This window comes from Actinomyces israelii (assembly GCF_030253495.1).
Classification (GTDB): Bacteria; Actinomycetota; Actinomycetes; order Actinomycetales; family Actinomycetaceae; genus Actinomyces; species Actinomyces israelii.
Map to the genome: position 1 here is coordinate 1545799 of NZ_CP124548.1, position 57027 is coordinate 1602825.

Here is a 57027-nt window from a genome sequence, read left to right on the forward strand (position 1 = left end):
AAATGGGGCGGCCCCCCAACGATGCCTCGTGTCCGCGACGACCAGCTCGTCGGGGACGCGCAGCACCGGGACGGGAAGCTCTTTCCGCACATTCTCCACATACTCGGCGATTATGCAGTTCGCTTCCTGAGCCGTCAGGCCCCAGCTCGATACGGTCGGCTCTCCCGCAGCGGTCCGCAGCGCCCATGGCGCATTGAGCAGGACCGTTCGTTCCAGCAGGCCGTGGCGCTCCAGAACGGCTCGGAAACGGGGGAGCGCCCGCTCCCACCGGTGGAGGTGCTCATCGGTGCCCAGCTCGAGGAGCCGGCCGCTGGCCCACTCGTAGAGGCCGGCGGCCATGCCCTCCGTGGAACGGGTGAGGAAACATCCCGGCACCGTCTCGATGACCCCCAGGCGCTCGTCGGTGAGGTCCCACAGGAGAAGGTCGGTGCGGTCGGCCGCCTCGGCCAGCTGCGCCTCCAGATCTCCGGCCGCGTCGCTGAGGAAGGAGCGCCGGACGAATGCCGAGGCGAGGACGCCCAGGTCCAGGTCGCTGACATCAGCGCTGGTGCCCGCGCTGATGAGGGACTGCCTGGCGATGTACCGCTCCACGCTCCAGCCGCGGCCCTCGAGCACGCTGGCAGCGTCCCTGCTCACGCAGGAGCCGTAGACCGTGAGTCTGGCCATTGGGGCGCTCAGCCCTGCACCGCGTGCCGCATGGGGAGCATGCGGCTGTCGGAGCGCTGGATGCGGGGCGGGGTCGGAGCCCACTTCTCCCGGCAGCCGGCGAGTATCTTGTCCGCCTTCTCCGGCTCGTTCTTGGCGATATTCCACGACCACCACCGGTAGTCGTGGGCGATCTCCGGACCGGGGCCGTCGCCGATGAGCGCCCCGTCCATGAGCCACAGGGCGCGCGTGCACATCTCCTCGATGACCTGAGCCGCGTGGTTGACGATGAAGACGGTGCCGGCGTTCTGCCGCAGCTGCGTCATCTTGTTCTCGCTGCGCTCCTTGAAGGCGGCGTCGCCCGTGGACAGGGCCTCGTCGATGAGAAGGATGTCGGGGTTCGAGGCCGCGGCGATCGCGAAGCGCAGACGGGAGGCCATGCCCGAGGAGTAGGTCTTCATCGGCCGGTAGATGCTCTTGCCGATTCCGGCCAGCTCGACAATATCGGGCAGGACCGCCTCCGTCTCCGCGCGGCTCAGCCCCATGGCCAGGCAGCCCAGGCGCACGTTCCGCTCACCGGACAGGTCCGGGACCAGGGCCGCGTTGACCCCCAGGAGCACAGGATTGGAGCGGGCGGAGACAAAGCCGGAGCGCGGCGTCTCCAGGCCGGCGATAATCCGCAGGAGAGTGGACTTCCCAGACCCATTGCGCCCCAGGATCCCGATCGACTGCCCGGCGCGGGCCACGAAGGAGACCCCCTTGAGGGCGTCCACCGTCACCTTCGGCTTCTGGCCCGTCAGGCGCAGAAAGACCTTCCGTCCCAGGGAGGCCTCACGGAAGTCCGCAGCATCCGTCGACGGCGCCCGGTAGCGGACCCGCACGTTCTCGGCGACCACGGTGACAGGAGGAACGGCGGTCTCAGGCCGGGCGGCGTCGTCCGGCGTGGACGCGCCCGCCTCCTCAGCGCTCTGCGCCATAGGACTCCTCCTTCTCCCAGAAGAACACGTAGCCGATGGCGCTCAGCCCCACCGCCCACGCGATGAGGATCCTCCACATGCGGGCATCCGGGACCGTCTGGTACAAGATGACATCGCGATACATGGCGATGGTGAGGTATGGCTGGAATTAAACAAAATGACATTCTGGGGCAGCTGCTGCGGGATTCCTGGTTGGCGTCTGCGGAGCACCTCGTATAAGATAGTCTCATGCAGATCGACATGACGGACGAGGAACGGGACATCCTCATCAGGTGGAAGAAGCGCTCGGACACCTACAGGCTGGTGAGAATGAAGGCGGAGGCGATTGTGTACGCTGCCCGCGGCGTCGGCCTGGATATTATCGCGGAGATGGTCGAGCGGGCCGAGGGGACGGTACGTGAGTGGCTGTCAGAATGGCGGAGATACAGGATGGGCTCCGTGGTAACCGGTCACGCCGGCAACGAGAATGCGGCAAAGCTCAAGCGGGCGCAGAAGGAGGAGCTGGAGGAGATTCTCAGTAGACCGCCCTCGGAGGCAGGCGTCAAAGCCGGTTTCTGGGACGTCCCGGCCCTTAAGGACGTCGTGCAGATCAAGTTCGGAGTCGAGTACAGGTCCGAGTCCTCCTACCGGCTGCTCATGCGCTTTCTGGGCATGACCTTCAAGCTCCCCGACCCGTTCGACAAGCGCCGCGACGAGAAGGCCATCACCAGGCGGATGGCCGAGATCCGGGACCAGGTCGCCGATCTGCTGAAAGAAGGCTGGGAGGTCTACACCGTCGACGAGGTCCGCGTCGAGCACGAGGCCGAGACCCGGCGCATGTGGCTTCCCAAGGGAAAGAGAACAAAGCTGTACGTGGACCGCAAGAAGGCGAGCCAGTCGTTCTTCGGGGCACTGAGCCTGACGACCAAGAAAATGAGAATCTACCCCATCGAGGGAAACCAGAACGCCGAGCAGATCACCCTCATGATGGATCGCCTGGCGCGCGAGACCGATGAGGGGAAGAAGATCGCGGTCGTCCTGGACAACGCCAGGTTCCACCACGCCAAGGCCCTGACCGACCTCTACGCCCCCGGCCAGGCTCTGGAGCGCATCACACCCATCTACATGCCCCCCTACGCCCCAGACCTTGGGTCCCACAGAACACGTGTGGAACGCCGCCAAGAACAATATCGCCAACCTCCAGCGCGACACCCCGGAGAACACCTTCGCGGCCTTCACCGCCTACATCACCAACCGCACCTTCGACTACGACTTCGAGCACCTCCCAATCACACCATCACACACCGATCTTGTTTAATTCCAGCCATACCCGGGGTTGAAGTCCATGGCCCTCAGGATGACCGGATGGTCGATGAAGCGGTCGTAGGAGAAGAAGATGCCCGAGCCGTAGAACCAGAACTGCGTGAGGAAGGGCCAGATGTTGCGCATGTCCGGGATCATGGTTGTGATCCTTGAGGTGACGAAGGCCAGTCCCAGGCTCAGCAGGACCTGGAGCACGAAGACCGGGAGGACCAGTACCCACCGCCATGTCGGGTAGGCGTGCGGTGGAAGGATGATGACGAGAATGAGGATCGCGGTCAACGGCGGCAGCATGTCGATGGCGCAGCGGATCGTGTAGGAGATCGGCAGAGCCGCCCGCGGGAAGGAGAACCCGCGAATGAGGTTCCTGCCGCCCACGATCACCTGGCTGCCCCCGGTGATGGCCCGCTGAAGCGGCGGGAACAGGGTGACGCCCACAATGAGGTAGCCGATGAAGTTCTCAATTCCCCGGCTGGTCTGCAGCAGGAGGCCGAACACCACGAAGAAGACGGAGGCGTCCAGCATGGGCCTGGCCACGAGCCACGCGTTGCCCAGGAACGTCCCGCGCTGTGAGCCCAGCGCCTTGGCGCGGGCATCCGCCCAGATGAAGTGGCGCCGCTGCCACAGCCTGCGGGTGTAGGCGGGCAGCGAGGGACGCTTCCCGACCGGCCGCAGCTCGGCCAGCTCCAGGACGCTGACCGAGTCGCCGGCGTCGTCGTCGCGCCACGACTGCTTGTCCATCCAGGCCATGTCCGTCATGTCCGGCGACTCGCTCATCGGAGCTCCTCGTACATCTCGGCGTTACGGATTCCATTCTTCTCCCACGTGGGCAGCGGAGCGGTCGTCCGCGTGGTCCCTGCGGCAGGGTCGCGGTCCGGGCCGCCGGTCGCCATTGCCGTCAGGATCCGGGCGAGGGCCTCGGCGTCGCCCGGCGGGAAGGAGCGGCCGCAGCCCGGCTCGATCACCTCCGCGAGGGCCGGGAGGGCCGAGGCGACCACCGGGCGGCCCAGCGCCATCGCGGTGAGAGGCTTCAGCGGCGTCACCATCCGGCACACCGGCGTGTCCAGCCGGGGAACGCAGAAGACGTCCAGCACCTGGTACCAGTCCAGGGCCAGCCGATGATCCACCCGTCCGGGCAGGACGCAGACCTCGCCCCCCAGCCCCAGGTCCGCGGCCAGGGCGGCGAGCCCGGGGCGACTCACGCCGTCGCCCGCAAGGGCGCAGCGCACGTCCGCCCCCTGCTCGCGGCACCGCGCCACCGCCCGCAGGAGAACCCCGAAGCCCTCATAGTCCACGAGCGAGGACACGCTGCCCACCCAGAACCCGGCCCGGGGCAGGCCCACGGCCTGGCGGGCGTCGGCCGGCAGGAGGCGAGGCGCCTCCAGGACCGGCGCCTCCACGGCATTGGGCACAACGGAGATCCGCTCTGCCGGGATGCCGCGGGCGATCAGGTCCTCCCGCTGCACCCGGGACAGGACGATGACCGCGTCCGCCTCCACGGCCATCTCCGTCTCCTTGGCGCGCAGCATGGAGAAGCGCTCCGAGGCGAGGGCCTCGGCCTCCTGCGCGGCGGGTCGCCGCGCCACCCAGGTGTACTCCAGGACGCCCCGCATCTCGTAGACCCACGGCAGGCCGTAGGACCGGGCCACGGCCCGGGTCACGAGCGCGTTCTGGTAGTTCGTCGTCGTGTGCAGCACGTCGGGGCGGAACTCCTCGACCTCCCGAGCCAGCAGGCGGGTCATCTGCACCAGGCGGGCGGCGGACGTCGGCGCCAGACGGGCCGGGAGCAGCCTGCGGTAGATGACGCCGTCCACCCGGTCCTCGCGCGCGGCACCCACCAGGCCCACGGTGACCGGGTACCCGACACGGATCACCGCCCTCGCCTCGATCCCGGCCGCGACCTGCGAGCGCAGCACCGCGTGGGAGCGCACGGCGTAGCCGGACTGCGTGCGCGGCAGCGAGTTCGTCAGGACGTGAAGCACCCGCGGGCGCGCCCTTCGCGCCGGTCCCGACCAGGCGGGGGAGGGGACGACCCCGGGAAGCGCGAACCTCGGGCTCATCGTCGCCATCTCCGAACGCAGGCGCGCCCGCTGGGCCCGGGCCCGGGGCGCGTCGTCGAGCACATGGACCGCCCGGGAGAGGTGTCCGCGGGACCACAGCTCCCGGGCCCGCACCGACGGGCCGGCCGTCTCCACACCCCCGGGGACCAGGGCGGCGTCGCCCACCTGCACCGCCAGCTCGGCGGCCACCCGGCGCCCCAGGGCGGAACCCGGCTCGACGGCGGCCAGCGCCCGCGCGGCCGCACGCGGCCGGTCGGCGACGAATTCCGCCAGTGCGCGACGCACGCCGGTCGGTGCAGCCCCCGCACCGACCAGTCGGGACGTCACCGCCCTGGTCGAGACCGGCAGCCGCCGGGAGGCCTGCACCACCAGCAGCAGCGGGTCCTCGGCCAGGTGCCGCCAGGCCGTGTCGCCGAGCAGGAACACGTTCCGAAGGCGTTGAAAGTCAGGCATGGGCGACCTCCCCCAGGACGGTCTCGTAGCGGTCGACCAGCGCGTCAGGGGCGGCGTGCGCCTCCAACCACGGCCCGCCGCCCGTGACGAACAGGCGGCTGCGGTCTGCTGCGAGCCCCCGCCACAGGCGGGCCAGCGCGTCGGGATCCTGCGGTGGTACGACGTCGCCGCTGCGGGAGGCGCTCACGATGCGGCCGGCGGCGCCCGCTGCCGCGAGACTCACGTGCCGTCCGGCCGCCATGACCTCATACAGCTTGGAGGGGACAGTCAGCTCCATGGAGGGCCAGTCCTGCAGGGACACGAGGACCGAGTCCGCCCACGCGTAGTGGGCGGCCACCAGATCGGCGGGGACCGTAGGGAGGACCTCCACGGGGGCGGCCAGGTCCTGCGCCTCGGAGCGCATCGGGGCCAGGTCCGCGCCCTCGCCCACGACCCGCAGGACCATGCGCGTGCCCCGGGCGCGGGCGAGGGCCGCCGCGCGCACCGCGCTGCGCAGGCCCTGCGCCCGCCCCACCGTTCCCAGGTAGAGCACGTGAAGCGCCCCGTCGGCCCGCTCGCGCGGCACCGAGGGCAGGGCCCAGTAGCGGGGCTCGGCGGTGTTGCGCACCGTCACCACGCGCCCCATCCCGCGCTCGCGCAGGACCCGTGCGAAGGACTCCGTCGTCGTCACGACGGCTGCGGCACCGCGCTCCAACCACGTCACGGCCGGCGGGATGGCGCCGCGGATACCGCTCAGAACCGTTTCCCGGGCCCGCGACCGCCGGCTGTCGGCACGGTCCGGGGCAGACGCCCAGTCGTCGGCCGAGGCGAGGATGTCCGGCCAGGCGTCGCGCAGCTCGGCCACGACGGGCCGCCGCAGCCCCCGGCCCAGGGCGAGGGCCGCCGGCAGCGTCGGCAGCCCCGGGACCGAGCCGACGACGACGTCGGGCCGGTTGGCGCCCGCGAAGCGGTGCAGCCCCAGGCGCAGCGCGTGCGCGGCGGCGACGGCCTGGTCCGCGCCGCGGCCGCCCAGGCCCGCGTCGTAGGGGCGGAAGGCCGTCCGGTGGATCAGGGCCCCGGACGCGTCGCGGTGGATGCTCCCGGGGGCGTACGCCGGAGAGTCCTCCAGGAGGCGGCCCGCGGGGTAGTGGGGGGAGGGCGTCAGGACCGCCAGCTCGTGCCCGCGCGCGGTCAGGCCCTCCGCCAGCCGGCGCCAGCGCTTCTGCGGCGCCCCGATCTCCGGGGCCCAGTAGTGGGTCAGCACAAGGACTCGCACAGCATCAGCCCCCTGCCCGAGGGCGGTGGAAGGGGCTCGGCGCCCCGACGAGCACCGGCATGTGCAGATAGGCGAGCAGGATCAGGACCACTCCGGCCGCCGGTAGCCATGACACGTGGCGGGAGCGCAGGTCGATCACCGTCATGGCGCAGCACGCCAGGGCGGTTCCGCTCACCAGCAGCGCCGAGCCCCAGTGCGGCCACCCGGCGGAGACCAGGCGCTGGTAGACGTGCAGCTTGTGCGCCTCGTACCAGCGCTGCCCGGCATGCACCCGCAGCCACAGCGTGTATCCCGCGTCCGCCACCAGGACGAGCAGCGGCGCCACCGAGACGTCCGCCGGCACCCTGTCGGCCAGGCAGACCGTCGCCGCGAAGGACCACGCCCCGCCCAGGGCGTAGGAGCCCGAGTCCCCCAGGAACACCCTGGCCCGGGGCGCGTTGAAGGGCAGGAACCCCAGGCACGCCCCCGACACGACGATCATGACGAATCCCAGACCGGGCACCGGAAGCAGCAGGGAGACCGCCACGAACCACCCCGCCGCGACCACGGCGTGGCCGGCGGCCAGGCCGTTGGCCCCGTCCATGAAGTTCGTGACGTTGACCAGCCCCGCCGAGCACACGGCGATCACCGGTGCCGGCCACATTGACGTCCTGAGCTCCAGGCACGCCCCCAGGCCCAGCAGCAGCCCCAGGCCGAGCTGCAGCCCGAGACGGGTCGTGGCGGGCAGGGAGTAGAGGTCCTCGGCCAGGCCGACCAGTGCGAAGGCGAGGATCGTGCTGAGGCCCAGAATCACGATGTCGAAGCGCGCCGACATGTGGGGCAGGCCGTCCAGGCTGAAGGCGATCAGGGGCGCGGCCCAGACGCTGAGCGCCACCGCCAGGACGACGGCGAGTCCGCCCCCGCGCGGGATCGGGTGCTCGTGCAGGGAGCGGCCCACAGGGATGTCGATGACGTGGGCGCGGCGCAGCAGCGGGATCGCCAACGCCGTCAGCAGCGCGGACAGGGCGGCGGCGTTGAGCAGCCCGACGATGAGAGCCGGCGTCATGCCTGCACCCCCGATCGTGATGAGGACCTCATCCACTGGCGCACAAGCTCCTTGTGCTGGCCGACGCGAGTCATGTCGCGGAGGTCATCACGACCCTCAGCGTGCTCATAGGAACGGGGGGCACTCGCGTCTGGGACACGAGCGGGTGCGATGGACGGACATCCTCCTCGCCGGCGCCGAAGAGGCACTCGCTCATCTTCTCCCCGGGGCGCACATACGTATAGACCACGGGCGCGTCGGTGTAGCCCAGGAGCGTCGCGAAGCGGCGGGCTATCTCCTCGATATTGTGCGGCTGCCCCATGTCCAGCACGAGGACCTCGCCGGAGCGTCCCAGTGCACCCGCTTGAAGGACCAGCTGGCAGGCCTCATCCACGCTCATGAAGAAGCGCTCCATATGGGGGTCCGTGATGGTCATGGGCAGTCCGCGCTCCAGCTGCGAGGCGAAGGTCAGCAGCGCGGAGCCGCGCGATCCGAGCACGTTGCCGAAGCGGACGGACATGAAGCGACGGTCGCCGTCGAGAGTCTGACCCACCGTGGAGGTGAGCCGCTCCGCCATCCGCTTGGAGTAGCCCAGGACGCACTCGGGGTCCGCCGCCTTGTCCGTGGAGACGTTGATGAAGCGCTGCACCTCGGAGGCGGCCGCGGTCCGGAGCAGGTCCTGGGTGACGGCGACGTTGGTGAGGAAGGCCTCCTCCGGGAAGCGCTCGGTCAGGGTGAGGTGCTTGAGCGCCGCCGCGTGAAAGACGATAGTCGGCCGGGACTTGGCGAAGAGGGACTCGATGAGCCCCGGTGTGCGCAGGTCGCCCAGGACCAGATTCGGGGAGTCGAGCATTGCTCTGCCGTCCAGGGACAGCTGGACCGCATGGAGGGCGGACTCGTCGCGGTCGACCATGATGAGCCGCTCCGGCTTGTACCGGAAGATCTCCCGGCACAGCTGGGAGCCGATCGAGCCGCCCGCTCCGGTGACCAGGACCCGCTCGTCCGTGAGGTACTTGCAGATGGCGTCCACGTCCGTGTCGATGGCCCGTCGTCCCAGGAGGTCCTCGATCTCCAGGGGGCGGAACACCTGCGTCCCGCGGATCTGGGAGGCTCCGGAGCGGCGGGAGGCCGCTGCGCCCATGAGCTCCTGCGTGGAGGGCATGACCCGGATGTCGAGCCCCAGGGTGTGGGCGTGACGGACGACCTCGTCCACCCGCTCCGGGGTTGCCGAGGGGACCGCCAGGAGTACCAGGTCGGCGCGGGTCTCCTTGGCGATCTGGCCCAGCGCCCGCCACGGGCCGAGTACCCGTACGCCGCTGATGCGCAGGTGGCGCTTGGCCCGGTCGTCGTCGAGGATCGCGACCGGCTCGAAGGCGGAGTCCCGGTCGTCCTGCATGAGGCCGATCGCCTGGGCGCCGCCGGAGCCCGCTCCCAGGATTATGGTGCGCCGCGCCCGACGCCCCTCGGGGCGACGTCGCAGCGCGATGTACTGGCGGAAGAACCAGCGCGATCCCAGGTGCAGCGTGAGCGCCACCGCGCCGGAGATGACCGCACTGCCCACCGGGATGAGGGGGAGGAAGTGGTAGTACTCCGCCAGCGCCGTCACCATGGTGAGGACTGCCGCAATGAACAGGTCCGAGAAGAGCAGCTGGGGGATCTCGTCGATCGTTCCGAACCGTGCCCGGCCCCGAAGGAGGAAGACGTAGAGGATCACCTGGAGAGCGACGGCGAGCAGCGACGCGATACCGATGGCCGGGCCGGTCGCCGGCATCGAGCCGGCCTCGATGTTGAGCATCGCGACGATCGCCAGGGCCAGCACCCACATGGCGGAGTCCAGGGCGGGCGTCGTGCCGTGGGGCAGGTGCAGGCGGGAGCCGCCGACATCGGCCACCGGCCATGACCGCCGGGGGAGGGGCGGGGTCATGATGCCGCCCCGGTGCCGTGCACCTTGAGCGCCCGTCTCATCCACCGACGGCGGCGCACCAGCTGCATCGTGATCGCGATGACGGCGCCGACCAGTGCCGCGGATCGGGGCAGCGGCCGCACCCCGAACAGAAAGTCCAGGACGCTCATCCCGACGGCGTAGCCAAGACCGCCGACGGCCAGGAAGGGCACGACTTTTAACGAGGCCCACGGGTAGTAGCGCCGCGTCACCAACCAGGCAGTCGTCTGGACGATCAGTGCCGCCACGATGCCGACGGTGAGGAGCCTGGGGAACAGGACGTGGCTGCTTGACAGCAGCGTGCGGGCGACCGTTGCTGTCAGCAACCAGAAAGTCCATGAGGTGAGGTCTACGCGCAGGGCGCGGCTGTCACGGGGAAGGAAGAGCTCGAGCTCGCCCAGGCTCAGCCCGTCGGGCATGACGGGCGAGAGAGATCTGGATCGCAGTGCCACGGTGACCCGACACGGAGGCTAGACCAGGGGCTTCGCCGGCAGGTCCACAACTGGCCGACCGCTCCTGAAGGGCCCGGCAGCCGCGGAGGCGACCTCCGTCGTGCAGCGCTGGACGGGCAGTGGTGCGAGGAGTGCCTCCGGGCGGGTGCCGTAGATGACCATGACGTGCTTGCTCATGGGAAACCTCTGGTTGGCGGGCTGCACGGAAGGCTCGCGGGGTGGGCCTCCGGTTTCTCGGATCGCTGCAACCGTAGTTGCGGAGTAGACCGAATCGCAACAAACAAGATGGTGCCGGAGCGTCATAACCGGGGTGACTCGATGCGGCCGGCACTCTCCGTTGCCCCGCGACGGCTTGAGGTCGGCCGGGCTGACCGGGCGCCGGCTCGGAGGCGGCGCGCTGTCGGACCGCGCCCCCGCGCCGCCAGCATGCGGGCCTCCCGTCTCACATCCTGGTTCATGTCCGTACCCTGGGAGCATGACGCAGAAGCAGACCATCAAGCTCGCAGTGATCCCCGGGGACGGCGTCGGCAGGGAGGTTGTGCCCGAGGGGCTCAAGGTCCTGGCCGCCGCCCTGGAGGGAACCGGCGTCGGGATCGCCGCCACCGACTTCGACCTGGGTGCCGACCGCTGGCACCGCACCGGCGAGACCCTCGCCGACGCCGACCTGGAGGCCATCAAAGCCCATGACGTCATCCTGCTGGGCGCCGTCGGCGACCCCTCCGTCCCCTCCGGCGTCCTGGAGCGCGGTCTGCTTCTGCGTCTGCGCTTCGCCCTGGACCACTACGTCAACCTGCGTCCCTCCAGGTACTACCCGGGCGTACCCACCCCGCTGGCCGATCCCGGCGACATCGACTTCGTCGTCGTGCGAGAGGGCACCGAGGGCCTGTACTGCGGCAACGGGGGAGCGGTCCGCGTGGGCACCCCCCAGGAGATCGCCACTGAGGTCAGCGTCAACACCGCCTATGGCGTCGAGCGCGTCGTGCGCTACGCCTTCAAGCAGGCCCAGGCACGTCCCGCCAGGCACCTGACCCTGGTCCACAAGCACAATGTGCTGGTCAACGCCGGTCACCTGTGGCGGCGCACCGTCGACGCCGTCGGCGCCGAGTACCCCGAGGTGCGCGTGGACTACAGCCACGTGGACGCCGCCACCATCTACCTGGTCACCGACCCCGGCCGCTTCGACGTCATCGTCACCGACAACCTCTTCGGCGACATCCTCACCGACGAGGCCGGCGCCGTCACCGGCGGCATCGGCCTGTCGGCCTCGGGCAATATCAACCCCGACGGCGCCTTTCCCTCCATGTTCGAGCCCGTCCACGGCTCCGCCCCCGACATCGCCGGTCAGGGCAGGGCCGACCCGATCGCCACCATCAGCGCCGTCGCCATGCTGCTGGAGCACATCGGGCAGGCCGACGCCGCCCACCGGGTCGAGGCCGCCGTCGAGGCCGATATGGCCGCCCGTGCGGCGGCCAGTGCCGCCGGGACGCCGCTGGTCCGCTCCACCAGCCAGATCGGCGACGACGTTACCGCCGTGCTGCGGGTCTGATCCCCGCTCCCGGCGACGCCCACAGGCCTCTCGCCCCCCGCCCCTTTTCGCCGAGATCGGTCCGGTTCCGGCTCGAGATCGGTTCTGGTGTGTCGTGCGCGCGGGTGTGCTGGACGGTGTGCGAGGTCGCCGCGGAGCGAGGCCGGGCTCTGCGCGTGCGGGGGGGGGCGCTGGGGCCCGGGTTTGTGTTGGGATTCCGGGGTTCTAGGGGTTGCGTTGGGGGGGGCGGATACTGTCGTGTACGCATGTTCGGTACTCGGGGTGCTGGTGAGCCGCCCGCGCCGGGTGGTGCGGACGGTGCCGGTGGCGGCGGTCCCGCCCGGGGGCTTTGATGGGCTGGGGGCCGTGACGGCGGTGCTGTCGGGGATGGCGCCGGGGGTGGCTCTGACGGGCGTGGGTCGAGCGGGCGGTGGCGCCGCTGCTGGCCCCCGACCCGGCCGGTGCCGCCGCCGCCGGGCCGGCCGGTGGTCCTGCCGCCCCGCCCACGCCCTCAACGACACCCCGGCAGTCCGCCCTCAGCCTCACCCCGCTGCTCGCCACCGTCCCACCCTTCTAGAACAGGCACACACCGGCGGCGATGGACCAGGACCGGGAAAGAGACGGGCCGCCAGCTGCCTGACTCGCTCAGAAGGCCGCCCTGCTGGGCTCCACCGTGGGCTTGCGCTCGTTGCCCGGCCCACGGTCCGCGCCGGGGCCCGGCGGCCGGGTCCGGTCGAGGGGCGGCGGGTCCTCAGGCGCGGGCGACGCCCCGGGACGGTGATCCGGTGGCGTCGTCGGCTCTCCGCCGGGCCAGCGAGAAGGTCCCGACAGCCCGGTCAAGCTGATTCCTCGGGTCAGTGCGTTCCAGGCGTCGTCGTCGAAGGCGCCCTGCGGACAGACCTCGACCGCCGACAGCGCCACGTCGTCGGCCGACCAGACTCGAACGAAGGACTTCCCGGCGGCGTCCGAGCCGTCCACCTTCGCGGTGAAGGAACTGACGATCCCGGCATAGGGCTCACCGCCGTTCAGGCCGGTGAGCCGAGCCCGGCCGGTACCGGCGTACGACTGGTACCCCGTACCCAGACCGTCCGCCCGCGCCTCGGACAAGGACTGGTCGTCGCCGTCAGGGACGACCGGCTGCAGGCCGGAGGCGACCTCCGCGCGTACGGAGCACCCAGTCGCCGGCGAGGACCAGGAGCGCTCGGCCACGGTGCTCCCGCCGGCGGGGGAGGGGGATGCGGAGGCGGCGTAGCCGTCGAGCTCGGGGAAGGAGACGGCGACGGCCGAGGCGAGCGCCGGCACGGAGGGCGCTGCCGCGGCGTCGCCGGCCGCCGTCGAGACGGGCGAGGAACGGGCGTCCGGATCCGTTCGGCAGGATACCCCGCAGGTTGCTACGGCGGCCGCGGCAACCAGCGCCAGTGCGCGACGAACGGCTGTTGCGAACGCCCTTGGGGTGATGGGGCGCATAACAAGCAGCCTACCGTCGGGAGCCGGTCAGTATGCGAGAAAAGCCGCTTACCGCCGTGAGCGCGGCTGTAGGCTGCGGCCATGTCTGAGACCGCGGCCGCCGCTCCCACGCCCAGCTCCCTCGAGACGCCTCTGGCCCGTGCCGCCGCCGTCGCCGTCCCCCCCGCCGACGACCTCGCCGGCCGCTTCCCCCTGACCCTCAACCCCGACGCCGCCAGTGACGCGCAGCGCGCGCAGGCCCTGACCGACCTCCACTTCGGGAGCGTGTTCTCCGACCACATGGCGCACGCCCGCTGGACGCGCGGCGTGGGCTGGGCCGGCCACGCGGTCACGGCCTACAAGGACCTCACGCTGTCCCCCGCCGCCGCCGTCCTGCACTACGGGCAGGAGATCTTCGAGGGAATCAAGGCCTACCGGCACGCCGACGGCAGCATCTGGACCTTCCGACCCCGCTACAACGCGGCCCGGCTCAATGTCTCCGCCCGCCGCCTGGCGCTGCCCGAGCTGCCCGAGGAGGACTTCGTCGCCTCCCTGGTGGACCTGGTGCGCGCCGACGCCCAGTGGGTCCCCGCCGGTCGGGGCGAGTCCCTCTACCTGCGTCCCTTCGCCTTCGCCTCCGCGGCATTCCTGGGGGTGCGCGCCGCGGACGTCGTGGACTACTACGTCATCGCCTCGCCCTCGGGCGCCTACTTCACCGGAGGCTTGAAGCCCATCAGCATCTGGGTCACCCAGAACCACCACCGCGCCGGGCGCGGCGGCACCGGCTTCGCCAAGACCGGCGGCAACTACGCCTCCTCGCTGCTGCCTCAGGAGGAGGCCGCGGCCAAGGGCTGCGACCAGGTCTGCTTCCTCGACGACGTCACCGAGCGCAATCTCGAAGAGCTCGGCGGCATGAACATCATGGTCGTTGACGACGACGGGACGGTGCGCACCCCCCACCTGACCGGCACGATCCTGGAGGGCAGCACCCGTTCGGCGATCATCCGACTGCTCACCGACGCCGGTCGCCGGGTCGTGGAGGACACCATCGCCCTGGAGGGCCTGCTGGAGGACATCGAGTCCGGGAAGGTCCGCGAGGTGTTCGCCTGCGGGACGGCCGCCGTCGTCGTGCCTCTAGGGCGTCTCAAGGGGGAGGGCTTCGAGGTGACCATTGAGGGCAGCGAGGTCACCAGCGAGATCCACGACCGCCTCACCGGCATCCAGTACGGAGCCTACGAGGACCCGTACAGCTGGATGTACAGGCTCGCCTGAGCAGGGCCCTGCCGGCGCAGGGGCAATACGTAACCTGATTGATGTGTGTCGGCACGCGAGGCTGATTCTAGAGCCGCGCGAGCAGGTGGTTGCATAGCGCCATGACTGACACCGCCCTGCGTCATCCCTCCCCATCGGCCACGACGCCCCTGGAACCCGACGATCCCCCCATGTCGGGTGCTGGGGACGACGCCCCTACGCGCCGGTCCAGACGCCTCTGGAAGATCGGGCTGCTCTCGGTGCTGGGCCTGGTGCTGCTCCTGGTTCTGGGGACTGTGGCCGTCGGCCTGTGGGTCAGGCACACGCTGGGCAGCAGCGTGGAAACCTTCGCCGACCCGTTCGCGGGCCTGCCGACGCGCGCCCCGCAGCAGGCGGTCGAGAAGGGACAGGAGCCCGCAACGAACTTCCTGGTGCTCGGCTCGGACTCGCGCATCAGCGCGGGCGACCCCTCTCAGTGGCAGGTCGGCGCTCAGCGCACCGATGCGATCATGATCGTGCAGGTCAGCGGGGACCGGCAGAAGGTGTCGGTCATGTCCATTCCGCGCGACTCCTGGGTCGACATCCCCGGCCATGGGCCGGCCAAGATCAACGCGGCGTACTCCTACGGCGGACCGGCTTTGACGATTCAGACCGTCGAACAGCTCACCGGAATCCGCATCAATCACTTCATCGTGGCCGACTTCGAGTCCTTCAAGACCCTGACCGATGAGATCGGGGGCGTGACCATTAATCTGAAGAACCCGCAGACCCTGGCGGGAACCGAGTTCAGTGCGGGTGCCCAGATGCTCAACGGCGAGCAGGCCCTCGCCTACACGCGCGAGCGCAAGACGCTGCCGGGCGGCGACTTCGACAGGATCAACCGGCAGCAGGCGTGGATGCGGGCGATCGTGTTCCAGGTCTTCAACGGCGACACCCTATCCGACCCGACGAAGCTGTACTCCTTCCTTCACGCGGTCACCAGCACCATGGCGGTCGACGAGGGCTTTACCATTGATGAGATGCAGAGTCTCGCGCTGGGGGTGCGGGGCGTGCGGTCCAGGGACATCAAGTTCATGACCGTGCCGACTGCAGGGACCGGCATGTCCCATGACGGACAATCCATTGTCAACCTCGATCCAGATGCGGACGCCCTGCTCTTTGAGGCCTTCGCGACTGACGCCGTCGAGGAGTACATGGAGTCCCATCCCGGTGCCGTCGAGCTGTTGCCGGCCACGGTGAACTGACGCGGAGTCCCTTACGCGAATGCGTCTGTCCCCGAGCCGGCGCCCTACAAGGAACGACAAATGACTGACAATGATCTGGGGCGACCTGGGAGCGCGAGGAGGACTCCTCGTGTGGCTCTGATGACGCTGCACAGTGTCGGGGACTACGGCACGGCGCTGCAGGCGCTCGCGACCCAGGGCCTCATTGAGAAGGCCGGGGCGCGGTGCTCCGTCGTCGACTTCCGTCGTGAAGGGGCGGGGGGCGGCGCCGCGAGCTATTTCTCCGGAAGTCGATACGCCCACATTCCTCTGGCGACTCGGGCGCACGCCGCGCTTCGAGGGCGCGATGCGCGGCGGCGGTCGTCGGTGTTCCGCGACTTTCTCAAGAGAAGAATTCACCTGACGCCCGAGCGCTACTGCTCATTCGATGACCTCCGTCGCTTTCCGGCTGACGACTATGACGTGTGCTGCGTGGGGGCGGGCCAGGTGTGGAACATTGAACGCAACCGAGACAACCGCCCGTTCTACCTGTCGTTCCTGCCGCAGGAGGCCCGCCGATTCTCCTTCGCCTCGTCCACTGGAACGCCTGTGCTTCCGAAGAGCGAGGAGCGTCGCGCGCGAAGGGCGCTGTCTCGCTTCAGCGGCCTGTCCGTCAGAGAGGCCAGGGCGTATGACTACCTCATGTCGCTCGGCCTTCAGGTCGAGCAGCACGTGGATCCCACGCTCGCCGCTCCCGCCGGCTACTGGCGCAGGATCGCGTCTGCGCCCATTGTGGAGCGGCCGTACATCGCCGTCCACCAGCTCACTCGCAACCCGCTGCTCGTGAGTGCGGCCGCCCGCATGGCGAGGAGGACCGGACTGCCTGTGGTGAGGATCGACTACTGGTCGACCATGCGCATGTTCACTGCGAAGCATTATGTGACTCCTTCTGTAGAGGACTTCCTCAGCCTGATAAAGAACGCCTCGTTCGTGGTCACCGACTCATTTTACGTAGTTGCTCTCTCGCACATATTTGAGACGCAGTTCGCCGCTGTCCCGCCGTCTCGCTGCAGTGGACTTATTGTGTCGACCCTGCATCTTCTGGGAACGGACCGCAACCTTGTCGGCTCGATCGACCGCGTTGACGATATTGCGCTTCGCTGGGGAGCGCTCTCCTATGATCGCGAGCGCCTCGCGCATGAGCGCCGTCGCGCCCTGTCGTATATTCGCTCGCAGGTGTCGCGTCAGTGAGGCGGGCGAGTCCGCAATTCGGCCCTGCGGGGGGCTCAGGCCGAACCGTCTTGGGTGATAACCACCCGCAGCGTCTTGAACAGGATCCGGATGTCCATGGACAACGACCAGTTCTCCACGTAGAACAGGTCGAAACGGAGCGCCTCCTCCCAGGGCAGCGAGGACCGCCCGTTGACCTGCCACAGGCCGGTGATCCCCGGCTTGGTCAGAAGGCGGCGGGACGCGACGTCGTCGTAGAGCTCCACCTCGGCGGGAACCTGCGGCCTGGGGCCGACCAGGCTCATCGTCCCCTGGAGAACATTGAACAGCTGTGGAAGCTCGTCAAGGGAGGCGCGCCTCAGGAACCGCCCGATCCGGGTGATCCGCGGGTCGTCGTCGATCTTGAACAGCGGCCTGTCCGCCGTGCCCTGCCGGGCCAGCAGAGCAGTGAGCTCGGCGTCGGCGTTGACACGCATGGTGCGGAACTTCCATATGCGGAACTCGCGTCCCCTGAGCCCCACACGCGTCTGCCGGAAGAGCGCCGGACCGTGGTCCCCGACCCGGATGAGCGCCGGGATCACGATCCACAGCGGTGCGAGCGCGGCAATGAGCGTCGTGGACACGAGAATATCGAACAGCCGCTTCGCCAGGAGGCCGACCCCGTCCAGACGGGGAACCTGGATCTCAATCAGCGAGATTCCGTCGACCGGGCGCAGGTGAAGACGCGGCCCGGCCGCGTCGAGCATGGACGGGACCATCACGAGCCTGCTGGTCGGCCCCAGCATCCAGCTGATCCGCCGGATGCGGGAGGGGTTCAACCCGGATTCCCGAGCGATGATGAGCGTGATGCCCTCGGCTCCGCTGACTCTCCGGGGCAGACAGGCGGTGTCGCCGATCAGGAGGGAGGACAGCCCGGTCTCAGGGCCGACGGCATCTGCATCGGACAGGAAGACGCCCACGACCGCCAGTCCGAGCTCGGGGCGTCGGCCGATCTCCGCAATGACGGCCGGCACCGATTCCGAGGAGCCCACAATGAACGTGGGGTGAGTGAACGCCCCACTCTTCCTCGCCTTGACCAGGCGCCGGCGCGCCAGCCAGCGCCAGAGCTGAAGAGACATGAGTCCGGTGGGCAGGGCCACCAGGAAGTAGCCGCGCGACAGCTCGACTCCGGCGAGATAGGAGAGCAGCGCGAGGCCGCCGAACTCGGTGATTGTGGCCTGGAAGACCCGGTGGTACTCGTCGGAGCCGTATCCGAGAAGGTGCTCCCTGTATGACTTCAGGGCCGCCAGGAGCAGCCACCAGGTGAGGATGATGGCGACGCCCAGCAGGACATAGCTCGCCGTGGGGCTGCCGTGACGAATTGTGGCGATGGCGGCGTCCCCTGCGCCGAAGCGCACCAGGTGGGAGAAGACTATGACCAGCGAGATGATAACAAGGTCGCCTATTCGCAGGGCGCGCTGGAAAGACTCGGTTGCGAGAGCGGATTCGGGCTTCGCGAGAGCCCTGTAGTCGAGATTCTGCCGGGTCATGTGGTGTTGTTTTTATCGTGCAGTACAGTCGCAGTATCGTCAGTGCGGGAGGGAAGGGGCGCGGGGGAGCCTTATCGGGGCGGGCTGGAGAGCCCGGAGGGCTCTGCGCGCCCGTCCCAGGAGACCCGGTCGGCGAGCAGGCCCAGGTTGTCGGTGATCGCCTGCGCGGTGATCCGAGCGGCATGCTCGCCGCGTCCATAAGGATCGTCGATCCAGTCCTCCGGCCGCGGAACCGGGCGGCGCGCCAGGACGGTCTCGGCCAAGGACCACCACGGGATGGTGACGCCACGAGGCAGGAGGGACAGGACCGCTCCGGCCTGCCCGAGCGCGAGGACCCGCTCGGAGCTCTCGGGGTGACCGGCGAGGATCCACTCGCGGTGCTCCGGGCCGAAGACCAGGAGAATGTCGGCCTCATCGAGGATCCTCCCGGTGAGCTGTCGGGCGCGGTGCTCGTGGGAATCGGCTCCGAGTCCCTCCGCGATCCTGGCGAAGGTGTCATCGAGCCCGTGCCCGACCACGGCCATGATGCCCGCCGAGACAACGTCCACGCCTTTCGTCATCGGGTTGGCCCTGAAGCAGGACGCTGCGAATGCGGACCGGCAGATATTGCCCGTGCAGACGAAGAGGACGCGCGGCGGTCGCGATGACCTCGCCCGCGACGCCCGGTTCCGTGCGGCGGTCCTGAGCCACGGTGGCGGTTGCGTCATCTTGCCATCACGCCTTGGTGGTGATGGTCGGGGGCGTCGTGCCGACGGTGCCGACGCGGGAGCGCCAGGTTCGCGCATCCGTCGACCCCCACCTGCCGGCGCCGGGCTTGCGCCGCGTCAGCATGGCGACGAACTCCGCCGTTGACGCGGCCCCTCCGGCATGCTCGGCATTGTCGGCGTGCTTGGTGGGGCCAAGGCCGAGGGCCCGGTTCGCGTGCCGCGGCGGAGGCGCGGCGCCCCCGGGCGCCGCACCCGGGGGCGCCGCAGCGGGAGCGGCGGGCTCCGAGGGCTGCACATGGCTGTCGGTGGTGTACCCGTACACCGTTTCACCGTAGCGCAGACGGTCGACGGCCGATGATGGGGCCTGGTTGAGGGCGACCCCGAGGACCGTTCCGCCGCCCTGGCGAATGCTGGAGGCGGCCTGTCGCAGCTGGTCCTCAGTGGTGCGGCCGGAGCGGACCACGAGGAGGACTCCATCGGTGTTCTCGGCGAGCGCGACCGCATCGGTGACCGGCAGCACGGGCGGGGCGTCGATAATGACGACATGGTCGTTGGCCAGGAAGGACAGGAGATCAGACATGCGTTCAGAGCCCAGGAGCTCTGAGGGATTGGGCGGAGTGTCGCCGGCCGGGATGACCTGCAGCCCGGGTACGGAGGGCTGCACGAGCGCGCTCTCCAGCGAGACCGCTCCGACCAGGAGGTGGGAGAGCCCGGGATGACCCTGATCGATGTCGAACGTGCTGCTCATGGTCGGCTTCCTCAGGTCGCCTTCCACGAGGATGACGTCCAGTCCCGACAGCGCCATGACTCGAGCGAGGTTCGCCGAGACGGTTGATTTGCCGTCCCCCTGCATCGCTGATGTTACGACGAGTGTGTGAAGTCCCTTGTCGATATTCGTGTACCGGAGATTGGTCCGCAGCTTGCGGAGGGACTCCTCGACCCTGTGGTCGGGAGTCTCCGAGTATCTTCTCCGTGCCATTTCCGCGGAACGCGGAATAGTGGCCAGGATCGGCTCATCGACAACGGACGCGACGTCCGACTGGGACCGGACTCGCTTGTCCAGGGCGTCGAGAGCGAAGGCCGAGGCATATCCGACGACAATACCGGCGAGGGACCCGATCCCGATGCGCCTGGCCGGGGAGGGCGAGCGGGTCGTGCCCGACAGGTCCGCCGAGGACATGAGTACGACGCCGATGGGCGAGTCCTCGCCGTCAAGGCGCTTGATCTGCGCATCCGCCTGGAGGATGGTCTCGTCGGCTATCGCCTGAGCCTCCTCGGCGGTCGGGGCGCTCGCCGTGACATTGATCGTCAGCGCGTTCTTCTCGTTCTTCGCCGAGATGGAGCGGGCGAGCTGCGCCGGAGTCGTTCTCAGGCCGAGCGCGTCGATGACCCCCTGGGCCACAGATTCGGAGGTGAAGACGGGGACAAAGGCCTTGACCTTCTGGGAGGCGAGCTGCGATGCTGCGTAGTAGGAGTCCGCCTGCCTCTGATCCGTCCCGCTCGATGGCACCGAGACGCGCACGTAGGCTATTGCGGACGCCGTGTAGGTGACGGGCGTCAGCCACAGCGATATGGCGGAGAGGATGATTCCGGCCAGAAACCCGCAGAGGATGGTTCCGATTCTCTGCCGCGTGAGTGTGAGGATGTCTTCGAGTGTCATTCTGGGATCACCGGTCGCGACGTTCGCGCTTGTCGGCCTCTTCATTCCTGTGAAGGGAAGGGGAAGGGTGGGGAGTGTGAATCACATTTGGAGCATACATCGCCTCGGGCCGGACGGCCGGCGCGCACGAGGATTTGTGACTGACTCGTGACGTCCGACGCCGAAATGTCTCAGTTCTGCATAGATCCTTTCCGCGGCGCCTTTCGCGAGGATGATGGCAATTCGCCGGCGCTAGGGTGCGGATGCGCGGTCGCACCGGTGCAGTGAGCCCTCCCGCCCGCTCCCCGCTACCCGTGTTCGCCCCGAAGGGCCCTGAAGGATTCCGGATGATCCTGGAGTCGTGCGGACGCCGCGGGGATTAAAAATGGATGACTGTGTGAAGGACAAGGTATGCGGACGCCTATCGACGTGACTGCTGCTTATGCCGACCCGATTCCGGCCGCGGCGCTGGACCGGGCCCTGGAACCGCCCCTGAGCATGTCGGCGCGCGGCGCGCTGCCGGCACGTCCATGAGTCACCCGGGCTTCCCGGGGCACCTGCACGGCCCCGCGCTCAGCGTCATCATCCCTCTCGACGGCGGCATCCCCGCCCGCCACGGGCGCCCCGTCACCGGGACCGCCCGCGCGCCCGGCTGCGCGCCCACCGCGGAGGACGTCGAACGGGCGATCCGCTCCGTCCTCGACCAGTCGGTGCGGGATCTCGAGGTGCTCGTCGTCGTGGAGGCCCTCGGGACCGGGGAGTCGGCCGCCTCGACGTCCCCGGCATCCGCGCTGCGGCGCCTGTCGGTGCGCGACCACCGCGTGCGCCTGGCACCCGCGGCGGGCATCGCCGCCGCAGTGCGCACCGCGCGGGCGCCCCTGCTGACGGTCCTCGACCCCCGCGACGCCGTCGTCGCCGGAGCCTACGAGGCCATGACCTCACAGCTGGCGGCCTCCGGTTCCCACGCCGTCGTCGGCGCCGCGCGCCACCCGTGCTGCACAGATACGTCCGGACCGTGGCCGAGCCGGAGCCGCACCCGGGTGGAGGACGTGCTCGACGCCGTCGAGGATCCCCTGACCGGCCGCCTCGTGGCGCGCACGCGCCTGTGGCGGGCCGCCGTCTGCTCGGACGGCCCGGCCCCGGAGGCGGTCGCAGTCAGGGCGCTGATGGCCGCCCGCACGATCGATGTCCTCAGCCGCTGCGTCCTCGCGCGCTCCCCGCTGCGGGGGATCGACGACGCGGCCGTGGAGGGCGTCGTGGCGCGCGGACAGGCCCTTGCCAGGGCAGCGGCCGGTGCTTCGGCCCTTCACAGCCGCCTTGTGGGAGCCTGGATGCGCGATGACGTGGTTGAGCTGGCGGTCCGCGCCGCCGATCGGCTCTCCGAGTGCATCCGCCGCCTGCGCGCCGGCGTGAGCGGCCTGCTGCCCGACGCCCACGACGAGGCCTGGACGATGCTGCCCCTGCTCGATCGCGCACTGGTGTGGACCCTGGCCCACGGCACGTTCGCGGACGCAGAGGAGCTGGTCGGCTCGCGCGCCGAGGAGTCCACCGCCTGCCCGCTCCAGCTGGTCGCCGCCCCGCCGCGCACCCTCCTGCACGCCTCCCCGCCGGTGCTGGACCGCATAGCGGCGCTGCCCGCCGAGCTGCTTGCCGTCCGCGACTCCGACCTGCGCCTGATCGCCGACGCCTCCGTGCGGTGGAGGACGTCGTACTGCCTGGAGGTCATCGGCCTGGCCTATGTGCGCGGCCTGTCGGCCGAGGACGCGGGGAGCCTGCTCATTGAGGCGATCGACGACGACGGGGCCATCGCGGCCAGGGGCCGCGCCAGGCGCAGGCGCGCCCCGCAGGCGGACATCGACGCCGACGACCCCTGGCGCAGCCACCTCGACGAGGGCTTCATCGCCGGCCTCTACCTGATGAGGGAGCGCACCGAGGGGAAGCGGGTGCGGCTGCGCGCCATGCTTACCGTCGCGGACCGGGTCGTCACCGCCTGGCTGCCCGACGTCCCGGGACCGCCCGACGAGTCGGCCGACGGCCCCCGCGCCTCCGGCACCGACGGTGCGCGAGCGGGCTTCGCGGGGCCGACGGAGGTCACCCTCGACTCCGCCTGCATCTCGGAGGACACCGTGACCCTGGAGGGGCGCGCGCCCGGGGAGCTGGGCCGCATCGTGGTCGCGGCGCGCTCCCGGCGAGGCGACTACGAGCTGGTTGCGGGCGCCTGCAGGGACGGCACCTGGCGGGCCGCGGCCGACCTGCACCAGGCGCGCCTTGCCCGCGGTGAGCACGCACTGGTCTGGAGGTCGGACTCGGGCGGCACCGGCGCGTGCCTTGCCGGAGCCTTCCTCACCGCCGCCTCCGTCGAGCTGGCAGGCGGCGTGCGCTCCGTGCGTCTGGCGGCGGGCCCCGACCGCCGGGTGACGGTGACCGTCGTGGCGCCCCTGACCGCCTTCGAGCGTTCCCGCTACGGGCGCGCTCGGCTCATCTGCCGTGACCCCGGGCCCCTGCGGCACGGCATCGTCTTCGAGTCCTTCGGCGGCCGCTCCACCGGCGGCAATCCGGCCGCCATCCTGACGGACCTGTGCGTGCATGGGCTGGAGGCGCCGTTGTGGTGGACGGTCCTGGACGGAACGATGAGCGCACCGCCGGGGGCTACGCCCGTGATTCGCGGCTCGCGGGCATGGTTCCGGGCGCTGCGCACCGCCCGGATCATTGTCACCGACGACCGTCTGCCCGACTGGTTCTACAAGCGGCCCGGCCAGCGCATTATCCAGACCTGGCACGGCACGCCGATCAGGAAGCTCCTCCTGGACGCCCCGGTGGGGACCGTCCTTCTGTCCTACCGGCGGCTCATGGCGCGCCAGGCGCCCCAGTGGGACCTTCTGCTGGCTCGGAGCGATGCCGCCGCCCATGATCTGTGCGCCGCCACGGGATACACCGGTCAGGTACTGGTCGGCGAGCAGCCCCGGAACATCGGCCTGCTCATCGGAGACGAGGACCGACGCCGAGTGCGTGCCGACCTCGGGATCGAGCCCGGCAGCCGGGTCGTGCTGTACGCCCCAGCGCCCCGCGAGGAGGTGCACGACGCCGGCGCGGCCGTTCAGCGAGCCGGCCTGCTGGACCCGGCGGCGCTCGCGGCGCGCACGGAGACGACCGTGCTCGTGCGCGCGCTCGGGCACGACGGCGAGGGCGGACCGCTCGCGCGCGGTGCGGCCGTCATCGATGCCGGCGACTACCCGAAAGTGGAGAGCCTCATGGCGGTCTCGGACGTGCTGGTCTCGGACTACTCGAGCATCGCCGTCGACTACGCTCTCACCGGTCGTCCGGCCATCCTGTACGTGCCCGACCTGGCTCGCCAGCGCGACATCGGGCGGGGGCTGTACCGCGACTGGCCCGAGAGCTCGGGCCTGCCGGTCACCTTCACGCAGGCCGACCTCATCGAGCGGGTGCGCGAGGCGCTGCGCAGCGCGCCGGGCGGGGACTCGGAGGGCCGGCTGATCGATCCCGGGCCGATCAGGCGGACGCTGGAGGGGGTGCGCGCCTGGATCCTGGTCGCCCTGTCCGAGGAGGGGTGAGCGCGATCTTCCCGCTGCGCCCTGCTCAGGGCCGTCTCGGGCCGCGTCAGGCCGCGGACGGCATGGTACGCGGCGGCTGTGCGGGCGCCGCGGTCGTGACGCCGTCCGATCCGGCCGCGAGCTCCAGCCAGCGGCCCACGACGGCGCCGTGCAGGTCCCGGTGGGTGTGCGCGCACAGGTCATCGATGACCCCCAGCGCGGACATGGGAACGGGCGGGACAGTCGTCTGCGAGATCAACGGGTGCGGGGTCCGCTCGCCCGTCTTGCCGGCGACTGGCTCGGGCGCTCTCTCCGGCTTCATCCGGGTGCGGGCCACGCGCGTGTCGGGGTAGTCCCGCAGGCCGGCGAAGCGACGGGCGACCTCCTCGATGTCATGCGGCCTGCCCATGTCGAGGATGAGCGCCTGTCCGCTGAGACCCATCGCGCCCGCCTGCAGGACCAGCTGGCACGCCTGGTCGGCGCCCGTGAAGAAGCGGCGCAGGCGCGGATCCGTGATCGTCGTCGGCAGGCCCCGCTCCATCTGGGAGACGAGGGTCTGCAGCACCGGACCGTGCGACTCCAGTACTGCGCCGAAGCGCACCGAGATGAAGCGGCGACTCCCGCCCAGGCGCTTCCCCAGAGTCGAGGTCAGGCGCTCGGCGAGGCGCTCGGAGCAGTCCAGCACGCCCACCGGGTGGGCGGCCCTGTCCGTGGAGACATTGATGAAGCGGTTCACATTATGGGCCGCGGCCGCCAGCAGCAGGTCGCGGGTCGCCACGACATTGGTCAGGAAGGCCTCATTGGGGAAATTGGGGAAGCGGTCGGCCAGCGCGAGCCGGCTCAGGCCCGCCGCGTGGAAGACGACCGTCGGACGAACCTCCTCGAACAGGGCATCGATGAAGCCGGGGGCGCGCAGGTCCCCCAGGACCAGGTCGGGGGAGTCCAGCGCAGGCTCTCCGTCCAGGGACATCTGCACGCGGCGGAGGGCGGACGCGTCCCGATCCACCATTGTGAGCCGATCGGGCTCATAGCGTGCGATCTCCCGGCACAGCCAGAAGCCTATGGAGCCGCCGGCGCCGGTGACCAGCACCCGCTCGCCGGTCAGGTAGGCGGCGACCTCCTCGGCGTCGGTCTCGACCGCGCGCCGCTCCAGCAGGTCCGTCACCTCCAGCGGACGGAGCACCCGGGCTCCGCGGATCGGCGAGGCGCCCGGGCACCGGGCGGGCGCCGTGCTCGCCACCTCGGCGGGGGAGGGCATGACCTGTACCTCCAGCCCCAGCGCGCGGGCCCGCCGTACGACCCCGTCAACACTCTCAGGATCGGCTGTCGATGCCAGGACCACCGCGTCCGCCCTGGTCGTCCGGGCGACGCGCTCCAGGGCTCCCCACGGGCCCGCGACCCGCACGTCGCGGACGCTGCGGTGGTGCGTGGCGGGGTCGTCGTCGAGGACGGCGACCGGCTGGAAGGCGGAGTCACTGTCCTCGAGCATCATGCGGATCGCCTGGGCGCCCGCGAACCCGGCGCCCAGGACAACGGCTCGGCGCGCCCGCCGCGTCCTGGGGCGGTGGCGCTCGGCCAGCCGGCGGAAAGCCCATCGCGCCGCCAGGTGGACCATGAGCGCCAGCGCACCCGCCACCACGACGCTCTCAACAGGGATGAGGCGGCCTCCCAGGAGGCGAGGGGCCGCCATGAGGGCGACGGCGACCAGCACGTCGATGAGCAGCAGCCGGGGGATCTCGTCGATTGTGGCGAAACGGCGCCGTCCGGCGACGGCAGTGGCGCCAATGGTGCAGATGACCGCGTGCAGGCCCGCCGCCAGGGCCGCCGTCCCCGCGGCGAGCCCGCCGGGCCCGCCGCCGTCGACGCCGAGACGCACGACGGCGGCCACGCCGATCGCCCATATGGCGGCGTCCAGCGCCAGTGCAGTCCCGCGCGGCAGCCGCCGTTGGGAGGCGCGGGCTCGCCCGCCTCCTCGACGTCCGGTCCCGTGGGCGGCGATCATGTGCTCGGGCATCGAGTCTCCTGCAAGGCGGCAGCGGGAGGCGATGCAGAGCACCGCCGATGAGGACCGGAACACGGTAGCGCGCGGCTCCGGGGCAGAACCGCCGACGATCCGACTTGTTGCCCAGTCGTGACTCCGGGGCGGCGGGCCCCGTCCGGTGGACGGCATCGTCGTCGGGAGCCCGGATATGACACACTGTCCGCGTTCTTGTCGAATGCGAGTCGGGAACGAGAGCAGATGAATCATGCGCATACCCCCAGCGCCGTCGGTGTCGCGGCCTATGACACGACTCTGCGCGACGGGGCCCAGCAGCAGTCCGTGTCCTTCACCGTGGAGGACAAGCTCGCTGTCGCCCGGCTCCTCGACACGTTCGGCGTGGCCTACATCGAGGCGGGCTGGCCCGGCGCCATCCCCAAGGACACCGAGCTCTTCGCCCGCGTTCGCGACGAGCTCGACCTGCGCACGGCCCGGCTGGTAGCCTTCGGGTCCACCTGCAGGGCGGGGACCGCGGCCGCCGAGGACGCCCAGGTGCGGGCCCTCATCGACTCCGGCGCCCCCGCCGTCACCATTGTCGCCAAGTCCGATCCCGTCCACGTCGAGCGGGCCCTGCGCACCGGCTGCGAGGAGAACCTGCGCATGGTGCGCGAGACCGTTGAGGTGCTTCTCGCCGCCGGTCGCGAGGTCATGGTCGACCTCGAGCACTACTTCGACGGCCTGAGGCACGATCCCGGCTACGGCCTGCGGGTGGCGCTCACGGCCGCGCGCGCCGGTGCCAGCGCCGTCGTCGCCTGCGACACCAACGGCGGCACCCTGCCCGACCGCATCGGCCGGTGCATCGGCGAGCTGCGCTCGGTCCTGGACGAGGACGGCCGGACCGGATGCGTGGTCGGGATCCACACCCACGACGACGCCGGGGTGGCGGTCGCCGGCGCCCTGGCGGCCGTCGAGGCCGGCGCCCGCCAGGTGCAGGGCTGCGTCAACGGCTTCGGCGAGCGCACCGGCAACGCCAACCTCCTGACCCTCGTCGCCGACCTGGAGCTCAAGACCGGATGGACGGCCCTGCCGGGAGACGACGTCGAGCGCGCCCGCCGGCTGACCGAGCTCTCCGCCGTCTCGCGCACCATCGGGGAGATCGCCAACCGCGTGCCCTCCGGCCGCCTGCCCTATGTGGGGACCAAGGCATTCGCTCACAAGGCCGGGCTGCACGCCAGCGCCATCAAGGTGGACCCCGACCTGTATCAGCACATCGACCCCGCCAAAGTCGGCAACACCATGACCATGCTGGTCTCGGAGATGGCCGGGCGGGCCTCCGTCGAGCTCAAGGCGCGCGAGCTGGGCATCGACACCGGCGGTGACGCCGACCTGCTCAGCCGCGTCACCCGGACCGTCAAGGAGCGCGAGGCCGCCGGCTACGCCTACGACGCGGCGGACGGCAGCTTCGAGCTCCTCCTGCGCGCCACTCGCGGCGACCTGCCCGAGTACTTCCGCGTGGAGTCCTGGCGCGCCTCCATCCAGGCGCAGCCGCGTGCCGGCGAGACGCTCCTGCCCGCCGACGGCGGGACCATCACCCAGGCCGAGGCGACCGTGAGGCTGTGGGTCGGCGGGCGCCGCCACGCCGTCCTGGGGGAGGGCAACGGCCCGGTCAACGCCCTGGACCAGGCCCTGTGCACCGCTCTGGCGGAGTCCTACCCGGAGATCCGGCGCTTCGAGCTGAGCGACTTCAAGGTCCGTATTCTCGACTCCGAGCGCGGCACCCGCTCCATTGTGCGGGTCCTGGTTGACATCACCGACGGCGGGCGCACCTGGTCCACCGTCGGGGTGGGCACCGACATTATCGAGGCCTCCTGGGAGGCCCTCACCGAGGGGCACACCGTCGGCCTGCTGCGAGCGGGTGTGGTGCCGCGGTAGCGGGTCGGGCTGGAGGGGAAGCGGATCCGTCAGGCGTCGTGCTGAACGAGCTCGAAGCCCAGCTGCGCGACACTCATGCCGCGGCGCTCGTCGTCCGCGTGGCTGCCGGCCGGGCGGGCCGAGGCCCACGCCTCGTAGTGCTCGCGGGTGTCCCAGCGGGTGACCACGAAGTAGCGTTTCTCGCCGACCACGGGGCGCAGGAGCTCGAACTCCACGAAGCCCTCGGCGGCGTCCACCAGTCTCTTCCGGGCCGCGAAGCGGCGCTCGATCTCGTCCTCGGCGCCCTCGGGGAAGGCCAGTGCGGTGATGTTGACGTAGGTCATGGAACCTCCTCGTGCGGTGAGCCGACCGGGCCTCCAGGTCCACTTGGTTCACTTGGCATGTGATGTAAGGACAGCCTACGTCGACCGGCGCCGGGTCAGGTGCGCACTGCCGGCCGGGCGCGTTGTGCCTCAGACGCGGCGGTTGTGGCCGGGGCCGAAGTAGACGTCGTCGAGCGTGGCGGTCAGCAGGCTGCGCTCCCGCAGGATGTCGATGATCTGCCCATACAGGTGCGTCACCGTGGGGAAGTTGGCGTGACCAATGACAATGTGCTGCGCCAGCAGCCACTGCCTGGCCGCGTCCAGCAGGGCGCCGTCGTCCAGCAGCCCCGAGTCGCCGAACGAGCCGTACCACATGGTCGAGGTCGTGTACCCCAGTGAGGCGCACACCGAGTCCGTCCACTCGTTGCGGTACCCGTAGGGCGGTCGGATAAAGGGCGTGCCGGTGACGCCGTAGGTGTCCTTCAGGAAGTCCTCGCACTGGGAGAGCTGGGAGATGATCCCCGACTCGCTCAGCGATGTCAGCCCCGGGTGGTCCCATGTGTGGTTGCCCAGCTGCACCTGTCCGGAGTCAACCAGCGGTTTCATCTTGTCCTTGCAGTCCGTCCAGCCGGGGTAGGACGCCGTGACGAAGAAGGTCAGGCGCACGCCCGAGTCCTTGGCGAAGTCTAGGTAGGCGTCCACCACCGAGGAGTCGGCACCGTCGTCGACCGTGATCGCCACCGTGTTGCCGACGTTGTCGGGAAGGCCTGTGATGAGGGTGTCGAGCTCGCCGGGCGCGGGCAGCGAGGGCGGGCCGTCCTGAAGCCACAGGGGGCTGCGCGACGGCGTGGGAGAGGGCGTCGGGCTCGGCGCAGGGGACGAGGAGTCCGCCGGACTGTCTGCTGCGGGGGAGGACGAGCCGTCCGCGCCCCTGGCCGAGCAGGAGGTCAGGGCCGCGGCTGTGCCGGCGGCGAGCATGAGCATGAAATCGCGTCGTTGCATTGGGAGCATTCCGGGATCGGTGGTGGAGAAAAGAGCCAGCCCGGACTGGTTAGAAGCTCCAGGTAGGGCGGACCATGCGGCGGGGCCCCGCGCCGACTTGATACAGGGGACGCCCGGCCGATACTTCGGCTTCGGGCGAGGGCGGGGTGGCTGACGGGGTTTGAACCCGCGACCTCCTGGACCACAACCAGGCGCTCTGCCTACTGAGCTACAGCCACCATGCGGGTTACTGTAGCGGTTGGTCCGTGCCCGTCACCAATCCGGGCTCCGTGCACTACATCACGCATGTCGGACAGCGCGTGATGCAGTACACGGGCCCCGCGGTGGCGCTCACAGCAGCAATGACGTCGGGTGCGCCGAGATCTCCTCGGCCGTGGCCCTGCACTCCTCGCTCGTCGGACCCTCGTCGGGGGGGAAGAGAAGCCTGCGGTAGTAGCGCAGCTCATCGATCGACTCCAGGATGTCAGCCAGAGCCCGGTGACCTCCGCGCTTCTCGGGGGAGTGGAAGAAGACGCGCGGGTACCAGCGCTTGGCGAGCTCCTTGATCGAAGACACGTCCACGATCCGATAGTGCAGGTAGTCGATGAGCTCGGGCATGTCTCGTACCAGGAAGGCCTTGTCGGTGCCGACCGAGTTGCCGGCCAGCTGGGCCGTGCGGGGCTCAGGCACGAGCGATTTGACGTGTTCCACCACCGTGCGCTGAGCCTCGGCCAGGGACAATCCCTCCCCGAGCTCGTCGAGCAGACCGGAGGATGTGTGCATCTCGCGCACAAAGTCGCCCATCTGCTCCAAGGCCGCTGCCGGCGGCCTGATGAGCACGTCAATGCCCTTTCCGAGGGGCTTCAGGTCGTAGTCGGTGACGATGACTGCCACCTCAATGAGCGCGTCGGCGCCCAGGTCGAGGCCGGTCATCTCGCAGTCGATCCACACCAACGGGTCAGCGGTCGTCATCTGTCGGTTCACGCTGGCCGAGTGTAGCCACTGGTGCGGCCATCCCTGTAAGTTTATCGGGCGGAGATGAGAAGAGCGACAGGTCGGCGGGTACCCCGTCGAGATCGTCTTCCAAAGCCGCACCCAAATGGTGACTGTCGTCGCACAAGTGTGAGAGAGGCGACTATCATGTGCTCGCCTCCGCCCCTATGCATCCTGTGAGGACGCCATGACCTCCCCGCAGCCTGACGCGCCCGTGTCCGTGCCCGGCCATGAGCAGCTCCCGCTGGGAGCCCGGTGGAGGGGCTCCCACCGCTACGCCACGGGCCGGCTCCTGGTCCCTCCCGTGGGCGTCGTCCTCCTCGCGGTGGGTGCCTGGCTCGCCTGGCAGGGGCGCAGGCTCCGGACCCAGAGGATCCCCGTGTGGCCCAGGTCCGTACCCGAGGAGAGGCGCGGCGACCCGCCAGGCGGCGCCGCCGTCCTGGACATCTCCCCCCATCTGCGCAGGGGGGACTGGCCCTACGTGAAGGACGGGAGGCTCTCCCTGTATGTCATGGACAAGCACCGTCCTGTCATCCGCAGGATCGTCAGCCTGTACGGCGCCCTCGCCCCGGACGGCAGGGACGGCGTCCTGGCCGCCTGGGGCGAGGGCGCCCCCGAGCCCAAGAACAAGTACGACGCCAGGGCCGTCCAGGTACGCGTCCAGGGGTCCGCGGTCGCCTACCTCTCGCTGGAGTGGAAGGAGCTGGCCCACCGCCGGCTCCGCGAGGTCAAACCACACTCCCTGGTGGTCCCCGTCGTCGTACGCCGGCGGGGCAAGGAGGAGCGCGCATGGGCCTTCGGGTCCATGGACGACGCTCAGAGCTTCGCCGCCTGGGTGGCCAGGAAGGACCACGGTCTCCCGTCCAAGGGGGAGCCGTCCGCGCCTGCCACCACCCTGACCAGGACTGAATCGCCGAAGGGGCAGGAGTCCGTCAGCTCCACCGTCATGGACATCTCCGCCCAGCTGAGCGAAAAGGGGTGGACGTTCACGAACGGCAACAGGGTCTCCCTGTACGTCATGGACAAGCACCGCGCCGCCATCCACAAGCTCGTCCGCCAGCACAGCCAGTTCGTACGGCACGGCAACGGCGGCGACGGAGCCTTCGCCGCCTGGGCCACGAGAAAGGACTACGGATGAGCGGGGTGACCAAGGAGGTCGTGGCGTGATCGAGCGCCGCCGAGCTCTACCGGGCCGGCACCGGGAAGGACCTGCCCAGCAGCTGACGCCTGCGGTCAGACCATCGGGCAGACGCCCGGGTCAGCCGCGAGCGCGCAATGACAGGGCGGGGGCCTGCACCGTGATGGTGCGGGCCCCTGTTTCTGTGCGGATCGCTGTTTTATGTCGAGTCCTAGACCGGGTGAGGTCAGCCAGGACGAGTTACTCCTCGTTGCGCTTGGGGCGTGCCGCTGCGATGATCTGCGGACCGCAGCGAGGGCTGCTGCGATCCCGGCTGCCGTCGCGGGTATGGTCTGTCCAGCGGCCAGCAGCCCCGCTGTCAGCAGGGTGAGAGCCCACGGGAAGAAAGACACCGCCCAGGCGGCGCCCACAAAAGCGCGAGCCTCAGCACGCGACGTCATTATGCGCTGGTCGATCTCCGCCTGCTGTCGCTTCTCGGCCATGCTCAGGATCCGGTCCGCAGCGCCAGGCAGCACCTCCTCGAAGCCAGCGAAGTCCTGTGGATGAGGAAGCGGCCCCTGGTAGGCCTGCCGCTCTACAACGTGCCGGATCTCCGCGAGCGCTGTCTCTGGCTCATCACCTGGCGAATGGCCTTGCCAACCGCCGACCAGGCCGCCGTCGTCACGTCGTGCTGAGGAGTCGTGCGCAGGCGCCTGTAGCTGGCTGTTGTCGGCCTCACCCCCAGGCGAGCCCCCCGACGAGCCCCCGACATCACTGCTGCTGACATCGTCGTCATCATTAGTGACCTCCTTACGCGTACTCATGATGACATCATCCTAGGCGTCAGCCGCGCGCGAGGGGAACCGGCACCCCCGTGGTACGGGGCCGCACCGACACGGCACAGCCCCTCGAACGGGTACGCGGATCGCCGTTTTTCATTCCAGGACTTATACCGGGCCAGGGTCGGGGCGGGCGAGAGGGCTGGTGCTGAGGGTCAGCGCGCTGGTGGCCTGAGCCAGTGCCGCTGCCTGGAGCGGCAGGGAGGGGTGCTGGTAGCGGGCGGTGGTCAGGGCCTGGGGCTGACCGAGGATCTCCTGGATGAGGCGCTGGGGCACCCCGGCCTCGAGCAGGAGCGTGGCGGTGGTGTGCCGGGCGGAGTGCAGGCGCATCGGCGGCAGCCCCTCCTCGGCGAGCGCGGCGTGCCAGGCGGCGTGGTCGCGGCGCGGGTCCAGCGGGACGCCGGGGGAGGCCTCGAACAGGAACCGGGTCGGATGGTAAGTCTGGAGGTGCTCGGCCAGGGCCTCGGCCAGGACGGCGGGCAGGCCCGGGGAGCGGTGCGACCCGGCCGTCTTGGAGCGCAGCAGCCACAGGCCGCCGTGGACCCGCTCGGCCTCCAGGTGCGCCGGCACGGGCGCGTGCCGGCTGGGGCAGTCCGCACCACGACGCCGCCCGCACGGCCACGCCCCGCTGGGCGCCTGGGTGGCGCAGCGGTGGACCTTGGCGGCCGTCGTCGTCAAGGTCCACCGCCCAGGACCGCCCGGTGGACCGCCCGGACGTCGTCGGGCGTCAGGCGGTCCAGGCGGCGTCGGCCGATGGCCGGCACGATGTGGACGCGGACGGCGCTGCGGTAGTCGCCGGTGGTGGACGGCTTGCGGACCGGAGCGACGTCCTGCTCCAACCACCGCTCCAGCCAGCCGGCCACGCTCAGCGCCCGCCCCGTGGGGACGTCCCCGGTGCGCGCCACCTCCACCTGCACCTGGCGCACACGGCGCACGACCTCGGCCCGGGTACGGGCCCGGACCACCTTGCGCCGACGACGACCAGTCACCGGGTCCGGGGGCGGGGCGACCGCCGCCGCCCACAGGCCCACGGGCTCGTCCCAGTAGACCGTGCCCTCGCCCTTGCCGCGCGCCACGCCAGCCCCCCGAGGTGCAGCCATCAGTGCAGCCATAGCGTAGCGGACATGGAGGATATAGGCGCCCCGGCGCCCCGGCCCGCCGGGACCTTCCGGCGGAATCCCGGTGTTTCACTGGTGCCCCCGACAGGACTCGAACCTGCAACCATCGGATTAGAAGGCCGGTGCTCTATCCATTGAGCTACGGAGGCTGGTGGGCTCAGACTACGGCATCAAGGGCACTTGTCCCCATCGGCAACGCGGCGCAGAGTTCCACCGGAGTGTTCAGCGCCGGTATCGTGGCGGCCAGCCTCGACGCTGAGCGCTCATATCATCGCCGAAAGGACTCCCGTGCCCCATCTCGCGTTAGCCGTGCGACCGTCCGCGGCACCCGCCTACGTCCAGCCGCAGGTCTTCACCGCGCCTTTCACCGTGGGGCGTCTGCCGGAGTGCGACGTTGTCATCTCCAACTCCTCGATCGTCTCGCGCCGTCACCTGCGCATCTTGCCGACGCCTCAGGGATGGCTCGTGGAGAGCCTGTCCGACAACGGGATGGTGGTCGGTGGGCGGAAGATCCCGCAGGCGCTCATCACGTCTCCGACACGCATCCATCTCGCCGACGGCTCGGGCCCGGGCCTGGACCTCATTCCTACTCAGGCCCCGGCCGGAGGCCCCTCTCCGGTCAGGCCGATGACGCCCGGCGCAGCGCCTCGCCCCGCTCCGGCGCCGGGCGCGGCGACAGGGCCTGGCGCCGCGCCTGCGAACGCGCCCACCGTCCTTCCGCCCGCAGACGGCGCTGCCGCCGGCCGTCATGCCCAGCCGACGGGCTACGGCCTCCAGGCGCCCGGTTATGGCTCGGCGCCGTCGGGCTCCTCGGCAGAGGTTGGTGCGACCATGGCCGTCGGCTATGGATCCGCGGCCGGGAGAGGGCCCGCGCCGGGCGGTCCGGCCCCCGCTCAGCCGCCCCAGGTCACCCGCGTCACGATCAGTGGGTCGGGGACGATCGGTCGGCGTCCGGACAACTCCTTCACCATTAACGATCCCACGATGTCGGGGCGGCACGCGCGCGTGGACGTGACCCCGCAGGGCGCGGTCGTCACGGATCTCGGGTCGCGCAACGGCATTCTGCTGGGCCACCAGCGCGTCCAGACCTACACGGTCACCAGGCCGACGGTGTTCGGCATGGGCTCGACCTTCATCGAGATCAGTCCCGACGGCACCTGCGCCCTCAAGGTCGGCGGTGGCGGCGGTGAGCTGGTGGGTAAGGATCTGACGTTCAGTGTCAATGATGGCAGGCTGCGTCTGCTGGACGGGGTCTCGTTCAAGCTGCCGGGCAATGAGCTGCTGGCGGTGGTGGGTCCCTCGGGGGCGGGCAAGTCGACGCTGCTCAAGGCGCTGACCGGTGAGCAGAAGGCGCAGGCGGGGCAGGTGCTGTTCGACGGGCTGGACGTCTACGAGCACTATCCGGTGATGCGCAACAAGATCGGCGTGGTGCCGCAGAACGACGTGATCCACTCGGCGCTGACGGTGCGGCAGACCCTGGAGTACGCCGCCGAGCTGCGCTTCGCCAAGGACGTGTCCCGGGCGGAGCGGCGCGGGCGCATCGACGAGGTGCTGGAGGACCTGGACCTGAGCGAGCACGTGGGCAAGCGGGTCAAGAGGCTCTCGGGGGGCCAGCGCAAGCGGGTCTCCACGGCGATCGAGCTGCTGACCCGCCCGAGCCTGCTGTTCCTGGACGAGCCGACCTCGGGGCTGGACCCGCAGCTGGACCGCGACGTGATGGAGCTGCTGGCGACCCTGGCGCACGGGACGCGTCCGGGCGACACGGGGCGCACGGTGATGGTGGTGACCCACAACGAGAACCACATCGACCGGGCGGACAAGGTGCTGATCCTGGCGGCGGGGGGCAGGCCGGTGTACTTCGGCTCCCCGCGCCTGGTGGTCCCCTACTTCCGCGAGCGCCTGGCCGAGCTGCGGGCCGCCGGGCAGCTGGTGGTGCGCGCGCCGCGGGGCGGGTTCCCCGACCCCGGGCAGATCGAGGGGTTCGCCGACGTGTACGCGCTGATCCGCAACCACACCGACGTGCTGCGCGCCCACCTGGAGGCGGTCGAGCCCTCCACGCGGCGCGGGGACGGGCGGCGCATCCCCACCGCGCTGTCGGCCTCCCGCCCCAAGGCCCCCCAGCAGTCCGCCGCCCGGCAGGTCTCCACCCTGGTGCGCCGCCACGCGCGCATCATCGCCGCCGACCCCTCCTACCTCGCCTTCATGCTCGTCCTGCCCGTCATCATGGGCCTGCTCACCAAAGTCATATCCGGCGAGAACGGCTTCGCCATACCCGACCTGCCCGAGCCCACTCCCGACAATCCCTGCGTCGTCCGCTCGACGCAGGCGCTCGAACTTCTCGTGATCCTCATCACGGGTGCGGCCTTCGCCGGCATGGCGGCGACGATTCGTGAGCTGGTGGGGGAGCGGGACGTGTTCCTGCGGGAGAAGGCGGTGGGGCTGCGCGCGGGCGCCTACCTGGTGGCGAAGATGATTGTGCTGGGGCTGATCGTCACGGTGCAGACGGTGCTGATGATGGGGATCGCCCTGGCGCTGAACAAGCATCCCTCCGGTGCGGTGCTGCTGGGCAGCCCGGGCCTGGAGCTGGCGGTGTGCTGCTGGGCGGTGGCCTTCGCCTCGGGCCTGCTGGGGCTGGCGGTCTCGGCGTTCGTGTCCTCCTCCGAGCAGGTCATGCCGGTGCTGGTGGTCTCGATCATGGGCCAGCTGGTCCTGGCCGGCGGCGTGGTCCCGGTCGCTGGGCGGGCCGTGTTCGAGCAGCTGTCCTGGCTCATGCCCGCGCGCTGGGGCTACGCCATGGCCTCCTCCACCATCGATATGAACACGATTGTGCCCCACCGCCACGATGCCCTGTGGAACCACAACGCCGGCCAGTGGCTGACCGACTACGGGTTCCTCACGCTCATCGGCCTGGTCTGCATGATCGCCTGCTACATCGGCCTGGCCCGCCGAGGACGCCGCTGACACAGCCCGACGCGGGTGGCGGGGCCGGCCCCGGCCCCGCCACCCGGACCGGTCTGACAAGAATGTCGCATGACCCCCGCCCGCGGCCCTAAAGTTGGCCCCATGGCCGCACCCACGCCCCTACTTCCCTCCGGGCAGGACGTTCCTGTCTCGGCGCTCAGCCGCGCCCAGCTCATTGACGTCCTGACCGACACCGTGGGGGACCTGGAACGGCTCGAGCTCATGCTGGACGCAGACGGCGTCGCCGACGCTCGCCGCCTGCGCACCAGCCTCATCGGCCAGGTCCGCGACCACGTGCTGCCTCGTCTGGCGGACGCCGACCTGCCCGCCGTCGTCGTCGTGGGCGGGTCGACCGGCGCCGGTAAGTCCACGCTGGTCAACTCCATCCTGGGCTCCGAGCTCTCCGAGGCCGGGGTCCTGCGCCCCACGACGCGCACGCCCGTCCTGGTCATGAACCCGGAGGACGGCGAGGCCTTCGCCGAGCACCCTCTGGCGCAGGTGTGCCGCAACGTCTTCTCCAAGACCGTGCCCGCGGGCCTGGCCCTCGTGGACGCCTCCGACCTCGACTCCGTGCACGAGGCCAACCGGGCCCTGGCGCTGCGCCTCCAGGAGGCGGCCGACCTGTGGCTCTTCATCACCACCGCCGCGCGCTACGGCGACCACACCCCCTGGGCGTCCCTGGAGGACGCTGCGGGACGGCGCACCCCCATCGGCGTCGTGCTCAACCGGGTCCCCGCCCGGATCCTGCCGGAGGTGCGCCGCGACCTGGTGACGCGCCTGGAGGGGCTGGGGCTGGCCGAGTCCCCCTTCTTCGTCGTCCCCGACGCCGGACCCCACGAGGGCCTGCTGCCGGAGAGCTCGGTCGCGCCGCTGCGCGACTGGATGACTCTGCTGGCGGGCCGCCACCGCGCCGCCGGCCTGGTGCGCCGCACCGGGCACAGCACCTGGACGAGCCTGCGGTCGGATCTCAACCAGCTGGCCGACGACGTTGACGCCCAGGACGACGCCGCCACCCGGCTCGAGAACGCCACCCAGGCCCTGCTCGCGGCGCCTGTGGCGGGCATGCGAGCCGAGATCGACGCGGGCGCCTGGGGGCAGGGGGCGCCCGCCACCCGCTGGCTCGCCCTGGCCTCCGCCGGTGGACCACTGGCCTCCATGGCAGGACTCGAGCCGGGGCGCCGCCTCCGCGCCGGCCTCTTCGGACGCCGCACCAAGGCCCGCGCCCAGGCGCTGGCGGACCTGGCCGCCGACGCCGTCGAGGTCATCGCCGACAGGCTCAAGGCGGCCCTGGTCTCCCTGTCGGGCCAGGCCCGCGAGCTGTGGGCCGATGCGGGCGTGCCGGAGGCCGTCATGCACCAGCGCCTCGGAACGATCCAGGACAAGGATTTCGAGGCCCAGTGGGCGCGCGACCAGGTCCGCGAGCGGCTCGTGCCCGACGTCCTGCCCAAGGGAATGAACGCCGAGGGTGTCGGACACCTGCTCGTCGCCGCCGCCGTCGGGGTCGACGGCGCCGTCGGGGCCGCCCGCAACCTGGGCCTGGCCGAGGCCGCAACCCAGGCTCGTCACGCCCTGGTCCAGGCACTGGCCGCCGAGCTTGCCACCATTGTGCCCGCGGGCGCCGCTCGCTCGCTCGCCCCCGCCCACTCCTTGGCCGCGGCCCTGCGCCTGCGCGCCGGTGAGCTCATCCCCTTCACCCGCCCCGGAGCCTCCGCATGACTCAGGAACCATTCGTCCCCCGCGCCGAGCCCCTCGACGCCGTCCACCTTGAGGCTCGCCTGAACCGCCTGCGGGCCGCCCTCGACACCTGCCCCACGGAGGTGCCCGCCTCACTGGCGATCCCGGCCCGGGAGTCTCTCGATGAGGTCGGCGAGCGCCTTGCGCTGGGCGTGGACCACACCGTCGTGGCCCTGTTCGGCGGCACCGGCTCGGGCAAGTCCTCCCTGTTCAACGCCCTGACCCAGCTGCAGTTCGCCGACGTCGGCGCCCGCCGCCCCACCACCTCTCAGGCCGCCGCCTGCTCCTGGGGCGATGACGCCAGCGCCCTCCTGGACTTCCTGGGGGTGGGCGGCGAGCGGCGTATCCGCCGGGAGTCCCTCCTGGACGCCTCGGACCAGGACGAGCTCGCGGGGCTGGTCCTGCTCGACGTGCCCGACTACGACTCGGTGACCACCGCGCACGCCCTGCAGGTCGACCGCCTCGTGCCGCTGACCGACATCCTCGTGTGGGTCGTCGACCCCCAGAAGTACGCCGACGCCGCGCTTCATGAGGGCTACCTGCGCGGACTGGGCGCTCGCCAGGAGGACATGCTGGTCCTGGTCAACCAGGTCGACACCCTGCCCGCCGGCGGCGCCGAGACCCTCCTGAAGGACGTGCACGACCTGCTCATCGCCGACGGCCTCCAGGACGTCCAGGTCCTGCCGGTCTCCGCCGTGCGCGGAGACAATCTGGGCAAGGTCCGTGAGATCCTGTGCGACCGCGTGGCGCAGGAGTCCAACGCGGCCCGCACCGCCTCGGCCGAGCTCGACGCCATCACCGCCAGGTTGCGCCCGACCGCGGCGCACCGGGAGATCGTGCTCGACCCGGCGGGCGCCCAGAGCGCCGCCGAGTCCCTCATCCGCGCCTCGGGGGCGCAGGCCGTCGAGGACTCCGTGCGCACGGGCCTGGCCCGCGCCCTGCCGCGCGCCCTGGCGCGTCCCGAGCCGCCCTCCAGGACGGCGGTCGCCGCGACCCGCACCACCTGGCTGCAGCAGGTGACCGACGGACTGCCGCCGGTGTGGCTGCGCAGCGTCGAGAGTGCCGTGGCCACGCCCGAGGCCCTGGCCGCCCAGACGGCCGAGGCCGTCGGCTCGGTCGCACTGCCGGGCCACCGCGCACCGGTCATCGAGCTGGCCTGGTGGGGAGGACTCCTGGCCGCGCTCATCGGCCTGGCCTGGGGCATCGCCGTGGCGGCAGGCGGCGGCGTGGTGGTCCTGCCCGCCGTGGTGCTCGTTCTCGGCATGATTGGCGCCATGGTGGCCAGACTCGTGCGTCGTTCGCGTGCGCGCAAGGAGGCCGAGAGCTATGGCGCCCAGGTGCGCAAGCGCGTCTCCTCGGTGGTTGCCCGCGGCCTGACCGCCCCGGCCGACGGCGTGCTCGGCCGTCACCGCCAGCTTCAGGAGGCTCTGGGGATCAGAACCCACTCCTAGCGCTCCCAGCCGTCCCCAGGACCGGCGAGCCGTCCGCCTCGTCTCAGCGGGGCCCTCGCAGGCGTCGCGGATCGGGACCGTGCGGGGCTCCACAGAGGCGGTTCGCGCGGGAGCAGTCCACAGGGCTCAACCGGGCCGGTGGCGCGAGCCCGCCCTCCGGCGCGACCGTGGAGGGGGCCGGCACGGTGCCGGCCCCCACTTCCCATCGGTTTCTCGCTAGGAGCACACCATGAGCCGTCAGCTCGATCTTGTCGTCCAGGGTTCCCTGGGTACCAACCCCGTTGTGTCGCGCACGTCCTCCGGGCGCCTCTTCTGCTACTTCCGCGTGGCCACCGCCCCGTCCTTCCGCGTCGCGGATGTCTGGCGGGAGGGGCCGACCATCTGGTTCACCGCCAAGGCGTGGGGCTACCTCGCCGAGAATCTCGCACGCAGCCTGCACAAGGGCGACCCCGTCGTCCTGGTCGGCCGCTTCTCCCAGGACACGTGGGAGAACGACCGCGGGCAGCAGCTGACCAATGTCCTGACCGTCTCCTGCGGCGGGCCGGACCTGACCTGGGGCGAGTCGCGCTTCATGAGGGTCTCCCACACGGTCCAGGCAGTCGAGGGAGAGGACGCGACCACCTCGGCCGGGTCGGCGCCCTCCGGGGCCTCGGCGGATGCCGCGCCTGCCGCGCCCGAGCCGCAGGAGGCGCCCGCCGCCGTCGGCATGCAGGAGCCGCAGACTCCTCTGAGCGACGCCCACTGGGAGACGCCGCCGGGAGAGCTCCCCGACCAGCAGGGACCGACGGCCGATCCGCTGTCCTACACGGTCCGCGAGGAGGCACTCGTGTGAGGACGGGTCTGGACGAGGAACCGTCTCATCCCCGCTCCGCCACCAGCCAGTCCAGGTCCGCCGGGTGGGCGACGCGCAGCACCTCGATGAGCACCCGGGTGACGACCTCGGCCGCCGCACCGCCGTCCTGTACGAGGCGCGTGAGCCGGTCCTCGCGCCGGCCCCACCCCAGGAGCGCCAGCTGGGCGCAGGCGCTGTCGCCCAGCAGCACCCGTCCCGCGGCGTCGAGCACGGGCAGCGCCACCTCCACGCCGTCGTGCCCGCCCGTCAGGACGACTCCGGGCGCATCCGGGGAGGCCGTGCGCGGCGGCCGCCTGCGCCACAGCGACCGCAGGCCCCCGCCGCGCTCGGCCAGGTCCTGGTCGGCGACCGCCGGCGCGGGCGCGGTCAGCATCACCGTCAGCCCTCCCTCGGGGCCGGCGGGCAGGCGGCGTCGGCACACCTGCTCCTCGATGAAGACGGCCAGGGACGGGGAGAACCTCGCCCACGAGCCGACGTCGACGACGTCGCTGAGGGCCGGTGGAGACTGCCTGTCGAGCACGGCTCACACGCTAGCGGGTCGCGCCACAGTCACGGTCCGCGTGTCACGCCGGGGATTTCGGCCCGCACTGGATACCGTGACCGCGAATGGGCGGACCACGCCCTCGCACGCCAGGAAGCAGCCACTCGATGATTCGATTCGACCATGTCTCCAAGGTCTACAACCGGGGTGCCCGCCCGGCGCTCGACGACGTCTCGATCAAGGTCAAGAAGGACGAGTTCGTCTTCCTCGTGGGCGCCTCGGGCTCCGGGAAGTCGACCTTCCTGCGGCTGACCCTGCGCGAGGAGCGGCCCACCTCGGGCTCCATCCACGTGCTGGGGCGCGACCTGTCCCAGATCTCCAGCTGGAAGGTCCCCAAGCTGCGCCAGGAGATCGGCTTCGTCTTCCAGGACTTCCGCCTCCTGGAGAACAAGTCCGTCTTCGAGAACGTCGCCATCGCCTCGCAGGTCATCGGCAAGCCGCGCCACTACATCCTCTCGGCGGTGCCGGAGGCCCTCGAGCTCGTCGGGCTGGACGACAAGGAGGAACGGCTCCCGCACGAGCTGTCCGGCGGCGAGCAGCAGCGCGTCGCCATCGCCCGGGCCATGGTCAACCGTCCCAAGCTGCTCATGGCCGACGAGCCGACCGGCAACCTCGACCCCTCGACGTCGGTGGGCATCATGCGTCTGCTCGACCGCATCAACCGGCAGGGCACCACCGTGGTCATGGCCACCCACGACGACGAGATCGTCGACCAGATGCGCAAGCGCGTCATCGAGCTCAAGGCGGGCGAGGTCGTGCGCGACCAGGCCCGCGGCGTCTACGGCTCGGACCGCTGAGAGAAGAGGTACCCATGCGCTTCCGCTTCATCCTGTCCGAGACCTTCAAGGGTCTGACCCGCAACCTCGCCATGACCGTCTCGGTCATACTGGTCGCCTTCGTCTCCCTGCTGTTCGTGGGCGCCTCCGCCCTGCTGCAGCAGCAGATCTCCACGATGAAGGGGAGTTGGTACGACAAGGTCGAGGTCAGTGTCTACATGTGCCCGGCCTCCTCCGGAGCCGCCTCCTCCGGGACCAGCTGCCCTGGGGGCGAGGCCACCCAGGAGCAGATCGACGCCGTCGAGGCCTTCATCAACTCCAACACCCTCCGGCCCTACGTCAAGAGCTACACCTTCGAGTCCAAGGCGGAGGCCTATGCCAAGTTCAAGGAGGTCTACGGCGACCGTGACATCGGCCGCAGCGCCACGGAGGAGATGATGCCGGTCTCCTTCCGCATCAAGCTGATCGACGCCGAGAAGTACCAGGTCGTCGCCGAGCAGCTCACCGGCCGCGACGGCGTCCAGCGCGTGGTCGACCAGCGCAAGACTCTCGAGACGTTCTTCCTGGTGATGAACCGCGCCTCGTGGATCACCGGGGGCCTGGCCGCGATCATGGCCGTGGCCGCCGTCCTCCTGATCTCCACCACCATTCGCCTGTCGGCGATGAGCCGCTCCAAGGAGACGGAGATCATGCGGCTGGTCGGTGCCTCCAACCTCTTCATCCAGCTGCCCTTCATACTGGAGGGGGCCATCGCCGCACTCATCGGGGCTCTGGCCGCCGTCGGCTCGCTGTGGGTCGGCGTGCACTACATCGTCGACGGCTGGCTGGCGCAGTCGCTGACCTTCATCAACACGGCCTTCATCTCCTCCCGGCACGTCCTGGTCCTGGCGCCCTGGCTCCTGCTGGCCGCGGTCGTCCTGGCGGCCGTCTCCTCCTCATTCTCCCTGTCGAAGTACACAAGGGTCTGATCATGATGCTCTTCCGTCCTCTCAGCGGGGTTCGGGTGCCACTCGCCGAACCGAGCAGACTCACCGGGCCGGTGCGACATCGGGCCCCTGCCGCCCACCGCCGCCTGATCGGGGTCCTCACGGCGATCGCGTTGACGGTGGTGCCACTGGGAATGACGGCGCGTGCGGACGACCGCTCCGACGCCGTCGACCAGCAGGAAGACGCCCAGCAGCGGCAGGACGAGCTTGCCGCCTCACTCGAGGGCGTCTCCGCCGAGCTCGGCCAGGCCTACATCGATCTGCAGAACGCTCAGACCGCGCTGACCACCGCGGAGGACGACCTGGCAACGGCTGAGGACACGCTGGCCGAGAAGGAGCGCGAGCAGCAGATCGCCTCCGACCGCCTCGACGTCGCCGAGGCCGATCTGGACACCGTGTCCGAGGAGGCCACGGCCTCGGAGGCCACGGCCTCGGAGAGCAGCGTCTCCGTGGCGGACCTGGTCGTCTCGACCTACCAGGGCGACAGCACCGTGAGCTCGTGGTCCTACGTGCTGTCCTCCGACACGGTTGACGACCTCACCCAGAGGGCCTCCTCCATGGAGATCGCCGCCTCCATCCAGGAGACGGTCCTGGCCTCCGCCGAGGCTGAGCGCGCCCGGGACGCCAACCGCAAGGCCCGCCAGGACGCCGCGACCGAACGCGTGGCCACCATGAAGGATGAGGCCGACACGGCGGCGGAGGAGGCCCGGACCGCCCGTGACGAGGCCGTGGACAAGCGCAACGAGGTCGCGACCCTGAAGACCGACAAGGAGACGGCGGCGTCCAACCTCGAGACTCAGAAGCAGGACCTGGAGAAGCAGCAGGAGCAGGCCGCGGCCGATGCGGACGCCGCCGCCAAGCGCGTCGCGGAGATCGACGCGGCCAACCGGGCCGCCTACGACAGCGGGCAGGACACCGGGGTGTCCTCCGACTCGATCGGGGCGGACTCGCTGGGCGAGGGCTATATCGGCCACCCCATCAGCGGGCCGTTGAGCGTGACCTCCCCCTTCGGCTACCGCGTCCACCCCGTCACCGGCGTGGGCACGGGCCACCAGGGCACCGACTTCGCCGCGGCCGACGGCGCGCCCCAGTATGCCGCGGCCTCGGGTGTCGCCACCTACTGGGACTCCGCCTCGTGCGGCATCGGGATCGACATCAACGCCGGCTACATCGACGGGCACTCCTATGTCATCACCCTGTGCCACCTGTCCGGGCGGGCCATCGCCGACGGACAGCAGGTCAACCGCGGCGACCTCGTCGGGTACACCGGCTCCACGGGCTACGCGACCGGGCCCCACGTCCACTTCCAGGTGGCGCAGGACGGCGTGTACATCGACCCGATGACCCTGCCCGGATTCTGACCGCGACCCGGTCGGCGGCCGTCTGCGCCCGGTCGCGCCTGCTGCGGCGCGCAGGTTGACGCCGCCCGCCGGCCGCGTAGGCTGGGGCATCGCGCCCGCCGGCCTGGTGACGCGCTCAGCACCGACCGGAAGGGGACTCTCATGGCCAGGAAGCCCGAGGCGCGCAAGAAGCCCACGCCGGGTCAGCGCGCCAAGGCCGCCTCCGACGCCCACAAGACGATCGCCCGCAACAAGAAGGCGACTCACGACTACTTCGTCGAGGACCGCTACGAGGCGGGGCTCGTGCTGACGGGCACCGAGGTCAAGGCACTGCGGATGGGGCGGGCCTCCCTGACGGAGGCGTGGATCGAGATCGATCGTCGCGGCGAGGCCTGGCTCCAGGGGGCGCACATCCCCGAGTACCTCCAGGGCACGTGGAACAACCACGCCCCGCGCCGCAAGCGCAAGCTGCTGCTCCACCGGACCCAGCTCGACAGGCTCGCTCAGAGGGTCCGGGCCAAGGGCTACACGATCGTGCCCCTGGAGCTGTACTTCGTCGGCGGGCGGGCCAAGCTCGAGATCGCCCTGGCCCGGGGGAAGCAGGACTGGGACAAGCGCCAGGCTCTGCGGGAGGCCCAGGACAGGCGCGACGCCGCGCGCGCCATGGCGGCCGCCAACCGGCGTCGAGGCTGAGGCGGGCGCCGCCCTCGGCCTGCTTCGCGGCCTCCTCCGCCGCGGGCCGGGAGCCCTCGGGGCCCTCAGCCGTGCGCCGTGCTCTCGTACTCGCGGATGCGGTCGACCTTGGGGCCGGAGCGGCTGCCGGGATCGAAGGTGTTGGCGAGGTACTCGCGCAGGCACAGCTTGGCGGTCTCCGCTCCCAGGACCAGGGAGCCCATGGCGATGATGTTGGCGTTGTTGGACAAGGTGGCGCGCTGGGCCTGGTAGACGTCGGCCACGCAGGCGCAGTAGGCGCCGGGGACCTTGTTGGCGGCGATGGACACCCCGATGCCGGTTCCGCACACGAGGACGCCGCGGTCTGCCCTGCCGACGGCGACGTCGGAGGCCACGGCAATGGCGACGTTGGCGTAGATGGGGTCATCCGAGGGGTAGTCGACGACCTCGTGACCCAGGTTCTGGGCCTCCCGGATGAGGACGGTCTTGAGCTCCTGGGCGTTGGGGTCGCATCCGAAGGCGAGCTTCACGGTTGTGTCTTCCTTTCCTGACGGTCAGCTGATGGTCTCGTGGTCGAGCCTGCGCTGCGCGAACTCGGCGGCGACGCGGGTGGACTCGATCAGGCTCGCGCCCCGGGCGATGCCCTTGCCCGCGATGTCGAAGGCGGTGCCGTGGTCGACGGAGGCCCGGATGAAGGGGAGGCCGAGCGTGAGGGTGACGGCCTTCTCGAAGTCGAGGGTCTTGCAGGCGATGTGCCCCTGGTCGTGGTACATGGACAGGATGCAGTCGTGGTGGCCGTCGAGGTTGAAGGCGAAGATGGCGTCGGCGGACTCGGGGCCGATGGCGTTGATCCCCAGGGCCCGGGCGTCCTCAACAGCGGGGCGGATGTGCTCGATCTCCTCGGTGCCGAACATGCCCCCCTCCCCGACGTGGGGGTTGAGGGCGGCGACGCCGATGGAGGGGTGGTCGAAGCCGAGCCTGGTGAACTCGGTGTGGATGTTCCTGAGGTAGTCCAGGATCCGCTCGCGGTTGGCCAGGTCGCAGGCCCGGCGCAGTGAGACGTGCCGGCTGACGAAGAACACGCGCAGCCTGTGGACGTTGAACATGGTCAGGGCGTAGGGGGAGCCGGTCAGGGCCTGGTAGATCTCCGTGTGACCGACGTACGGCACGCCGGCCTCGGCCAGGGCGGCCTTGTTGATGGGGGTGGTCGAGACGGCGTCGATGCGGCCGGCGACGCCCAGCTCGATGGACCTCTCCAGGTAGGAGTATGCGCGCAGGGCCGCGTCCTTCTGGATCCTGCCGTACTCGATGACGGCGTCGTCGGCGACGCCGGTCGTCATCAGGTCGATGGTGCCCGGACGGTGAAGGGCCTGCTCGGGCTCGGTGATGATGTTGACCTCGGGCGCCGGGACGCCCATGGTGCGGGCGGCGGCCTCGAGACTGTCCGGGTGCCCGATGACGAAGGGGTCGCAGACATCGTGGATCAGGGGGCTGGCCATGGCCTGGATGACGGTCTCAGGGCCGATGCCTGCCGGGTCGCCCAGGGTGATCGCCATCTTTGGCTTGCGGGTGCTGGTCATTGGGTGATCTTCCTTTCGTCGAAGAGGCGGTTGACGGAGAGGATGGCGGTGTCGGTGGAGCCGGTGAGCCCGCCCTTGCAGACGATGGGGACGCCGTCGTAGGGGCCGCCGCTGATGCGGCCCTGGTCGATCTGGGGAATGACGTAGTCGACCAGGGTGATGCCCTTGGCTCCCAGGGTCAGGCAGGAGTTGATCATGACGTCGCCCCCGGTGAGGTAGAGGCCCGCGCACGCCTCGGGCCCGATCATGTCGGCAACCAGGCGCGCCAGGATGCCGAAGCGGATGGTCAGGAGCGTAGACGCCTGCTGCCCGCTCTGCCCGCTGGCGCGCTCCATGTCCTCGATGGAGGCGCGCACCCCGGTCAGGACCGTCTCCAGGGCGAGCACGAGCACACGCGGGCGGCCCCGGCCCAGGATCTCATTGACCTGGAAGGCGACGCGGGAGCACTCGGCGTCGAACACCTCGCGCGGACCGAGCAGGTCCAGGACCCTGGCCCCGACCGCGCAGGTGCCCTCCACGCCCCGCAGGGCCCGGACCTGGTCGTGGGTGACCGTGGTGGCGCTGCCGGCAACGACCATGACGGTGCCCGCGTCGTCGGGCAGGGACCGGCTGCGCAGGCCCCTGTCGGCCACGGCGGTCGGGGTGATCAGACCCGAGCGGACGGCGAGGCGGACGGTGAAGGGGCCCGGGTCCACGCAGACTGTCCTCCAGCCCAGTGACACCACGGCCCGGGCGACCTGGTCGACGTCGTCGGTGGTGACGGCGTCGACGACGAACACCCTGCACCCCGCCGTCCGCCCCCTGGCCAGCTCGCCGGCGACCCGCTCGTGGCCGGCCAGGACATGGCCCAGGTCGATGTGCTCGACCGGGAGGGAGAACTGCTCGGCGAACAGGGTGGGCAGGTGGGACTGGCGCACGGGGGTGCGCACGTCCTGGGCCACCGCGGTGCGCGAGAGCAGCTCGGAGTCGATCAGCGAGTAGCCGCCCACGACGATCCGTTTGGACTGGGGCATCGCCGGGACGATCACTGCGACGTGGTCCTCTCCCAGGGCGGTGAGCATCCCCTCGACCTCCGGGCCGATCCCGCCGCGGCAGGTCGTGTCAATGCGCTTGGAGAACTGACGGGCGTCCAGGCGCATGAGCGACCGCGTGGCGCGCCGGACCCGCCCGAAGGCGACCTCGGGCTCCATGGGACGCGAGTCGGTGCTGGTGATGAGCACATCCTCGTCCCCCCGGATGTCCTCCTCCAGGGTGCGGTGGTTGAAGTAGACGCTCGCCTCCACGCCCTCCCGGGCGATGAGCGCGCCTACCGTCGTGGCTCCGGTGACGTCGTCGGCGACGATCCCGAGCGTGGTCATTATCGATTCCCTTTCCTTTTCCTTCTTCTCTCTTGCTGCTGCTCCGTTTTCCGCGGCCTCGTCGCAGTGCGCGGGCTCACGCCTGAGCGACCGCCCCCTCGGCGCGGGGGCGCACCTCGGTGATGGAGAACATGAGGAGGAACGCCGCCACGAGAACCGCGACGAAGTAGGAGAAGGCGACGGTGTAGCTGCTGGTCGCGTCCAGGAGGGCGCCCACGATCATGGGGGCGAAGAACCCTCCCAGGTTGCCGCCGGAGTTGATGATCGAGATCGCGAAGGGGTAGGTGTGCGTCGTGGTGGCGTTCATGCCGTAGGAGGTGAAGGTCGACCATCCCAGGTTCAGGCAGAATCCGGTCAGGAACAGGCAGGTGGCCAGCAGGACGGTGTTCTGCGGGACCACCAGCACAGTGGCCATGAGGATGGCCGTGCCCAGGGCGGTGATCATCATGGTCGGCTTGCGGCGCGAGCGGAAGATGTAGTCGGAGACCCAGCCGCCGATCAGGGCGCCGACCATGCCGCCTATGAACGGCGTGGCGGACATGAGCCCCATGTTCAGGACGTCGTAGCCGCGGGCCTCCTTGAGGTAGGAGGGGATCCATGTGATCATCCCGTACAGGACGTTGTTCATGAAGAAGTAGCCCAGGGTGACACCCCAGATGTTCCACGAGCCCAGGACCTTCCTGTTGGTGTCCAGGGACGGCAGCGTGCGCAGCCGGATGACGTGGTCGATCCAGCCCATGTCGCCGAACGGGCGCTCCCTGCGACCGGCGGGGGCGGAGGAGGTGATGTGCTCCAGCTCGGCGGCGTTGGTGAAGCGGCTCTGCGAGGGGTGGGAGCGCACGAGGAGGAAGAAGGCCAGGGCCAGGACGACGCCGGGCAGGGCGAACCAGTGGAAGACGGCCCGCCACCCGGCGGCCTCGGCGATCAGGACCGCGATCATGGGGACGATCATCGGCGCCAGCTGGGTGGAGGCGATGTAGACGCCGGTCGCCGTGCCCTTCTCGCTGCGGGGGAACCAGGTGTTGATCGTCGTGGTCATGCCCACCGGCGTCGCCCCCTCGCACAGGCCCAGCAGCAGCCGCAGGACGATCAGCATGACGGCCGTGGTGGTGAACCCCATGGCGAAGGTCACCAGCGAGAACAGCAGGATGGCCACCGACACGATCGTGCGGGTCCCCCACTTCTCCATGAGCAGGCCGGCCGGGATCTGCGAGATCGCGTAGCCCAGGAAGAAGAAGCTCGAGATAGCGCCCGAGGCGAAGTGGGAGATGCGGAACTCGTCCTTGAGGTAGGGCAGGACCGCGCCGACGTTGGACCGGTCGGCCATGCACACCACGTACCCGACGAAGATGATCGCCAGGACGACCCACCGGTAGGAGGTGGGGCGCTGCGCCGACGCAGCGCGCTGAGGTGACTGAGACATTCGTGAACTCCTTTGTCAACGAGTGCTCCGAAGAACATGCATGCATCATTTTTGCACCTACTGCCCATCCTGACGGTATTATGAAGCCAAAGTTGAGAAATTGTGTCATTTGTGTGAGGTGGATCGATGGGGTACCGGACGTTGAGTCCGCGTGAGAGGGCGCGGCTGGCCGACGCGGCGCAGATGTACTGGGTGGAGGGGCAGAAGGTCGAGGCCGTCGCCCGGGCCCTGGACGTGTCCCGCTCCACGGTCTCGCGGATGCTCGCCCGCGCCCGCCGGGAGCGCATTATCGAGTTCACCGTGCACCGCCACGAGGACTCCACCGTCGCCCTGCGGCGCGAGCTGGCGGCGCGCTACGGCGTCGGCGCGGCCGTCCCGCCGGTGGAGGGGGGCGCCCCGGCCGCGGTGCGCCGCCACGCCGTGGGCGAGGAGGCGGCCGCCTGGCTGGCGGGCACCGTGTCCCCCGGTACCGTCATCACCGTCTCCTGGGGCCTGACCGTGGAGGCGATGTCGGCCTGTCTGCGGCGCAGGAGAAGCGCGGGCGTCCACGTCGTCCAGCTGCACGGCTCGGGCAATGTGGCCAGCATCGGGGAGAACTACGCCGGAGAGGTCCTGGGGCGCTTCGGGGCCGCCTTCGACGCACGCGTCCACCTCCTGCCCGTCCCCGCCGTCTTCGACTCCGAGCGCGCCCGGGACGTCATGTGGGCCGAGCGCAGCGTGCGGGAGGTCATCGCCCTGCGCGACCGCTCCGACGTCCTGGTCACCTCCATCGGCACCTCGAACGGCGAGACTCCCAGCCGCCTGTACAGCTCGGGCTACATCACCCAGAAGGACCTGGACGCCCTCGAGGCCCAGCACGTGGTCGGCAACCTCGGCTCGACGTTCTTCCGCGCCGACGGCACCGCCGACCGCATCGCCCTCAACAGGCGCACCACCGGCATGTCCCTGGACCAGATCCGCCGCATCCCGCGCAGGCTCCTGGTGGTGGCGGACCCCGGGAAGGCCGCCGCCCTTCATGCCGCCCTCGCCGCCGGCCTGGCCACGCACGTCGTCGTCGACCCCGACACCGCGCACGAGCTGCTCGGCCAGGGCGCGCCCTCCGAGAGGCCGCGCTGATCAGCGGGGCCGCCGGGGCGGACGGGACCTGCGCAGGACAGCCCGTCCACGAGGCCTCAGGGCAGGGCGGCGGCCTCCTCCACGACGGCGGCCAGGGCGGCGGGGTCGTGCGCGAAACGGCCCAGGAAGACCCCGTCCACCGCCGGAGCGAGGCGGGTGAGCAGACCCGGGCCCGCTGAGCCGCCGTAGAGGAGGCGGGCCCTGGGCGCCAGTCCTGCGAGCCGCTCCCGGACGGCGGTGCACACGGCCCGGACCTCGTCGGCTGGGGCGGGCGCGGGGGCGCCGATGGCCCAGTAGGGCTCGTAGCCGATCCACAGGTCCTGGTCGGGTACCTGCGCCCCCAGGGCGGAGCGGATCTGCTCCACGACCGTGGCGGCCGCCGCTTCGGGGGCCGTGCGCTCGGGCTCGCCCACGCAGAGCATGGGGATCAGGCCGTTGCGCAGAGCCGCCCGGGTCTTGGCCGACACGACCGCCTCGTCCTCCCGGTACAGGGTGCGGCGCTCGAAGTGGCCGACCTCGACGGTGCGCACCCCCAGCTCCGCCAGGTCCGCCCCGGAGACCTCGCCGGTGCAGGCGCCCCGGTCGGCGGCGGCCAGGTCCTGGGCTCCCAGGAGCACGTCCGTGCCCTGCAGGGTCCTGGAGGCGGCGTCCAGGGTCAGGAAGTCGGTGTAGACCGCCAGCGTCACCGCTCCCGAGACCACGGCCCCGGAGCCGGCGGCGATTCGGGCGACCCGGTCCACGTAGTCCAGGGTGCGCTGTCGTTCGAAGTACATCTTGAGGCTCACGGCCACAACAGTCATGACGTTCTCATCTCTTCAGAGGCTCTTGTCGGGCGGGGGCGCTCGGGCCGACGGCGCCGCGGCCGCCGGGTCAGTCCCGGGCGGCGAGGCGGTCGGCGACGGCCTCCATGAGGAGCGCGAAGGAGACTGCTCCCGGATCGGGATGCCCCAGGGAGGCCTCGCCGTGGGTGCGCGCTCTGCCCTTCCTGGCCACGAGGTCGGCGGTGCGCGCGGCGTGGGCGGCGGCCGTGCCGGCTGCGGCCTGCCAGGCGGTGGCCAGGGGAGCGCCCAGGACGGCGTGGTCGGCGAGCTCGTCGGCGAAGGGTCGTGTGGCATCGACCATGGTCTTGTCCCCGGGCCTGGCGGTTCCCACCGTCTCGAAGGCCCTGGCGGCGGCGACCCCAGCCCGGATGAGGGCGTCGTCGTCGGCGGCCTCCTGGTCGCTGAGGGCCTGGCCGAAGGCGGTCAGGGCCTTGCCCCAGGCGGCGCCGGAGGTGCCTCCGGCGCCCTCGGCCCAGGCCGCACCGGCCTGAGAGAACAGCGTCGCCATCCCCACCCCGGCGTCGAGGGCCTCATGGGCGGCCCTGGCGGCGGCGGTGGCGCCCAGGACCATGCCCTGGCCGTGGTCGCCGTCGCCGGCGATCGAGTCGAGCCTGCCCAGCTCGTCCTCCTTGGCCTCCGCGGTGGCGGCCATCACGTCCAGGAGCGTCGCCGCCATCGCGGCCTGCCGGGCGGAGTCGGGGGAGCCGGCCGGCAGGCCCGCGGACGCCTCGGCGGCCACGACCCGTGTCCGGGCGCGGGGGTCTGCGGGCAGGGTCCCGGTCTTGAAGGCGGGGGAGTCGGCCGCGGCGAGCCACAGGGCCTCCAGGTCCTCGTCGAGGAACATCAGGGACAGGGAGGCCCCCGCCATGTCCAGGCTGGTGACCTGCTCGCCGACCACGGGGGCCACGATGCCCAGGCCGCGGGCCTCCAGCAGCCGGCTGACACTGGCGTACAGGACGAAGAGCTCCTCGTACTTGGTGGCGCCCAGACCGTTGAGCAGCACGGCCACACGGCCCGTGTAGCCCCCGCCCCGGACCGGCTCCTCGGCCAGGAGCCGGTCCACGAGGAGCTCGGCGATCTCGTGGGCCGTGGTCATCTCGTGGGAGGAGATGCCCGGCTCGCCGTGGATCCCCAGGCCCAGGGCGTAGGTCCCCTCGGGGACGGTGAACAGCGGCTCGGCCGCCCCCGGCAGGGTGCAGCCGGTGAAGGCCACGCCCAGAGAGCGGGACGCCTCATTGGCCCTGCGCGCCGCGGCCTCCACCGCGTCCAGGTCCCGCCCGGCCGCAGCCGCCGCACAGGCCGCCTTCACCACGAACAGGTCTCCGGCGATACCGCGGCGGTCGTCGTGGTGCTCGACCGTGTTGGAGGCGACGTCGTCCGAGACCGTGACGATCCGCGTGTCCAGGCCGGAGGCGATCAGCGCGTCGCGGGCCATCCCGAAGTGCAGGACGTCGCCGGCGTAGTTGCCGAACAGGAGCAGGCAGCCGCCGCCGTTGTCGGCCGCACGCACCACCGACTCCACCTGGGAGGCCGAGGGGGAGGCGAAGATGTTCCCGCACACCGCTCCGTGGGCCATACCGGGCCCCACCCATCCGGCGAAAGCCGGGTAGTGCCCCGAGCCTCCTCCCACGACCACGCTCACCTCGCCGTGCGGGCTGGTCGTCGTGCGCACCACGCCGCCGTGCACGGGCTGCATGTACGTCCTGTTCGCCGCGACCATCCCCTTGAGGGACTCGGCGGGGAACTGCCTGGGGTCATTGATGAGATGTGTCATTGCGATGTCCTGTCGTGCGCGAGTGAGGCGGGGGCTGCGGATCTGTGACCCGCAGCATAGTGCTTGTCGTGGTGACCACGGGTTCCGATGAGTGCTTGAGTTGTGACGCAGTAAAGTGGGAGAGTGAGACAATCGCTCGCCAGCATTATGTCCAGCCTCGGGCCGATCGCCGCCAGAGGCCTTGGCGACGACGTCCATGATGCTCTTCTTGCGATGCTCACCAGCGGGCGGCTCGAGCCCGACGCGCCGCTGGGGATCGATCGTCTGGCGCACGACCTCGGCGTCTCGCCGACCCCGGTGAGGGAGGCGCTGGCGCGGCTCGAGCACACCGGGCTGGTCGTCAGGAGGGCCAACCGCGGCTACCGGGTCGCCCCGCCGATGTCCTCGGAGCAGGTGGCCGAGCTCGTCGATGCGCGAGTGGTCCTGGAGTGCGCTGCGGTTGAGAGGGCCATGAAGGACCTTCCCTCCCTTGTCCGTGATCTCCGTGCGGCGCTGCGCGAGCACGAGGCCGCTGCCGAGCGGGTCGTGGCCGACGTGAATCTTGACGACATCTCGACGGTTCAAGACTATTTCGTTAAGGACTGGGCATTTCACCAGGTGATTCTCGATCACTCCGGGAATCACTACATCAGCCGTGCGGTCAACGAGCTCGGCTTCTCCGCGCACAGGATGCGACAGACTCTCGGGGCGAGGGCCACCGACGCCACGGTCGCCGTCTCCGAGCACCGGAGCGTGCTCAGGGGCATTGAGACCGGGGAGGTGTCCGAGGGGCTCGCCGCCATGCGCGAGCACCTGCACCAGGTGGCAGTGAGGTCGTCCCCCTCCGCCGCGGCCTCGGACGCCCCGGGGAGGGACTAGCCGGTGCGGGCCGATCCGCCGGAGCGGCCCGCACCGGGCGCCCGTCAGTGCATGTGCTTTCCGCCGTCGACGTTGATGGAGACTCCGTTGACGAAGGAGGCCGCCGGCGACAGGAGGAATGAGACCACGGCGGCGACCTCCTCGGGCTGCCCGACCCGGCCGACCGGGATGTTGGAGGACATCTGCATCTTGCGCTCCTCGGTGAGTCTGCCGCCCATGATGTCGGTGTCGATCGGTCCGGGCAGCAGGCAGTTGGTGTTGATGCCGTACTGACCCAGCTCGCGCGCGCCCCCCTTGGTGATCCCCTGGACTCCCGCCTTGGCGGCCGCGTAGGCGAACTTGGAGAAGGTGCCGCCGCCGTCCAGGGCGGTGATGGAGGAGAAGTTGACAATGCGTCCGATGCCGTGCCTCTTCATCTGCTGGGCGCCGTACTTCATCATGAGCATGGTGCCGCGGCAGTTGACGGCCAGGACGCGGTCGAAGACCTCGGTGGCCATCTCCTCCAGGGGGGTCGGGCAGGCGATGCCGGCGATGTTCGCGAGGCCGACGACCGGGGGCATCTCGGCCTCGATGGTGGCGAACGCGTCCCGGACCCGGGCCTCGTCGGAGATGTCGAGGGCCAGGGCGAGCGTCTTGACGTCGGGATACTCCTGAGCGAGCTCGGCGCCGAACCCGAGGACCTCCTCGGAGACATCGACTGCCACGACGTTCCAGCCCTCGCCGGCGAGCCTCCTGGCGGTGACTCGCGCGATCCCGCGAGGGGCCCCGCAGCCGCTGACGACGGCGGTGTGCCGCTCGGGAAAGACGGGTGTGGTGTACTCAATCATCATGACTCCTTTGCAATGATCTGCGTGTATGCGGATGTCGCGGTTCCGGTGGGCTCACGCGTCCTGCGCCTGCAGCGCGAGGGACGCCTTCTCCTCCTCGGACTGGGGGAAGAGCCTGAGGCCGACAATGAGGAGGAGGCCGATGAATCCAGCCAGCCCCAGGACGATGAGGCCGGCGGCCTCATTGGGGGCCTCGGGTGAGCCCCATGCGCTTTGCGCCGCCCAGGTGCGCAGGTTGGGGGCCAGCCATCCACCGAGGTTGCCCAGGGCGTTGATGAGGCCGGTGGCGCCGGCGAGGGCGGCCCCGCTGAGGTAGCGGGTGGGAAGCTGCCAGAAGATCGGCTGGGCGGAGACGAAGCCGATCGCGGCAACGCTCAGCAGGACCAGGGCCGGTACGGGAGCACGGAGGAAGAACGCGGAGCCGAGGATGCCCGCTCCGGAGAACAGGAGCGTCATGGCGGCCAGGGCGTGCGGGGACCTGCCGCGATTGGCCAGGCGGCTGATCACAATGACTCCGACAAGCGCCGCCGTCCACGGAATGGCGGTGACCAGGGACGCCTCGAGGCCGGCCTTCTGCCCGGTCATAGTGGTGACCTGCTTGGGAAGAAAGAACGTCAGTCCGTAGACGGAGGCCTGGATGCACAGGTAGATGAGGCAGAAGTAGAGGATGCGGGGGTCCAGGAGGGCCTGTCTCCAGGTCAGGGGCTTGGCCTGCTCCTTGGCCGCCTCCTCGATCTCGATCTGACGGGACAGGTGGCTGCGCTCGTCCGGGGTGAGCCACGCGGCGTGGATCGGCCGGTCGATGAGGATGAAGGGGCAGATGAGCCCCACGACGACGGCCAGCGCGCCCTCGACGAGGAACATCCAGTGGATTCCGTCCATGCCCAGGATCCCGTCGAGCTCGAGCAGACCGCCGGACAGGGGGTTGCCGAAGATGTTGGCGATCGGCAGGCCGATGTAGAACAGGCCGGTCGCCCACGAGCGCCGGGCGGCGGGGTACCAGTAGGTCAGGTAGAGCATGGCTCCGGGGAAGAAGCCGGCCTCTGTCACGCCGAGCAGGAACCGCAGGGCGTAGAAGCTCACGGGCCCCTGGACGAACATGAAGCATGCCGCGACGATACCCCAGCTGATCATGATGCGGGTCATCCACCAGCGGGCGCCGACCCTGTGCATAATCAGGTTGGAGGGAACCTCGAACACCGCGTACCCGATGAAGAACAGGGTCGCGCCGAAAGCGTACGCCGCCGTCGAGATCCCGTAGCTCGTCTCCCACTTCTCCTGCGCCCAGCCCAGGTTGGTCCGGTCCACGAAGGCGATGACGTACATCAGCAGCAGGAACGGGATAATGTGCCTGGTGACCTTCTTGAGCGCCGATTCGACGACCGCCGCCTCCGGCGTCGTCGGCGGCTTCTCGCCCTGAGCAATCATGGTGACCTCCTTGTCAATGATGTGCTGCAAACCTGTGTCTCCTCACCGCAGGGCGGCCCTGAGCACCTGGCGGATGTACCGTGCGTTCTCGGCGCCGACACCGAGCCAGTCCGATCCGTAGTGCTCGGTCATGAAGGGGCCGCTGTATCCCATCCGCAACGCCGTGCGAATGACCTCGCGGTAGTTGATCGTCCCGGTCTGGAGCGGCGCCGGCGTCGACATGTATGAGCCGGTTGCGGGATCCTCATCGCGGATGTAGTTCTTAATGTGCCAGTAGTTGGCGTACGGCAGGACCGTGTTGTACATGTCCGTGTACTTGGGCATCGGCCGGTGCAGGCGGAAGAGATTGCCGATGTCGGGGTTGATGCCCACGGCGGGGTGGTCGACGTCCTTGTAGAAGGACACGGCGTCCTCGGGGGTTCCGACGAAGGTGTCCTCATAGATCTCCAGGCTGATCTGGAGGCCCAGGCGCTGGGCGTGGTCCGCGAGGTCGCGAACCCGCTCGATCGCCAGGTCGCGCAGGGACCAGTCGTCGTGGTGGCCCTCGGCCAGCCAGAACCACAGGGCGTCCTTCTGGGCCTGGGTGAGGGCCTGCTGGAATCCGATATTGACCACGGTGGCTCCGAGCTCGGCGGCGCGGTCGATCGTCCGGTGGATCGTCTGCAGGTTCCGCTCCCCGTGCTCGACGTCGACAACGCTGTTGCGCCCGATCGAGATCGCGGCGGTGCGAAGACCTGTATCGGCCAGGAGCTCCGTGTAGGTCCGGAGCTGCTCATCGGTCAGGCCGGCCATCGGAAGCCAGTCGTCCATCGGGTCGATGCAGGTGAACCCGAGCTCGGCCATCTGCAGCAGCTGGTCGTACCAGACCTTCGGGCCGGCCTCGATGATCGGCGTGCCGTCCTCTGCGGTGGGGCCGAAGTTCGCCTTGCAGGCGATGGGCCATTCATCTGCGGTGTACACGAGGTGTGCTCCTCACTCGGCTGCGCGTCATTGCGTACTATCAGCATAGATCCTATACGATCTACGACATGTCGCATCTGGATGATGAGGTGTGTCACTTTTTGCGTCGGGTCGTGCGTCC

General features: G+C 70.3%; 48 protein-coding genes, 2 tRNA genes and 1 pseudogene (1 of these 51 only partly in view). 18 read left to right on the top strand and 33 right to left on the bottom strand.

All coding sequences use genetic code 11. The features are described 5' to 3' along the window. The 3 genes in view from AIF0345_RS06295 to AIF0345_RS06305 are tightly spaced (at most 8 nt apart) and all read right to left on the bottom strand, a layout consistent with a single transcriptional unit that may run on beyond the window. A protein-coding gene (locus AIF0345_RS06295) for a DUF6270 domain-containing protein (protein ID WP_285297685.1) crosses the window boundary here: on the bottom strand, positions 1-666 show its 5' portion. Its footprint begins 66 nt before the window's first position; 666 of the gene's 732 nt are visible here — the first part of the coding sequence; the start codon lies at positions 664-666; its stop codon lies beyond the left edge, outside the window. 8 nt (positions 667-674) lie between these two features. After that, positions 675-1622 (bottom strand): ABC transporter ATP-binding protein, encoded by a 948-nt coding sequence (locus tag AIF0345_RS06300; protein ID WP_285297686.1) that lies wholly within the window; start codon positions 1620-1622, stop codon positions 675-677. Further along, positions 1606-1728 (bottom strand): hypothetical protein, encoded by a 123-nt coding sequence (locus AIF0345_RS06305; protein ID WP_285297687.1) that lies wholly within the window; start codon positions 1726-1728, stop codon positions 1606-1608. Before AIF0345_RS06305 ends, AIF0345_RS06300 begins: the two co-directional genes overlap by 17 nt. Before the next feature lie 263 nt (positions 1729-1991). Here AIF0345_RS06305 and AIF0345_RS06310 point away from each other — a divergent pair. Continuing rightward, a pseudogene (locus tag AIF0345_RS06310) lies at positions 1992-2690 on the top strand (IS630 family transposase); the annotation flags it as partial. A 225-nt stretch (positions 2691-2915) separates the two neighbouring features. Here AIF0345_RS06310 and AIF0345_RS06315 read toward each other — a convergent pair. From AIF0345_RS06315 to AIF0345_RS06345, 7 genes are read right to left on the bottom strand one after another with little or no spacing between them, the layout of a single operon-like run. Then, on the bottom strand, positions 2916-3698 hold the full coding sequence (locus tag AIF0345_RS06315; protein ID WP_285297688.1) for an ABC transporter permease: 783 nt from the start codon (positions 3696-3698) through the stop codon (positions 2916-2918). After that, positions 3695-5434 carry a glycosyltransferase gene (locus tag AIF0345_RS06320; RefSeq protein ID WP_285297689.1) on the bottom strand — a complete coding sequence of 580 codons (1740 nt, stop codon included), beginning with the start codon at positions 5432-5434 and terminating at the stop codon, positions 3695-3697. Before AIF0345_RS06320 ends, AIF0345_RS06315 begins: the two co-directional genes overlap by 4 nt. Continuing rightward, the gene (locus tag AIF0345_RS06325) at positions 5427-6689 is read right to left on the bottom strand and encodes a glycosyltransferase family 4 protein (protein ID WP_285297690.1); all 1263 of its coding nucleotides are present in this window, start codon (positions 6687-6689) and stop codon (positions 5427-5429) included. Before AIF0345_RS06325 ends, AIF0345_RS06320 begins: the two co-directional genes overlap by 8 nt. Before the next feature lie 4 nt (positions 6690-6693). Continuing rightward, entirely contained in the window at positions 6694-7770 is a 1077-nt protein-coding gene (locus AIF0345_RS06330) for an MraY family glycosyltransferase (protein ID WP_285297691.1), read from the bottom strand. 34 nt (positions 7771-7804) lie between these two features. Next, entirely contained in the window at positions 7805-9637 is a 1833-nt protein-coding gene (locus AIF0345_RS06335) for a polysaccharide biosynthesis protein (RefSeq protein WP_285297692.1), read from the bottom strand. Continuing rightward, the gene (locus tag AIF0345_RS06340) at positions 9634-10074 is read right to left on the bottom strand and encodes a dolichyl-phosphate beta-D-mannosyltransferase (RefSeq protein ID WP_268918269.1); all 441 of its coding nucleotides are present in this window, start codon (positions 10072-10074) and stop codon (positions 9634-9636) included. Before AIF0345_RS06340 ends, AIF0345_RS06335 begins: the two co-directional genes overlap by 4 nt. Before the next feature lie 51 nt (positions 10075-10125). Further along, positions 10126-10284, bottom strand: coding sequence for a hypothetical protein (locus tag AIF0345_RS06345; protein ID WP_285297693.1), 159 nt, complete (start codon positions 10282-10284; stop codon positions 10126-10128). Positions 10285-10582: 298 nt separating this feature from the next. On the opposite strand from AIF0345_RS06345, the gene AIF0345_RS06350 reads away from it, so the two are divergent. Next, entirely contained in the window at positions 10583-11653 is a 1071-nt protein-coding gene (locus AIF0345_RS06350; protein WP_268918270.1) for a 3-isopropylmalate dehydrogenase, read from the top strand. Positions 11654-12277: 624 nt separating this feature from the next. Here AIF0345_RS06350 and AIF0345_RS06355 read toward each other — a convergent pair. After that, positions 12278-12934: a hypothetical protein gene (locus tag AIF0345_RS06355; RefSeq protein ID WP_052375251.1), complete on the bottom strand. Its 657-nt coding sequence runs from the start codon at positions 12932-12934 to the stop codon at positions 12278-12280. A gap of 246 nt (positions 12935-13180) precedes the next feature. Between AIF0345_RS06355 and AIF0345_RS06360 the strand changes: the two genes are divergently transcribed. The 3 genes from AIF0345_RS06360 (at position 13181) to AIF0345_RS06370 (ending at position 16782) form a co-directional block, all read left to right on the top strand. Next, positions 13181-14350 carry a branched-chain amino acid aminotransferase gene (locus AIF0345_RS06360; RefSeq protein WP_285297694.1) on the top strand — a complete coding sequence of 390 codons (1170 nt, stop codon included), beginning with the start codon at positions 13181-13183 and terminating at the stop codon, positions 14348-14350. A gap of 101 nt (positions 14351-14451) precedes the next feature. Then, a complete protein-coding gene (locus AIF0345_RS06365; protein WP_285297695.1) occupies positions 14452-15573 on the top strand; it encodes an LCP family protein in 1122 nt (373 codons plus the stop codon). 120 nt (positions 15574-15693) lie between these two features. Then, a complete protein-coding gene (locus AIF0345_RS06370; RefSeq protein ID WP_285297899.1) occupies positions 15694-16782 on the top strand; it encodes a polysaccharide pyruvyl transferase family protein in 1089 nt (362 codons plus the stop codon). Positions 16783-16817: 35 nt separating this feature from the next. On the opposite strand, the gene AIF0345_RS06375 is transcribed toward AIF0345_RS06370, so the two are convergent. From AIF0345_RS06375 to AIF0345_RS06385, 3 genes are all read right to left on the bottom strand, one after another. Continuing rightward, positions 16818-18290: a sugar transferase gene (locus tag AIF0345_RS06375; RefSeq protein ID WP_285297696.1), complete on the bottom strand. Its 1473-nt coding sequence runs from the start codon at positions 18288-18290 to the stop codon at positions 16818-16820. A gap of 71 nt (positions 18291-18361) precedes the next feature. Next, positions 18362-19075, bottom strand: a complete 714-nt coding sequence (locus AIF0345_RS06380) for an arsenate reductase/protein-tyrosine-phosphatase family protein (RefSeq protein ID WP_311136106.1) — start codon at positions 19073-19075, stop codon at positions 18362-18364. Further along, entirely contained in the window at positions 19005-20657 is a 1653-nt protein-coding gene (locus AIF0345_RS06385) for a polysaccharide biosynthesis tyrosine autokinase (protein WP_285297698.1), read from the bottom strand. The genes AIF0345_RS06380 and AIF0345_RS06385 overlap by 71 nt, the downstream gene beginning before the upstream one ends. Positions 20658-21166: 509 nt before the next feature. On the opposite strand from AIF0345_RS06385, the gene AIF0345_RS06390 reads away from it, so the two are divergent. Further along, the gene (locus AIF0345_RS06390) at positions 21167-24208 is read left to right on the top strand and encodes a CDP-glycerol glycerophosphotransferase family protein (protein WP_285297699.1); all 3042 of its coding nucleotides are present in this window, start codon (positions 21167-21169) and stop codon (positions 24206-24208) included. Between the two features lie 46 nt (positions 24209-24254). Here AIF0345_RS06390 and AIF0345_RS06395 read toward each other — a convergent pair whose 3' ends face one another. Beyond that, the gene (locus AIF0345_RS06395) at positions 24255-26201 is read right to left on the bottom strand and encodes a polysaccharide biosynthesis protein (protein WP_285297700.1); all 1947 of its coding nucleotides are present in this window, start codon (positions 26199-26201) and stop codon (positions 24255-24257) included. Positions 26202-26426: 225 nt separating this feature from the next. Between AIF0345_RS06395 and cimA the strand changes: the two genes are divergently transcribed. Continuing rightward, entirely contained in the window at positions 26427-28097 is a 1671-nt protein-coding gene (cimA, locus tag AIF0345_RS06400; RefSeq protein ID WP_268918278.1) for a citramalate synthase, read from the top strand. 29 nt (positions 28098-28126) lie between these two features. Here cimA and AIF0345_RS06405 read toward each other — a convergent pair whose 3' ends face one another. The 4 genes from AIF0345_RS06405 to orn all read right to left on the bottom strand — a co-directional run bounded on the left by AIF0345_RS06405 (position 28127) and on the right by orn (position 30352). Further along, entirely contained in the window at positions 28127-28420 is a 294-nt protein-coding gene (locus AIF0345_RS06405) for an antibiotic biosynthesis monooxygenase family protein (RefSeq protein WP_268918279.1), read from the bottom strand. Positions 28421-28549: 129 nt separating this feature from the next. Beyond that, positions 28550-29401, bottom strand: a complete 852-nt coding sequence (locus AIF0345_RS06410; protein ID WP_285297701.1) for a polysaccharide deacetylase family protein — start codon at positions 29399-29401, stop codon at positions 28550-28552. 145 nt (positions 29402-29546) lie between these two features. Continuing rightward, positions 29547-29619 (bottom strand) — tRNA-His (locus AIF0345_RS06415). 112 nt (positions 29620-29731) lie between these two features. Then, positions 29732-30352: an oligoribonuclease gene (gene orn / locus AIF0345_RS06420; RefSeq protein ID WP_268918287.1), complete on the bottom strand. Its 621-nt coding sequence runs from the start codon at positions 30350-30352 to the stop codon at positions 29732-29734. Between the two features lie 208 nt (positions 30353-30560). Here orn and AIF0345_RS06425 point away from each other — a divergent pair, with 208 nt between their 5' ends. Continuing rightward, positions 30561-31511, top strand: coding sequence for a hypothetical protein (locus AIF0345_RS06425; protein ID WP_285297702.1), 951 nt, complete (start codon positions 30561-30563; stop codon positions 31509-31511). A gap of 95 nt (positions 31512-31606) precedes the next feature. Here AIF0345_RS06425 and AIF0345_RS16665 read toward each other — a convergent pair whose 3' ends face one another. From AIF0345_RS16665 to AIF0345_RS06440, 4 genes are all read right to left on the bottom strand, one after another. Then, positions 31607-32314: a DUF2335 domain-containing protein gene (locus tag AIF0345_RS16665; RefSeq protein ID WP_353962065.1), complete on the bottom strand. Its 708-nt coding sequence runs from the start codon at positions 32312-32314 to the stop codon at positions 31607-31609. Positions 32315-32437: 123 nt separating this feature from the next. After that, on the bottom strand, positions 32438-33007 hold the full coding sequence (locus AIF0345_RS06430) for a tyrosine-type recombinase/integrase (RefSeq protein WP_285297703.1): 570 nt from the start codon (positions 33005-33007) through the stop codon (positions 32438-32440). Beyond that, the gene (locus AIF0345_RS06435; RefSeq protein ID WP_285297704.1) at positions 33004-33429 is read right to left on the bottom strand and encodes a tyrosine-type recombinase/integrase; all 426 of its coding nucleotides are present in this window, start codon (positions 33427-33429) and stop codon (positions 33004-33006) included. The genes AIF0345_RS06430 and AIF0345_RS06435 overlap by 4 nt, the downstream gene beginning before the upstream one ends. 91 nt (positions 33430-33520) lie before the next feature. Beyond that, positions 33521-33596: transfer RNA gene (locus AIF0345_RS06440), tRNA-Arg, on the bottom strand. Between the two features lie 139 nt (positions 33597-33735). Here AIF0345_RS06440 and AIF0345_RS06445 point away from each other — a divergent pair. From AIF0345_RS06445 to AIF0345_RS06460, 4 genes are all read left to right on the top strand, one after another. Then, complete coding sequence (locus AIF0345_RS06445) at positions 33736-36408, top strand: ATP-binding cassette domain-containing protein (RefSeq protein ID WP_285297705.1); 2673 nt, start codon at positions 33736-33738, stop codon at positions 36406-36408. Positions 36409-36510: 102 nt separating this feature from the next. Beyond that, positions 36511-38124 carry a GTPase family protein gene (locus tag AIF0345_RS06450; protein ID WP_043564721.1) on the top strand — a complete coding sequence of 538 codons (1614 nt, stop codon included), beginning with the start codon at positions 36511-36513 and terminating at the stop codon, positions 38122-38124. Next, complete coding sequence (locus tag AIF0345_RS06455; RefSeq protein WP_043564722.1) at positions 38121-39593, top strand: GTPase; 1473 nt, start codon at positions 38121-38123, stop codon at positions 39591-39593. The genes AIF0345_RS06450 and AIF0345_RS06455 overlap by 4 nt, the downstream gene beginning before the upstream one ends. A 229-nt stretch (positions 39594-39822) precedes the next feature. After that, entirely contained in the window at positions 39823-40425 is a 603-nt protein-coding gene (locus AIF0345_RS06460; protein WP_285297706.1) for a single-stranded DNA-binding protein, read from the top strand. A gap of 25 nt (positions 40426-40450) precedes the next feature. Here AIF0345_RS06460 and AIF0345_RS06465 read toward each other — a convergent pair whose 3' ends face one another. Then, positions 40451-40966, bottom strand: a complete 516-nt coding sequence (locus AIF0345_RS06465; RefSeq protein WP_043564726.1) for a hypothetical protein — start codon at positions 40964-40966, stop codon at positions 40451-40453. A 128-nt stretch (positions 40967-41094) separates the two neighbouring features. On the opposite strand from AIF0345_RS06465, the gene ftsE reads away from it, so the two are divergent. The 4 genes from ftsE to smpB all read left to right on the top strand — a co-directional run bounded on the left by ftsE (position 41095) and on the right by smpB (position 44782). Further along, entirely contained in the window at positions 41095-41784 is a 690-nt protein-coding gene (gene ftsE / locus AIF0345_RS06470) for a cell division ATP-binding protein FtsE (protein WP_043564728.1), read from the top strand. A 14-nt stretch (positions 41785-41798) separates the two neighbouring features. Then, positions 41799-42731, top strand: a complete 933-nt coding sequence (gene ftsX, locus AIF0345_RS06475) for a permease-like cell division protein FtsX (RefSeq protein WP_268918559.1) — start codon at positions 41799-41801, stop codon at positions 42729-42731. A gap of 152 nt (positions 42732-42883) precedes the next feature. Further along, on the top strand, positions 42884-44110 hold the full coding sequence (locus AIF0345_RS06480; RefSeq protein WP_404976004.1) for a peptidoglycan DD-metalloendopeptidase family protein: 1227 nt from the start codon (positions 42884-42886) through the stop codon (positions 44108-44110). 141 nt (positions 44111-44251) lie between these two features. Then, complete coding sequence (smpB, locus tag AIF0345_RS06485) at positions 44252-44782, top strand: SsrA-binding protein SmpB (protein ID WP_043564731.1); 531 nt, start codon at positions 44252-44254, stop codon at positions 44780-44782. Between the two features lie 65 nt (positions 44783-44847). Here smpB and AIF0345_RS06490 read toward each other — a convergent pair whose 3' ends face one another. The 4 genes from AIF0345_RS06490 to AIF0345_RS06505 form a co-directional block, all read right to left on the bottom strand. Beyond that, positions 44848-45291, bottom strand: coding sequence for an RpiB/LacA/LacB family sugar-phosphate isomerase (locus AIF0345_RS06490; RefSeq protein WP_043564733.1), 444 nt, complete (start codon positions 45289-45291; stop codon positions 44848-44850). Between the two features lie 24 nt (positions 45292-45315). Next, on the bottom strand, positions 45316-46341 hold the full coding sequence (pdxA, locus tag AIF0345_RS06495) for a 4-hydroxythreonine-4-phosphate dehydrogenase PdxA (RefSeq protein ID WP_268918557.1): 1026 nt from the start codon (positions 46339-46341) through the stop codon (positions 45316-45318). Then, entirely contained in the window at positions 46338-47699 is a 1362-nt protein-coding gene (locus AIF0345_RS06500) for a four-carbon acid sugar kinase family protein (protein WP_268918556.1), read from the bottom strand. The genes pdxA and AIF0345_RS06500 overlap by 4 nt, the downstream gene beginning before the upstream one ends. A 76-nt stretch (positions 47700-47775) precedes the next feature. Further along, positions 47776-49122 carry an MFS transporter gene (locus tag AIF0345_RS06505; protein ID WP_273166536.1) on the bottom strand — a complete coding sequence of 449 codons (1347 nt, stop codon included), beginning with the start codon at positions 49120-49122 and terminating at the stop codon, positions 47776-47778. A 126-nt stretch (positions 49123-49248) separates the two neighbouring features. Between AIF0345_RS06505 and AIF0345_RS06510 the strand changes: the two genes are divergently transcribed. Then, positions 49249-50238: a sugar-binding transcriptional regulator gene (locus tag AIF0345_RS06510; RefSeq protein ID WP_285297707.1), complete on the top strand. Its 990-nt coding sequence runs from the start codon at positions 49249-49251 to the stop codon at positions 50236-50238. Positions 50239-50294: 56 nt separating this feature from the next. Here AIF0345_RS06510 and AIF0345_RS06515 read toward each other — a convergent pair whose 3' ends face one another. Then, the gene (locus AIF0345_RS06515; protein ID WP_268918553.1) at positions 50295-51038 is read right to left on the bottom strand and encodes a triose-phosphate isomerase family protein; all 744 of its coding nucleotides are present in this window, start codon (positions 51036-51038) and stop codon (positions 50295-50297) included. A 70-nt stretch (positions 51039-51108) separates the two neighbouring features. After that, entirely contained in the window at positions 51109-52833 is a 1725-nt protein-coding gene (locus AIF0345_RS06520; protein WP_273166533.1) for a dihydroxyacetone kinase family protein, read from the bottom strand. 123 nt (positions 52834-52956) lie between these two features. Here AIF0345_RS06520 and AIF0345_RS06525 point away from each other — a divergent pair, with 123 nt between their 5' ends. Beyond that, positions 52957-53691, top strand: a complete 735-nt coding sequence (locus tag AIF0345_RS06525) for a GntR family transcriptional regulator (protein ID WP_229118640.1) — start codon at positions 52957-52959, stop codon at positions 53689-53691. A 44-nt stretch (positions 53692-53735) separates the two neighbouring features. On the opposite strand, the gene AIF0345_RS06530 is transcribed toward AIF0345_RS06525, so the two are convergent. Genes AIF0345_RS06530 through AIF0345_RS06540 form a run of 3 tightly spaced genes read right to left on the bottom strand, consistent with a single transcriptional unit; the run spans position 53736 to position 56906 of the window. Continuing rightward, complete coding sequence (locus AIF0345_RS06530; RefSeq protein WP_285297708.1) at positions 53736-54521, bottom strand: SDR family NAD(P)-dependent oxidoreductase; 786 nt, start codon at positions 54519-54521, stop codon at positions 53736-53738. Between the two features lie 51 nt (positions 54522-54572). After that, a complete protein-coding gene (locus AIF0345_RS06535; RefSeq protein ID WP_285297709.1) occupies positions 54573-55976 on the bottom strand; it encodes an MFS transporter in 1404 nt (467 codons plus the stop codon). A 12-nt stretch (positions 55977-55988) separates the two neighbouring features. Next, a complete protein-coding gene (locus tag AIF0345_RS06540; protein ID WP_043564749.1) occupies positions 55989-56906 on the bottom strand; it encodes a sugar phosphate isomerase/epimerase family protein in 918 nt (305 codons plus the stop codon). Between the last annotated feature and the right edge of the window lie 121 nt (positions 56907-57027).

Coding starts and splice junctions, on each gene's coding strand:
- AIF0345_RS06335 (WP_285297692.1), bottom strand. CDS start 9,637: ATGACCCCGCCCCTCCCCCGGCGGTCATGGCCGGTGGCCGATGTCGGC.
- AIF0345_RS06315 (WP_285297688.1), bottom strand. CDS start 3,698: ATGAGCGAGTCGCCGGACATGACGGACATGGCCTGGATGGACAAGCAG.
- AIF0345_RS06375 (WP_285297696.1), bottom strand. CDS start 18,290: ATGACCCGGCAGAATCTCGACTACAGGGCTCTCGCGAAGCCCGAATCC.
- orn (WP_268918287.1), bottom strand. CDS start 30,352: ATGACGACCGCTGACCCGTTGGTGTGGATCGACTGCGAGATGACCGGC.
- AIF0345_RS06390 (WP_285297699.1), top strand. CDS start 21,167: ATGAGTCACCCGGGCTTCCCGGGGCACCTGCACGGCCCCGCGCTCAGC.
- AIF0345_RS06455 (WP_043564722.1), top strand. CDS start 38,121: ATGACTCAGGAACCATTCGTCCCCCGCGCCGAGCCCCTCGACGCCGTC.
- AIF0345_RS06480 (WP_404976004.1), top strand. CDS start 42,884: ATGACGGCGCGTGCGGACGACCGCTCCGACGCCGTCGACCAGCAGGAA.
- ftsX (WP_268918559.1), top strand. CDS start 41,799: ATGCGCTTCCGCTTCATCCTGTCCGAGACCTTCAAGGGTCTGACCCGC.
- pdxA (WP_268918557.1), bottom strand. CDS start 46,341: ATGACCAGCACCCGCAAGCCAAAGATGGCGATCACCCTGGGCGACCCG.
- AIF0345_RS06435 (WP_285297704.1), bottom strand. CDS start 33,429: ATGGCTGCACCTCGGGGGGCTGGCGTGGCGCGCGGCAAGGGCGAGGGC.
- AIF0345_RS06530 (WP_285297708.1), bottom strand. CDS start 54,521: ATGATGATTGAGTACACCACACCCGTCTTTCCCGAGCGGCACACCGCC.
- AIF0345_RS06500 (WP_268918556.1), bottom strand. CDS start 47,699: ATGACCACGCTCGGGATCGTCGCCGACGACGTCACCGGAGCCACGACG.
- smpB (WP_043564731.1), top strand. CDS start 44,252: ATGGCCAGGAAGCCCGAGGCGCGCAAGAAGCCCACGCCGGGTCAGCGC.
- cimA (WP_268918278.1), top strand. CDS start 26,427: ATGAATCATGCGCATACCCCCAGCGCCGTCGGTGTCGCGGCCTATGAC.
- AIF0345_RS06520 (WP_273166533.1), bottom strand. CDS start 52,833: ATGACACATCTCATCAATGACCCCAGGCAGTTCCCCGCCGAGTCCCTC.
- AIF0345_RS06510 (WP_285297707.1), top strand. CDS start 49,249: ATGGGGTACCGGACGTTGAGTCCGCGTGAGAGGGCGCGGCTGGCCGAC.
- AIF0345_RS06345 (WP_285297693.1), bottom strand. CDS start 10,284: ATGAGCAAGCACGTCATGGTCATCTACGGCACCCGCCCGGAGGCACTC.
- AIF0345_RS06320 (WP_285297689.1), bottom strand. CDS start 5,434: ATGCCTGACTTTCAACGCCTTCGGAACGTGTTCCTGCTCGGCGACACG.
- AIF0345_RS06360 (WP_285297694.1), top strand. CDS start 13,181: ATGTCTGAGACCGCGGCCGCCGCTCCCACGCCCAGCTCCCTCGAGACG.
- AIF0345_RS06370 (WP_285297899.1), top strand. CDS start 15,694: ATGACGCTGCACAGTGTCGGGGACTACGGCACGGCGCTGCAGGCGCTC.
- AIF0345_RS16665 (WP_353962065.1), bottom strand. CDS start 32,314: ATGAGTACGCGTAAGGAGGTCACTAATGATGACGACGATGTCAGCAGC.
- AIF0345_RS06350 (WP_268918270.1), top strand. CDS start 10,583: ATGACGCAGAAGCAGACCATCAAGCTCGCAGTGATCCCCGGGGACGGC.
- AIF0345_RS06385 (WP_285297698.1), bottom strand. CDS start 20,657: ATGACACTCGAAGACATCCTCACACTCACGCGGCAGAGAATCGGAACC.
- AIF0345_RS06395 (WP_285297700.1), bottom strand. CDS start 26,201: ATGCCCGAGCACATGATCGCCGCCCACGGGACCGGACGTCGAGGAGGC.
- ftsE (WP_043564728.1), top strand. CDS start 41,095: ATGATTCGATTCGACCATGTCTCCAAGGTCTACAACCGGGGTGCCCGC.
- AIF0345_RS06450 (WP_043564721.1), top strand. CDS start 36,511: ATGGCCGCACCCACGCCCCTACTTCCCTCCGGGCAGGACGTTCCTGTC.
- AIF0345_RS06405 (WP_268918279.1), bottom strand. CDS start 28,420: ATGACCTACGTCAACATCACCGCACTGGCCTTCCCCGAGGGCGCCGAG.
- AIF0345_RS06505 (WP_273166536.1), bottom strand. CDS start 49,122: ATGTCTCAGTCACCTCAGCGCGCTGCGTCGGCGCAGCGCCCCACCTCC.
- AIF0345_RS06380 (WP_311136106.1), bottom strand. CDS start 19,075: ATGCGCGAACCTGGCGCTCCCGCGTCGGCACCGTCGGCACGACGCCCC.
- AIF0345_RS06425 (WP_285297702.1), top strand. CDS start 30,561: ATGACCTCCCCGCAGCCTGACGCGCCCGTGTCCGTGCCCGGCCATGAG.
- AIF0345_RS06340 (WP_268918269.1), bottom strand. CDS start 10,074: ATGCCCGACGGGCTGAGCCTGGGCGAGCTCGAGCTCTTCCTTCCCCGT.
- AIF0345_RS06365 (WP_285297695.1), top strand. CDS start 14,452: ATGACTGACACCGCCCTGCGTCATCCCTCCCCATCGGCCACGACGCCC.
- AIF0345_RS06410 (WP_285297701.1), bottom strand. CDS start 29,401: ATGCAACGACGCGATTTCATGCTCATGCTCGCCGCCGGCACAGCCGCG.
- AIF0345_RS06300 (WP_285297686.1), bottom strand. CDS start 1,622: ATGGCGCAGAGCGCTGAGGAGGCGGGCGCGTCCACGCCGGACGACGCC.
- AIF0345_RS06460 (WP_285297706.1), top strand. CDS start 39,823: ATGAGCCGTCAGCTCGATCTTGTCGTCCAGGGTTCCCTGGGTACCAAC.
- AIF0345_RS06515 (WP_268918553.1), bottom strand. CDS start 51,038: ATGACTGTTGTGGCCGTGAGCCTCAAGATGTACTTCGAACGACAGCGC.